Below are 57,671 nucleotides of genomic sequence, written 5' to 3' on the forward strand. Positions count from 1 at the left end.
CACCGGCATAGCAATCTCGGTAGAGGGCATGCCAGCAATCTCACTTGATACTGTATACAAGCCAAGTTCTTCAGTACTACCCCATTTGCTTAGTAAGAAGGTATCGAACTTAGTAGCAAGGGCACTGAACGACTCATACAAAAAAAACCATTTGGAAAAATTGAAAATACTATTAAAAGCGCTCAGACTTAGAACCGGCCGAAAAGGCGACATCAGATAACTTGCAAATAAACTTACCAGTACGCCGGCCAGAGTTCCCAGCGGAAACGCCCAATAGCTGCGATAGATTACAGCGATGGCAAGCGTAACAGTAAAAGACGTCAGTCGGGATAATATAATCAGTTTAAAATCTTTATCAAACTGCATATTTTTATGAAAATCAACTACACCCACATTGGTCAGACCACTGATAAAGATAGTGACTCCATAAACGAGGATCAGCGGATAGATACGGGAGTCACTAAAAAAGTCAGCCACATAACCTGCACCGCCCCAAACCGCTAATGCCAGTATTAAGCCACGTAAAATATTTAACGTCCACACCGTATTGTATTGTTCAGAAGTCGCATGTTTATTGCGGATCAGCGCAGTATTAAAACCAAACTGAGTCATTAACTCCAGCAAACTTGAAAAAAGCACAGCCTTTGCAACAAGGCCATAATCTTCCGGCAACAATATACGTGCCAGAATAATTACCGATATGATACCAAGCAAACGGGACGACCAACGCATTAATACCGTCCATAAACTACCGGTGACTATTTTCCCTGCCAGTTCAGATAATGCCATGTTCAGTGATCTGCTCTAATGAATGAAGATACAAAGCTGTCCTGACCAGAAATTCAGAACCGTGATGAAAGTTAGCACTAATTATTCTTTTAGGTACACGGCTTAATAGCGGGCTTATTTTTAAGCCGGCAGGTTTGTGGCAGCTTAAATAAGCCACTTGTTGCAAATTTTCTTTTATTCGTGTCGTCAGATAACTATGATTATCTGTCACCGTCTTATCCTCATAGCGGATCCCGACGCTACCAGGGTAACAGCTGGCAATTAGCTTATCATGCACCTGTTTTTTACCCTGCTGTAGAAAAAATTCTGCCGGAACATTACTGAGTAAGTGGTACAAACGCTGATCTAAAAATGGAGTAACAGGGGTACAAACGCGTCCTAACAAACCAAACGCCGAGCTGCCGATAGTGCGCCTGGCGCGGTTCCAGAAGAAAAACTGAGCGATAGGATTAGCGCTGTCTGTAAAACGTGCCAGCTCCAGCGACATATCGGCCACTGCCTGCTGACGAGAAAGTTTAATGCTGAGTGATGGTGCTAACATATCAGCAAGATAGCCTTCCGGCCCAAGCAACTCCTCAGCCAATTCATCCCACCTCCCAGCGCGAGCCAATAACAGCCGCTCGGCAGTTAACCGTGTAGAGCCGGTAGACAAAATATCGCCACCTATACCATCGAACACAAACGCCGTTTGGGTGAGTTTAATGTGGTTATACAACGGCAGAAACCAGGAATGCTCTAAGGCGCAATAACTTGTCAGACGATTTTTTATAAGCTCTGCAGCCTGATAAGACAATGACTGTTGCAATGCTACATGTGGAAGCGTTAAGTGTTTGGCCAGCAATGCGGCGACATTAAAATCTTCATTTGATTTGGGTGGTTGATGTTTTACGGTGGCACAGCTCAGCTGTTGATGTTGTGCGTGCAGCTCCAGCACAATATGCCGGGAGTCGCGGCCGCCTGACAGCGGCACCAGACAGCTACGCTGGCCAATCAACTGACGCGACTGGGCAATGCTGGCTGAAAAGATTTCTTTATAATCGCGGTGCAACTGCTCCAATGATACAGCCATGCCAGTGCTGGAATTTTTTTGCTTTACCTGTAAATTAATACCATTAATATCAAAAGTGAGTCGTGCGTCAGGGGGCAGCACTTTAATCGCCAGAAAAGGTGTATGCTCCCCGAGAAAATCACCGCTGCGTAAAAATACCGCCAATGCCCTGAAATTAAGTGGCTCTGCCGGGTCAACAAGCTGATTTATATCTTCGCTGATACGCAGACAGTCAGCTGTTGCTTTATAGTAAAGAGGCCGAAAACCGAAGAAATCGTTAGAAACTTCCACCCTATCTGGAAATAGCTGCCACTGATTAAAAACCCCGCCACCATCAGCATACTGGTATCCAGCTAACGAGTTTGCTACGCCATCACATTTTAACACAGCATTATCAAAAAAAAAGCGGGCGTAAAAGCCATTACCCGAGGGGGTCAATTACTTTGTTCCACTGTTACCATCCGCCCTGTTTCCGCCAGTTTATTTTTTAAACCAGGCAACGGAAAACCTTTCGCATACGCTTTGTTTGCAAATGCAAGAGCCTCATCATAACGTTTAAGCTCTAACAACAACAAACCGAAGTTATAATGCAACTCACTATAATCAGGCGCAATTAATAACGCTCTATTATATTCCTGAACGGCCTCTTCAAGCCGGCCAGTCAAATGCAAGTGCATTGCAAAAAGCATTCTTGCTATTGCATCAGCAGGCTGAAAATAAATAGCACGGAGGAAATAACAATCTGCTGTATAGAAATTATCGCGCTGGGCTAACTTTATATTTTCACTACGCTGATATTTGCCTATAGCAGCCAGCGCTCGGTGATAATTAGGAATCGCTTTAAGCGTATAATTGATATCGCCCATTATTGAGCCTGTTGCTCCACTAACTAACCGTTCTACATCAGGAGTAAAATGCACTCGCAAAACTACTGGTAATTTGTCAGCATGCGCCGGGTTGGTTGCATCAAACGGGCCATAAGCATTGGTTAACGGCTGGCCTGGGACAATATCGCAGGTGTTATTGTCATAACGGTTTGCCAAGGCAGGCAAAGCAGCGCCAAGCAACAACAAGCTTCCTGCAAAACGAAAAAATAATAAGCGGGTCATAAGTGTAATCCTTCACAAAATCCTGCACTTTCCAAAGCGATACAGGCCTAAAGTTGTCTAGTCTAGAGATTTTACACTTTAAGTCAACGCCATTCAGCCACATACAACAGTTGCAAGCTGCTGCACAAAACGTTCTAATATAGCCTGATAAGAGGCGAACATGGAAAGTTTGTGAGAAAACGAATTTTATACGTAGCATTTCACTTCCCACCTATTCAGACAAGTAGCGGCGTTCATCGAACTCTGGCTTTTACTCGTTATTTTTCTGAGCAAGGTGATGAGGTTACTGTATTAACGGTACCAACTAAAGCTTATCAACATTTCAGTGAGCAAAACTTATCGTTAATACCTGCCAAAATAAATGTTTTACGATGCTATGCAAGAGACACCGCCACACAGTTTGCGTTTAAAAATAAATATTTTAGCTGGATGGCGCTGCCTGATCGCTGGCAAAGCTGGATTATAGGCGGTTTTATTGGTGGCCTAAAACATATCAGAAAAAACCGGTCAGACGTTATTGTCAGCACTTATCCTATAGCCTCGGCGCATTTTATTGGATTTTTGTTGCATAAGGTTACTGGCATCCCCTGGATAGCGGATTTTCGGGACCCAATGCTACAAGATGACTATCCGGCAAACCCCAAGGTACGTAAACTTTTTGGCTGGATAGAAAAAAAAGCAGCGAAGCATTGTCGCCATATAATATTTACCAGCCCGGGAGCCCTGAAACTTTATCAGGAACGCTATCCTGAGGTAGCGCCAGACGTATGGCAGGTATTACCAAATGGTTATGACGAAGCTTTATTTGGTATGGCTACTGCAATTGAGCAACCCAAAACAGACAACAAAGTGACGTTATTGCATAGCGGCACTATTTACCCGTCAGAGCGCGATCCGTTACCTTTTTTTAATGCCATTGCTTATTTGAAAAAAAATAAGCCCCAGTTATACCAAAAGCTTAATGTTGTATTAAGAAGCACAGGGCATGACACACTATTTCTGCCAATACTTAAACAACTCGAGATTGATGACGCGGTGACTCTGGCACCAGCGTTGAACTATGTAGAGGCACTTGAAGAAATGCTGACCACAGATGCCTTGCTGCTGATGCAAGCAAGCAACTGTAACTATCAAACGCCTGCTAAAGCATACGAATACATTCGGGCTAAAAAGCCTGTTTTAGCATTGACTGACGCTGACGGCGACACTGCGCAGCTAATCATGCAATCTCAGGTGGCTGAATTAGCGCCATTAGATGATTCGGCAAAGATATGTAGCGCAATTGAAAACTTAATTTCCAATCTCGAACATGAAAAATATCGATTTTTACCGCAAAGTCAAATCGCTACTTTCTCTCGTGAGCATCAGGCTGAACGATTCAGGCAATTGCTATTAAAACTGTAAGCAGAAATAGTTAAAGGGATTTTTATGGTGTGGCAATATACGGTTCAGGGTACTGAAATAAAGCCAGAAATCTGTCTTAGGCAACAACAATCCACTGCGATAAACCAAGTTGTGCTCAAGCTTAATAATCCGGCTATTGCCGATAACGACGAAGTAATTGTAATTATTTCAGGCCGTTTGCGGCCCTATAACCAGGATTACCTGCCTGCTAATTCGGCCCATTGGTTTCTGGAGTTATACCAACGCAACCCCACTAACTTTTGCCATCATATTGCCGGTTTTTTCTTACTTATTATTTTTAATAAAATCGATGGTACGGTGCGGGTCATTAACGATCATGTGGGCAGTATTCCCTGCTATATCGACCAGCGCGACAGCAAAGTACTGCGGATTAGCGACAATATGCCGGCACTGCAGCCAGCCATGGCCGGCGCTCCGCTTAATCCACAGGCAGTTTTTAATTATGTGTTTTTTCATTGCATTCCCTCGCCTGTAAGTATTTATCAGGGGATCAGCAAGCTGGAACCCGGTGTTATTGCCAGTATTGATAACAGCGGTAATTTGCAGCAGCAATGCTATTATCAGCCAGCATTCACCTCATCTGCAGACACTACTGATCAGTTAATGCAGCGCTGTCGCGAACTGATATCGGAAGCGGTGCGGCGCAATACGACAAGCGATTGTGCGGCGTTCTTAAGTGGTGGCCTGGATAGCTCAACCGTGGCCGGCATGCTGGCTAAACATAGCCAGAACAGTGGCCAAAAGGCCAAAACCTATTCTATTGGCTTTGAAGCCAAAGGCTATGATGAAACTGAATATGCCCTGCTAACCGCCAGGCACTTTGACACCGAGCACAACGTGCATTACCTGCAGCCGGACGAAATAGCCCGCCACTTTACTGAAGTTGCCGGTTATTTTAACGAGCCGTTTGGTAACTCTTCGGCGATGGCTGCCTTTATTTGTGCCAAAACCGCCAAAGCAGACGGCATCAAGGTGCTGCTGGCCGGTGACGGTGGCGATGAAATTTTTGCCGGTAACGAGCGTTATGTGAAACAACAAGTGTTCGAGCGCTATGGCGCCCTGCCCGCCCCACTGCAGACACTATTAAACCTGGGCCTGAATAACAGCCTGGTTGATAAGCTGCCGCTGCTGAAAAAAGGCGCCAGTTATTTGCGCCAGGCTAAAGTGCCGCTACCAGACCGGCTGGATAGCTATAACTTTGTAAACCGCTTTGACTTAAACCAGATGTTCAGCCCTCAGCTGTTGCAACAGGTAGATGCCGGCCAGCCGGCACAGCAAAAGCGTGAGCGCTACCACGCCTGCAGATCAGACGATTCTATAGATAAAATGATGTATCTGGACTGGAAGTTCACCCTGGCCGACAACGACTTTGTTAAGGTAAACCAGATGTGCCAGCTGGCTGGGGTTGAAGTGCGCTTTCCGTTAATTGAAAAAGAGCTGGTCGACTTTAGCTGCACCGTACCGGCCAGCGTGAAAGCGCCTGGGCAAAAGCTACGCGATTTTTACAAAAACAGCTTCCGTGGCTTTTTGCCCGACGCCACTCTTACCAAAAGTAAACATGGCTTTGGCCTGCCTTTTGGCGTTTGGATGAAACAGCGGCCAGACTTACAGCATATTGCCATGAACGCCCTGCAAAGCTTTAAACAGCGCCATATTTTACAATCGGCTTTTATTGAGCAGGTAATTGATACCTATGAAAAAGGCCATTCTGGTTATTACGGTGAACTGGTGTGGATTATCGTGGTAATGGAATTATGGCTGCAGCAGCACGGAGCCAATCCCGGAGTAACTGATGCTACATAAAGTACTGCAACTTGCCGGCAAACTGCTGGGCCGCAATAAACTCAGCATTCTGATTTATCATCAGGTTTTTGCTGAGCCAGACCCAATGCGACCAAGCGAACCCACTGCAGCAGTATTCGACTGGCAAATGCGCTTGCTGCGCGACTATTTTACGCCCTTATCGCTGGATCAGGCGTTGGTTCATCTTAACAACAATACGTTGCCGGCTAATGCGGTTTGCGTGACGTTTGACGATGGTTATCTGAATAATCTGACAGTGGCCCAGCCAATTCTGGCTAAATATGGTATTCCGGCAACGGTGTATATTGCTACCGGTTTTAGCAGCGGCAGTAATATGTGGAATGACCGGCTGATGTATTTATTTGCTGAGCCTGAGCGCCAGCGACTACAGCTGGATAATGAGGTTGTGCAATTGGCTGACTTTGCAGGCCGGCGTAGCAAAGCACAGCACTGGCTGAAGCAGCTTAAATATTTGCCTGTTGCCGAGCGGCTGGTAAAAATTGAGCAGTTTTATCAGCAAAACAATGCGGCAGAGCAAGCGCCACTGATGATGAACCCTCAGCAAATTAAACAACTGGCTGAGTATGGTGTGACCATTGGCGCCCATACGGTTTATCACCCGATTTTAAAAGTGCTGTCGCCGGAGCAGCAACAGCAGGAAATTAGCCACTCTAAGCAACATCTTGAAAGCTGGCTGGGCAAGCCGGTGGTTCATTTTGCCTATCCTAACGGTGGTTTTGGCCGTGATTTTGATGAAACGGCAGTGGCGATTGTTCAACAAGCAGGCTTTAGCTCTGCAGTAGCTACCGACTGGGGCGTGTCAACCAGCCAGAGCTCGCCATTTAAACTAAGGCGGTTTACCCCCTGGGATACCACAGCGCTAAAGTTTCATGCCCGGCTGGCTAATAATATGCGCCAGTCGCAGCCGCTTTAGCTAATCAGGTAGATAATTGATGCTGGCGAAATTAAAGAAAACATACAGGGAGCTTAGGGCGGCGGATACCCTGCTGTATATGCTGGACAAAGCTCTGGTTAAACTAACCTTTAACAGCGTACTAATTCATAAATACTACATTACCCGCCAACCTGTTACGTCCAGCCTCAGCGTGCCCGCTACTAAGGCGCTGGACATTGAAATAAAACAATTAGCCAGTGATGACCCGGTACTTAAAGAGATGGACCGGCCCTCCACCACTTTACAGCAACGGTACGCGCTTGGTGGACACTGCTTTGCGGCGTTTAAAAAAGACCAGTTTGCCGGCAATTTGTGGCTGAATTTCGATCAGTATCAGGAAGATGAAGTTCGCTGTCGCTATATCCTGCAACCCACTGGCCACGCAGCCTGGGATTATGATGTTTTTGTGATGCCCAAATACCGTTTTTCATACGTTTTTGCCAAGTTGTGGGACCATGCCAATCAGGTAATGCACAGCCGCGGCATCCGCTATGTGTACAGCAGAATTAATTATTACAATATTAGCTCACTGCAATCGCACAAACGGCTGGGAAGTATAGTTTATGGCACGGTTTATTTTATTAATATTGGCAGCATGCAGCTGATGTTTAGTCGCCATTTCCGGCCTTTTTTTAAATTGAGTTGGCGCCAGGCTGATTTTCCGGCGCTATATATTGGTAACACTAATCAGCATGAGTAATTCAGCCTTCACTACCACTTTTCGGCAAATGACTAAAGGCCATAATTTTCTGTTAAGCAGCCAGGCCGAACCAGGCAATGCGTTAATTATTTTGCCGCCTTTTGCTGATGAAATGAATAAATCCCGTCATATTATCAGCCAGTTTATGCGCCAGGCGACACAACAGGGTGTTAGCTGCTATTTAATGGACCATTTTGGTACCGGCGACAGCGAGGGTGACCTTGATCAGGCCGATATCAGCCTGTGGCGGGCTGATTTAAACCTGCTACTTGCCCAGCTGGCGGGTGCAGGGCATCAGCAGGTGAGCTTTCTGGCGATACGCTTTGGTGCCTTGCAGTTGTTTGACCTGTTGAATAATGGCCCACTGCCGTTAGCGTTAAACAAGGTGTTACTGTGGCAACCTTATTTTGAGGTAAAAAAATTCTGGCAACAATTTGTCAGGGTTAAAATTGCCGAACAAATGGCTCTGGGTGAAAAACTCAGTCAGCAACAGCTGGAACAGCAACTGACTGAGGGTAACATTATTGAAATTGCCGGCTACCCGATAGCGCCCGTTTTTTATCACAGTGTATTACAGGGCTTGTACGATTTACCTGCGGTATTAACCAACAACAAGACACCGCTGCACTGGCTGGAAATTTCGCAGCTGCCCGCCCCTGGCGTTGCAGTGCAAAAGCAACTTAACCAGTTACAACAACAGTGCCCGGTTAAGTTTCAGCTGGTAAATACAGCACCGTTCTGGAATACCTCAGAGTTAGTTCAGGCAGACGAGCTGCTGCAGCTAAGTCTGGCCCAAGCGGAGCGCAGCCATGTTTAATGAACTGCCGCTACAATTCAGTTGCCAGGACGAACTATTGCAAGGCATATACAGCCCCGGACAAAGCGACGTTGCAGTACTGATAATGGTTGGCGGCCCGCAATACCGGGTAGGTAGTCATCGCCAGTTTGTTAAGTTAAGCCGGGCGCTGGCCCGCGACGGCTTCAGTAGTTTGCGGTTTGACTTTGCCGGCATGGGCGACAGCGAGGGCCAGCTGCAACCATTTTATGCCAATAATCAGGCAATCAAACTGGCGATAGATGCCTTATTTAACCTTAATTCAAACATCAAAAAAGTAGTGCTTTGGGGGCTGTGCGATGCCGCCAGTGCCGCATTAATTTACTGTGATCAGCAAGCTGACAGCAGAGTGGCAGGGTTAGTGCTGGTAAACCCCTGGGTACGGCAACAACAGAGCCATGCCAAGGTGATGCTAAAACATTATTACTGGCAGCGCTTAAGCTCGAAATCGTTCTGGCAAAAATTATTAGGCGGTGGCCTGAACCCACTACAAAGTCTGCGGGAGCTGATTGCTACCTGGCAGCAAAGCAAAAACAATAGACAGCCTGCAGCGCCAGCTAACACTGACAAGGCAGCGCCAAAAATTATTAAGCCTGCAACCACAGCAGATAATTATGTGCAGCATATGCTGGCAGGGTGGCAGAACTTTAGTGGTAAAAGCCTGCTTATTACCAGTGGCAATGACCTGACTGCTCAGGAATTTTTAACGCTTTGTCAAAACGATAAAGCCTGGGCCGCCTGCCTGCGAAATGCGACCCATCAGCATATCGAGGATGCTAACCATACTTTTTCTACTGCTGATTGGCGCAGCCAGGTAGAGCAACAGTGCAGCATTTTTTTGACTGACGAAATAGCAGCAATTTATTAACCATCACTTAAAAATGGATTTTATGGATAATTCACTTCAAAACAGGATCTGGCTGACCCGATATTTGATGGTTATTGGCATAGTGGTTTTACATACACCGCCATATCAACCGCTTTCCGAGCTGGGACTTAATACTTTTGATTTTATTAAAGCATTTTTCTCCCATGCACTTTTTCGCATGACAGTACCTATGCTTACGGTAATTTCGGCCTATCTGTTATTTAGCAGTTCTCTTGTATTGCATCCTACAAGATTGATCAGCAAAAAAGTTACATCCATTTTAATACCTTTAATTTTATGGAATATACCGCTGGTCATTGCCATTTATTTACTGCAACGATACGAGCTCGTTTCCCATATTTTTTCTGTCCAGCTATATCCGGCAAGTGCAATAAATTGGTTAAACGCCAGCACAGGTATGTTTGGCACTCCAGCCAACTACCCGCTTAACTTTCTGCGGGATTTGTTTGTGCTGTCAATCTTAGCACCGCTGTTCCTGATATTTCTTAGAGTTATTCCATATTGGGGATTAATCATAGTACTGGTTGTGTATTACTTTAATCTTGAAGGTGATTTAATACTTAGAAACTCAATGCTGGTATGTTTCTATATTGGTGCTTTAGCCGCCTGGAAAAAGTGGGATATATGCGCAATGGATAAATTTGCATGGCCATTGTTGATTTTGTTGGTTGCAACGTGCTGTGCTGTTGTAATTTGGGATGTCGAAAACAGAGAATGGTTGCGGATGATCACTCCGTTTATTATCTGGCCATGTATGGCTTTAATAAGTAATTCCTTTATTGGTCGCATGATACTGCCATATACCCAAAATAGTTTTTTGACGTTTCTGGCTCATGCACCACTGCTTATTTTGCTCTGGTTCATCTACAAACCATTCAGCAACACTATACCCTACCCTGTTTTTTGGCTGTCTGCGCCACTAGTGATAGTGGTAATTTGTGCATTCATCCAGCCCCTAATGTACAAGCTGATGCCTAATCTAACAAAAATACTGCTGGGGGGGCGTTAATGCCCTCTCCAGATTGTGTCATTTTTATTACCAATAGTCAGTTGCCCGCATCAACCGTTAAACCGTTACGGCCAGAGCCGCGTTTTAAATTTTTAGTATTCGCAAGGTAACTACGGTTCGCACATCTGCATGGAGCAAGACTGCTATCTATTTATAAAGTCAGCGTTATAAACTACACTGCTGCACTACGCAGTGGCGCACAAATAAACCGGGATGTTTATGCATAATACAGCACCGCATCTTGCGGCACAGACCGGGGCAATAACAGCGCAGGCGACGCTGCAGAATTGGCTGCTACTGAGCCTGATAGTGTACCTGGCGTTTGTGATCTATGGCAGCCTGGTGCCTCTGCATTATGTTGGGATCAGCCTCGATGAGGCGATACAGCGTTACAGCCAAATCCGCTATCTTGATTTAGGCATTCAGTCGCGCGCCGATTGGGTGGCCAATATACTGTTATTTATTCCGCTGGCATTTCTGTTGGCGGCAGTCAGCTTTAAAGTGGCTTCGCCACTGCGCAATCTGGTGCTGGCACTGGTTATCCAGCTACTATGCACAAGCCTGGCCTTCAGTATCGAATTTATTCAGTTATTTTTTCCGCAGCGTACCGTATCAATTAACGACATTATTGCTGAGTCGTTGGGTGCCTTTAGCGGTATCAGCTTGTATTTGCTATTCGGCGAGCGCTTTAAGCAATTTATGCTGGCTGCAGCTTTGATGCGGGGCAAGGCATCGGTATTTTTTTACCTGCTGCTGGGGTATACGTCGCTGTTTTTTCTGTATCAGATCCTGCCACTTGATCTGACATTAAGCCCGATAGAGCTTTATAAAAAGTGGCAGGATGGCCGCATCGTATTGTTACCCTTTTCGGCCTATAAAGGCAGCATGGCCGAAATAACCTATGCCGTTGTCAGCGATATTGTGCTGTGGTTGCCCATTGCCTTGCTGTGGCAGTTGCACAAGCCACAACAAAGTAAGTTGGTGTTTTACAGCCGTATAGCGCTGCTGGCAATAGTGCTGGAGTTCTGCCAGCTGTTTGTTTACAGCCGGGTAACCGATATTAGTGATGTGCTGTGTGCACTGCTGGCAGCGCTGTTAAGCCGTTATATGCTGAGCTTCTGGCGGCAGTATAAAGGCCAGGCTGTTCAGGGCTGTGTATCAGCGCCGGACAACACGCCATTCAGCCGCTCCTTGCTATGGCTTGGCGCAGTGCTGTTTTACAGTTTTTTTATCCTGCTGCTGTTTTGGTACCCGTTTGATTTTAACTTTGACTGGGCCTTTATTAACCAACGCTGGCAGCTAGTAAAGGGCAAAGTGCTGCTGGAATCGTTGTACTTTGGTACCGAATACCGCGCCATTACCGCCCTGGCACAAAAAATACTGCTATTTTTGCCGTTAGGCGTGCTGTTTGCCCTTGCCTGGCAGGCCCAGCGCGAAAGCTGGCAACGTAAGGCATCTGCCATTATTGGCTTGCTATATATTACCGGCCTGGCCGCCTTTAGCGAGGCAATGCAACTGGCGTTACCTGGTAAAACGGTGGACAGTACTGATGTATTACTACAAATAATGGGGGCTGGCATTGGCTTTACCGGTTATCTGTTTCTGCAACGACGTGCGACCCGGCCGGCAGCCGAAAACAGCACTGCAACGGCAGCGGCAATTGCAACAGTGCAAACTAACCGCAGCATTGCAGAACATAAGGGCCCGCCGTGGCTAACGCGTGCACAACGCAAACCACTACTGCTAATTGCAATACATCTGGCGGTTACAGTGCTGGCGCTGTTGTTGATTGGCGAGTTACCGCTGCTACCTTATAATGTGCGCGAGCTGCTAACCGATAGCAGCATGGCAGCTGTCGGTTTAAGCCTGATGTTTTATCTGATGAGCCTGCCATTATTGCTGCGTGTTAAGCAGTTTGCGGTATTCGCGCTATGGTTGCCGTTACTGGTGTTGCTACAAAGCACGCTGATTTTCTGGCTGCTGTATTTAACAGTACCCACCGAGTCGCTGTACGATATTCTCGGCGCGCCGGTAACAAGCCTGCCGCAAAGCCTGGAGCTGATGCTTCGATTTATTGGTCTGTTCAGCCTGATCCAATTAAACTACCTGTTTGCCGGGCGCCTGGTGCAGGAGCAAAATAAACTCCCGGCACTGATTATCTGGGCCATATTTAGCCTGCTGTTTGCCGTTATCTGGTATCTGGCCGTGATTAAGCTTGCTGCTACCGACAATATTACCGAGCTGCTGGCAAACGGCGGCAGCTATGGCAGTGCATTGGGCCTGAGCCTTTATCTGGCGTTGCTGTTTGGCGCTGCCGCCTACCTGGGCCGTTATTTTGCGATGCCGCAGCGCCGGCGTTTTTGGTGGCTGTGCATAGTTATTTTGCTGGCTTTTGGATTGTCATGGCTGTTACTCAACACCATTACCGAAAGTCTGATAGTTAAATACCAGCAGGTATTTTCTGCGATGCAGTTTTTACTCAGCAGTAACCGGGCCAATTATGCCGCGCCAGATGAATTAATGCTGCGCTATGCTATTGGCCACAGCGCCATTTTAATATTACTGGCATGGTTTTACGCCTTGGCTCAGCGGTTGAATCCGCAACCAGGCCAGGCACTATCCTGCGCCCCCGGGCTGAACAGAATGCGCAGTTAAAAAGATAATTAAACGGGAAGTTAAACACGAAGTTATGTTAAGAAAATGGTTGAAAATCTGGCTGTTGCTAATGCTAAGTGGCAGCCTGTTACTGCTGTTGCTGTTTTGGCTAATCAGCAGCAACGATGTGGTGCCGAAAAGCCGTATCAACAGCGCGGACGTTACCACCTCTCAACGTATTCTGAGCCAAACACTGGCGCAGCTGCGCAGCAATAATGGCCGGATTGAACTGATATTTGAACAACCGCAGTTAGATGCGCTGCTGAATGTCGCCAGCTATGCGCTGCCTGCAGCGCACTTTAATGGCGTAATCAGCCCTTACGGTGTGGCTATTAACGCGCAGGCGCCGCTGTTGTCGACCGGACGCTCGGTAACGGTTGCCTGTTTGCTACTAAATGAAAGCCAGCAATTTGCTATTATTAACTGCCGGTTGGGCAAATTACCTCTGCCCGGCGCACTGGCAAACTGGATACTAAAGCAGGCAGTTAAAAGAACCGTGACAGCGCCAGCAGATCAGCAGTTGCTTCGCTTATTTGCCAGCGGCCAGCTAACAGCTAACCGGCTGGTGTTTATTGATGAAAACGCCAGCCCGATAGAGTTGAACCTGCGAAACCTATCCTATACCCCGGCCGCACTGCGGCAGGAACCGCTGGTGCTGGCACCGGATATCATGTTTTATCTCGAAAAGTTAAAGCAGTTACAACAGCAATACCCCGCTGAACGCCGGTTGGCATTTTTTGCATTGAACTTGCTCAATATCGCGCAACAACGCCAGCCCAACAATATAGCAAACAGCCAGTATCATGATGCCACCTGGGCCCTGATTGTCGCCTTTGGCAGCCGGCGGTTTATTCATTATGCCAATTCCGAAGTGCCTGCTAACCAGGTACCCTCGTTCAGACCAGTGCTGCTAAGTGGTCGCCATGATTTAACGCTGCATTTTTTATATTCGGCAGCGATAAAACTTATAAGCTCGGCCCAGTTGTCACAACAGATAGGTAACTTAAAAGAAATTATGGATGCAGCTGAGGGCGGCTCTGGCTTTAGTTTTGTTGATTTAGCGGCAGATTACGCCGGTATTTATTTTGCGGAAAATATTAGCGACATTAACCTGGAAACAATGAAAACATTAAGCGTGGCAGAATTTGAAGCAGCTTTTATGCCCGACATTGCCGGTTTGCCGGAAGGTTTGTCGGAACAGCAGATGCAGCAACAGTTTAGCGGCTACCAGGGGCAACAATTTAAACAAACCGAGCAAATTATCCTTAACCGGCTGCAACAGCTTGCCCTATACAGATAGCAGCCTGCCAGGGGTTAAATTGAGGTTGAGGTTTGGCTGAGAATAAACGGCGCAATTACCGGCTTACTTTGCATATGGTTGGCGATTACAGTATATTTTAACGGCAATGCACAGCGCGCCAATTCGCAGGTTCTCCGAAGGAAAAGGAAAAAGGAAAAGGAAAAGGAAAAGGAATGCGATTTTTCAGCATTATAGTTAAAGCCTATATTTTAATAAGCGCATTGATGTTACATGCCGTTGCCGCCTATTTTTATCTGTTTCACCCGATATTGGTACACAAAACCATTGAGCAAACGCCGTTGTATAAGGGTATTTCCCCGCCGCCCTCCGCCAGTGGCCTGATAGATGCAGATGTTGATAAGCTGGTACAGCAAGAGCTGTTAACTATAATGCCTGCCTGGCAGCCCCTGCCAACAAATGACCGCATTAGCGGGATATGGCTGGATGGCAAGCAATACAGTTCACTCAGTGACGCTGCAAAACAGCTGCAAGATGGCAGTTATCTCAGGTTAGGCAGTGGCATTTACAATACGGCCCTGAATATTAAACACCATGACGTTACTATTGAAGGCCATGGCCATGTCATTTTTGAGCGTGCGGTATCTGATGGCAAAGGCGCCATTGTCGCCCGCGGCGATAACCTGAAAGTAAAAAATATTGAATGTCGTTTTATCTCGGTAAACAGTAAAAACGGCGCCTGTGTCAGACTTGAAGGCAGCGGCCTTACGTTAGAGCATGTTTACTTTCATAGCAGCCAGACCGGGCTACTGGAAACCGCTAAACAACACGGCCGGATTATTATTACTGACAGCCGCTTTGAAAACCTGGCGGCAGGTGCGCGGGCTCATTCAATTTACCTGAATAGCGCCAGCCTGCTGCTAAGCTCGTCGGTTATTCTGGCAAATCGTAATCAGCATAGCCTGAAATCACGCGGGCCGTTGACGGTCATTGATAAAAGTATTATTGCCTCACTTTCTGGTGGCAGTAGCAGATTGTTGGATATCTCTAACGGTGGTGAGCTGCATATTACTAACTCATTGCTGCAGCATGGCCCCGGTGCGGTGAATAACCAGGCAATTGGTTTTGGCCTGGAGGGAGTTAAGCACGAAACCAACAATGTGCGGATTAGCAACAGCTTGTTATTACTGGAACGCGCGAACAGTAATTTCGTATTACATGCCGGTAAAAATCAGCCAGAGGTTAATATCAGCGGCAATCTGATTATTGGTGCTGATGATGAATTTGCCGATAACCATGCATTTTCTAACAGGAAAAGTGCCAGGTTGCCTGTTTACCCCAAACTTCCGGAAGTATTATGTGAGCTGCATTTGTGCGACAACTAATATTCAACTTACAAGCTATTTGTATAGAATATGCACCAGCGCTAAACCCCGCCATAGATATTGACTTTAAAGAGTGCCACGGATGCTAAATGTATACCTGACAATTGATGTAGAGCTATGGAGTCCGGGCTGGCAGCTAGGGCCGGATGCCCTGAGCAACGCTTTTGATACCTATATTCTGGGCAAAACCGCAAACGGCAATTACGGCTTGCAATACCAGTTAGATATTATTAACGACGCAGGTTTAACTGCAGTCTGCTTTGTTGAGCCTTTATTTACTAAAGCTGCCGGAACGGGCTATTTACGCCAGATTGTTGATATATGCCGCAAGCGTGGTAATGAAATACAACTACATGCTCACCCTGAATGGTTAAAGCACGCCACACCCGACTTTAAAGGAATTGATTTTAGTGAACGCTACCTGCTTAGCCAATTTAGCCAGCAGGAACAATACCAGATTATAACCGCAGCCAGAGATATTCTGGCATCGGTTACTGACTGCAAGATTAGCGCATTCAGAGCGGGCAGTTTTGCGGCAAACACCGCTACACTGGCGGCGCTCAGCCAGGCCGGTATAGCGCTGGATTCAAGCTATAACCCATCCATGCCAAGCCCTGATAATGGCTTTACTGAAGAATGTCATGCTGCCAATGCTCGCTTCAGACAAGCAGACGTTACTGAAATACCAATGACGGTATACAAAACCCATAATAATACACTCAGGCATAGCCAGTTAGCTGCCTGTACCTTTAAAGAGTTACGTTCGTTGCTGCTTAAATCATACCAGGCCGGACATAGCGATTTTGTGATTTTGTCGCACAGTGCAGAACTGTTAGATGGCTCACGCCGCAGAAAAGACCCCGGCAATATTGCGACGCTGGTTAAATTAGTGGCATTTATTGCCGCCAATCAGGATAAGTTTCGCTGCAAGCTTTTTAATGAAATTATTAACACAGATGCTGATTTACCCACAGCTAAACCGCTGGTAAAGCTTGGCGTTAACTATAGCCTGCACAGAGCAGTTGCAAAAATAACCCGGCTAATTCAGGCACGGTTTTAACCCTACACGGAACAGTATAAATGACAGCTGAAATCAAAAATTATAAGTTTAAAATCCGGGTGGGATTACGGGAATTGCTCTGTTTTAACTTCAGGCTCAACGTATTGCATGACTTTATTTCCTCTGTTGAAACCGGCAACAGCCCTGTGACAGAGCCAGCTAAACCAGCACCTGATTCTGACGGTTTTTTATTTAAAGATAAGAAAATCAGTCAGCCAACGCAGAAGCTGAAAATTGGCAAGTTAATTCGCTATATCCCCCATTTTTACAATCACTGTTATATCAATCTGAACACCAGCTTTGACGAATACAAGAAAAAGTTTTCCTCTAAAAGCCTGTCGACGATCAAGCGTAAGATCAACAAGTGTAAAAAAGACGGAGAAGTCGATTTTCGGGAATACCGTGCAGCAGCTGATATCAAACCATTTTTTGATATTGCCCTGCCGCTCTCGCAGCTAACTTATCAGGAAAAACTACTGGATGCCGGGTTACCCTCAGACGAGGATTTCCTGACAAAAAGCATTGAGCTTGCAAGCAATGATAATCTCAGGGCTTATATTCTGTTTATCGACGGCAAGGCAGCTGCCTACTTGTATTGCCCTGTAAAAAACGGCGTATTGTTATACTCTTACCTGGGTTACCATCCCGACTACACCCAAATGTCAGCTGGCACAGTGCTGCAGTGGCTGGCTCTGGAGCGGATATTTGCGGAAGATAAGTTTACGCTGTTTGACTTTACCGAAGGTGAATCACCCCATAAAAAATATTTTGCAACCGACACCAAGCTTTGCGCCGATGTTTTCTTTTTCCGTAAAAGCCTAAAAAGTATTGTCGCTGTGTTTTGTCATTATGCAGTGGAGGCGATAATTAAACTGGCTAAAAAGATCCTAAAAAAAGACAACTAGCCCGGGACCAATTGGCAGTGAGTTAAAATGGTAACGAAAAAGTCAGACCACGCCCCAACGGGAATATTCTTATCCTTAAATGCAGGCGCTGCCACTGATTTTTTCTGAAAATAGCATTGGAAGGATGATTGTTGTGCCATACCCTGGCAAACAACTGCTGAAACCCTTTTTGCTGCATCGCTAAGGCTGACTGGCTTAGCAGCATTGCAGCATAGCCTTTGCCTTGCTGCTCAGTCGCGGTAATAATTTGTACCAGTTTCGCCGCTGCCTGCGGCAACCTGATAAAATTCCGCTGTTTATAACGTTCACCAAACCAATAAAAACAAACACTGACTAACTCGTCATTAGCATACAAACCGTAACCAACTGCCTGCTCGCCCAGGTAGTTGTTTTGCCTGCTGAAAAAAGCATCCACACTAAGCAGATCCTCTTCGGACAACTGCTTGCAGCTTATGGCCGGTGGCAGCTGTGGTTCATTAGTCGCACAGGCAATGTCTTTGCGATACACCCAGTAAATTTCATAGTCGCCGAGCAAGCCTGTCAGGGCTTTTTTCAGTATATTTTTCAAGCTACCTCCCTGCCGGTATTCAGTTTGTCAGGAGATCAGTGCTAATGGCGCGAGTTAGCACTGACCGGCTGCTTTCAGAGTAATATCTCAGCCACATTGGGATGCCCCAGGAAATCCTGTGGGCTGGCGGTGGGGCCGTAGGCACCGGACTGATACACCACCACCCAGTCACCAACCTCAGCCTTTGGCAGCACCATGCGGTCGGCTAAAATATCCAGTGGGGTGCACAATGGCCCGACTACGGTTACCAGCTCAGTCTCACTCTGGCTAAAGCGGTTAGCTATTGCTACCGGATAGTTTTTCCGGATAACCTGGCCAAAATTGCCTGAGTTTGCCAGATGGTGATGTAAACCACCGTTACACACCAGATAAGTAGTGCCTCGGGACTGCTTTTTATCGACTACCTGACAAGCATACAAGCCCGCCTCGGCCACCAGATAGCGACCCAGTTCAATAACCAGTTCGATATCAGCCAGCTGTTGATCGTACTGTTGCAATAAACTTTGCAGCGACTCACCTACCGGCGCTAAATTCAACCGGCGCTCACCGGCAAAATAAGGAATACCAAAACCACCGCCCAGGTTAATCATCTCTGGCCGGTATGGACAAGCTGCCACCAACTTAGCTGCCAGGGCAAAGGTATGCTGGTGCGCTTCAATTAAGGCTTCTGCTTTCAGGTTTTGCGAACCACAGAAAATATGAAAACCACGCAGCTTAACCGGCATATCTGCAATTTTAGCCAGGGTTTCCAGCACCAGCTCTTCATCGATACCAAAGGGTTTGGCACCACCGGCCATTTTCATACCCGAGGCTTTTAACTCAAACGCCGGATTAACCCGCAGCGCCACCTGAGGCGTGTTTGCGGTTTGCGCACCAAGCTGACAAATACGTTGTAATTCACCAAGTGATTCCACATTCAGGGTAACCCCGGCAATGATTGCTGCCAATAATTCAGCGTCGCCCTTACCGGGCCCGGCAAAACTAATGTCGGCTACCGGCATACCACTTTGTAACGCCAGCAACATTTCTTTTTGCGATGCCACATCGAAGCCATCGACCAACGGCTTTAAATGTTGTACCACTGGCCAGTACGGATTAGCCTTGACCGCATAATGCAGCTTTATCCGATTGGGAATATGCTGGCGAAAGCTGGCAACCTGCTGCTCGATAATAGTGCGATCGTAGACATAAAACGCCGGGCGGGCCAATAACTGGCTTATTTCAGCCATGGTGTAACCTGCAGCGACTAACTCGCCCTGCTCTACCCTGAACTGGCTCATTAACTCATGTTGCGGTGCACTATTATTGTTAGAGATGGTATTGCTCGTGCTGGTGTTGCTCGCACTGGCGTTGCTCGGGTTAGTATCGCTTGTGCGAGTAGTGGTCATGCTGACGCTCCTGTCATGCTGTTATTACTGGCAAGAAAGTAATCCTGATATTGGCTGGCCAGCGATTTGCGGTCAATTTTGCCGTTGGCATTTTTCGGCAAGCTATCAAGCACTAAAATTGTTTTTGGCTGCATAAAATTCGGTAAGCTACGCTTTAACTGAGTTTGCCAGCTGTTAACATCTGGATCTGACCCCGACGTTGCTACCACTACTAAAATAGCCTGATCGACGCCATCGTATATTCCCATTGCTGCTACATCGACCAGTGCCGGATCTAAGCGATAGATGGCTTCTTCTACTTCAGTAGGGCTGACCCGGTAACCAGAGGTTTTAATCATTTCATCGCGCCGGCCAATAAAATATAAGTAGCCTTCTTCATCAGCTTTAACCGTATCGCCTGACCACACCGCCGGGCTGGTTAACTGAATGCCGGCTGGGGTCATCGGGTCGAACTTAAAACGCTCGGCCGTTTTCTCAGGTGAGTTCCAGTAACCCAGGCTTACCAGAGGGCCGCGGTGCACTAATTCACCCGGCTCATTTGGCCCGCATAAGCTGCCATCTTCGCGCACGACCAGGATTTCAGCATTAGGAATAGCCTTGCCCATAGAGCCGGGTTTACGGGCTAAATCTGCCGGCGGCAAATAGGTTGAACGAAAGGCTTCGGTTAAACCGTACATCAGATAAGGTTCAGCATTGCTAAAGATACTCTGCAGCTGGCTCAGCAGCGCCTGCGGCATAGCGCCACCGGAGTTGGTTAAATAGCGCACGCTGTCGCTGCTACCATCAGGCCATTTAGCTTTGGCAAGTTGCGCCCATAACGGCGGCACCGCAGCAATACCGGTTACCTTGTGCCGGGCTACCGCTCTTACCACATCCTGTACCAGGAAGAAATCCAGAAGTACCACACTGGCGCCGGTTAAAAAAGCAGTGGTTAACTGGCTTAAACCGTAATCAAAACTTAACGGCAGCAACGCCAGGATGACATCATCTGAGTGGTTTTGCAGATAACTAGCTACGCTGCTGGCCCCTACCAGCATATTACGTTGCGACAACACCACGCCTTTCGGCTTACCGGTGCTGCCCGACGTATAAAGAATTGCTGCCATATCACTGTCAGTAACTGCGCCGCTATGCGGTTTGTGCTGCTGGGTATAATGCTCATCCGGCGCCCCATTGTCATCAGGTTTATTGTTGGCCGGCATTAACGGTTTAACCGCTAAATGCGCCGCTACCTGGCCGGCATCAGCTTCATCTGTTAATAAAATAGTGTGTAAATCAGGGCAATCGGCCAGCACTTCAGCAAGAGATGCTAATCTGTCTTTACTGGTAACCAGCACCCTGACATTACAATCCTGCAGAATATGCTGCACCTGGACCGGCTTCAGCGCCGGATTAACCGGCACAAACACCGCACCGCAAGCATTGGCGCCCCAGATGGTATAAATAGTTTCAAATTGCTTGGGTAAATAAACCGCTACCCGATCGTAACGCTTTACCCCCTGCTGCTGCAGATTATTGGCAACGGCATTAACCTGCTTATACAGTTCAGGGTAGCTTAAGCTTTTGTCCTTAAAGTACAGCGCAGTGTGCTGAGGAAATGCTTGTTGAGCGTGTTGCAGCAGTTGATATAGATTTTTGGCCATTATGTCCTCTAGACCTTTCACTTTTAATCCCTTTGTGTGCAATAATAAATCAGTTTTATCAAGAAACCGATAGAAAAATGAGGTTGATATTAATTTCAGTGTGCAAGCAGCAGGCTGACCGGTTAACCTCACCCAGGATATAGGTATTAAAAGGACGCTGTTTATGCCCAATCAACAACTACTCGCCGATATTTTACGCACTGTACTACAAATAGATAAAGATTTCAGCGCTGACACCCCGCTGCTGGGTGCCATTGCCGAATTTGATTCTATGGCAATTATCGCCGTTATTACTGAACTGGAAGATCAACTTGGCATTGAGTTTGACGATGATGAAATTTCTGCAGAAATTTTTGAGACGTTTGGCCGGTTAAGTGCTTTCGTTGCTGAAAAACAAGCTGCCTGAACCCTGAGTTCATTTTTAACAGGATTAACTATGTTGCCATTTAACCGGGTATCTGTGATTGGCTTAGGTTATATCGGATTGCCTACTGCAGCCGTTATTGCCTCCCGTGGTGTTGAAGTATTAGGTGTTGATGTGTCTGAGCACGCTGTTAACACTATTAATCAGGGTAAGGTGCATATTGTCGAACCCGATTTAGATATGCTGGTACAGGCAGCTGTTACCACCGGTAAACTTAAGGCATCACTCAGCCCTGAGCCAGCTGATGCTTTTATGATAGCGGTGCCGACGCCGTTTAAAGAAAACAAAAGCCCTGACCTCAGTTATATTAAAGCCGCCCTGGAAACTATTGCGCCGGTGCTGGTAAAGGGTAATTTAATTGTATTGGAGTCGACGTCGCCGGTAGGCACTACTGAACAAATTTCCCAGTGGCTGGCTGAACTGCGCCCCGATTTAAAATTACCCCACACTGAAGGTGAGCAAGCCGATTTGTTTGTAGCGCATTGTCCGGAGCGGGTACTACCAGGCCGGGTACTGCAAGAGTTAGTAAGTAACGACCGGATTATCGGTGGTATTACGCCGCGCTGTGCTGAGCGTGCCATTGAACTGTATCAGTTGTTTGTGCGGGGCGAATGCCTGCGTACCACAGCACGTACCGCTGAAATGGCCAAATTAACTGAAAACGCCTTTCGTGATGTCAATATTGCTTTTGCTAACGAGTTGTCGGTTATTTGTGACACCTTAAAGATTAATGTCTGGGAATTGATAAAGCTGGCGAACCGCCACCCACGGGTTAATATTTTAAGCCCGGGCCCGGGTGTAGGCGGTCATTGTATCGCAGTTGATCCCTGGTTTATTGTCGACTCGGCGCCTGAGCAGGCGCAAATTATTCGCAAAGCCCGGGAAATTAATGACAATAAGCCTTTATATGTGATTGAAAAAATAAGACAAGCTGCAGATCAGTTTAAAAAACCGGTGATTGCCTGTCTGGGGTTAGCGTTTAAAGCAGACATTGATGACTTACGCGAAAGCCCGGCGCTGGATATCGCGAAAAAGCTGTTAAGTGAAAATATTGGGGAAATTTTATTAGTAGAACCAAATATTAAGCAACTACCTGCTAAACTGGCTGGTTACAAGGCTGAACTCACCACCCTGAATCAGGCACTGGAGAAAGCAAATATTTTAGTGGTGCTGGTAGACCATAAACAGTTTAAGACCTTACAACCAGCTGATGTAACTACTAAAGTGGTAATTGATACCAGGGGTATTTTTGGTTAAGCATCAAAAAATTTGGCTGTGGGTTTACCCAACCAGGCTTGTCACCGCCTGAGCTTTCGATACTGAGCGTTCAATAATGAATTTTCGACACTGATTTTCGACACAAGGGAGTGTAGTACCATGAAAAAAATCTCATTAACAGCCGTACTTCTGTTAGCCGCGCTTAGCGGCTGCAGCGGCAAAGACGCCGCTGAGCATTATCAGGATGCGTTAAAATTCAGCCAAAGCAACCAATACAACGCGGCTGTGATTGAACTTAAATCTGCTATTGCTCAGGCGCCGGAAAATATTGATTACCGCTTGCTGCTGGCCAGAGTTTATTTGCAAACCGGTGATGTGGTTTCTGCCGAAAAAGAATACGAACGCGCCCTGCGGAACGGCGCAGATCCAGAGACAATTGCCGTAGAAGTTATTCAAACCAGTTTTCTGGCTGAAAACTACCAAAATGTATTAAGTTTGTTTAGCGAAACTGGCAACCTGAGCGCCAAAACCGAACACTATCTGAAGTTTTACCGGGCACTGGCAGAGGTAGAACTGGGTGCAGCTGAAAACGCGGTAGTTATTTTTGATCAGCTGGTGAATAGTGAGTACCCGGATTTAGCCGCCTATGCTGAAGCCGCGTTACTGTTAAATGCCCGGACTATTGGCGCTGCCCTTAGCAGTGTGCAGCAGGTGGCAACAGACAGCCTGATAGCCAAAGAAGCATTATTGCTAACCGCTCAGCTGCAATTGTTTGATAAACAAACAGACAGTGCCATTGCTAATTTGACCAGGTATATTGAGCAGGTGCCATCTGCATTAAAAGTGCGGCTGGTGCTGGCACAAACTTATGTGCAGCAGCAACAATTTGCCGAAGCCGATAAACAACTCAGCTTTATTCTGCAACGGGCCCCAGACCATGGCCTTAGCAATTACTTAAAAGCAACTATCGAATATCAGAAACAGGATTATGCTAAAGCAAAAGAGCATATCGACAAGGCCATTAGTGCCCGCTTTACCAATACACCAAGCCGGGTGCTGGCAGGTATCGTCAGTTACCAGCTTGGCCTGGAACAGCAGGCCCTTACTCACCTCAGTGCGGTTAAAAACAGTTTACACACCTACCCGCCTGCGCAACGCTTATACTCGCTGTTACAGCTGCGTGCCGGTGCCACCGCCGATGCAGCCAGCAGTTTAAGTGATGCGAAATTTACTGAGCAAGATTTATCGTTAGTTGCCGGTACTGCTTTTCAGTTAATTAGCCAGGGTGATGAAAGCCTGGCAGCTGAAATTATCAGTCGATATGAAAATATGGTTGTACCGCAGGATGGCCAGTCATTAAGTACTTTAGGTAGCCTGAAACTGGGCTTGCCTGATCGCAATGCTGAAGGCATTAAAAACCTTGAACAAGCGTTAATGATGGATCCCGGCTTACATGATACCCGCCTGGTACTGGCGGGCAGTTATATCCGACAGAAGCAATTTGACAAGGCTGCAGAGCTGGCAGATGAATGGCTGAAAACTGCAGAAACCCGTAACGCAGGTTACAACCTGAAAGCCCTGACCTATTTATTGCAGCAGGATTTAGAAAACGGCAAGTTAATGCTGGCCGAAGCACAAAAAGCCGACAGTGACAGTGTTTTCACCCTGTACATGCTGGCTGCCGTGGCCCGGGACGAAAAAGATATTGCCAAAAGCGATGAGTTATTAACCCGGGCGCTTGAACTTCGGTCTGATTATATACCGGCACTAATTGCTTATTTCAGCTCGATGCAACAACAAGGTACCCCTCAGGTAGCACTTGATGTTGTTGAACGCTCGCATAAAGCTCACCCCGATAATAATCAGATCCGGATGTTACTGGCCAACCTGTATCAGAGCCGGAATAACTTTGCTGAAGTAGTCAGTATCCTGAAACCTATCAGTGATACTCAGCAGCAGTTTACTCCGGCATTTTATAATCTGATGGTAAATGCATATGTAAGAACGAATCAGACTGATCTGGCACTTGCCCTGGCAGAGCGTTGGTATAACAGCGATGAGAAAAACATTCGGGCCGGTTTAGCGTATTCAAACTTACTGGCTAACGCCCGGCGTTATAAAGATGCGATAGTGGTATTAGATAAGCAGCTTAAGGTTCATCCGAAAGAGCCGGTGTTACTGCGGACTAAAATTGCTGCACAATCTGAAAACGGCGATCAGCAAGGCGCGCTGGCAACCTATGAACTGCTGCCCGCAGAAATAGCAAACAGTGCCGAAATGTTGTATCACAAGGGCCGTATTCAAATTTTAAATAAACAAATTAGTCCTGGCCTGGAAACGCTGAATACGTCTTACAATATAACGCCGCATGCTGCAACAGCTATTGCAATAGCCGGCGCTTACGCTAAAGATATTTCTTATCGCAGAGCCGTTTCGTTTATTGAAGAGCATTTTGCCAAACACGGCAAAAACAGTACTGATTTACATGCCTTCTATGCCAATTTACTGATAGAAGATGATGTTAATAAAGCCGTTACCGTTTACGCTGAAATTGTCCAACAAGCACCGGACAATCTTATTGCCTTAAATAATTATGCCTGGGTGCTTTTAGAAGTTGGCAAAGTAGCAGATGCCAAAACCTATGCTGAGCAAGCGTTAAAAATTAACGGCAATCATCCGGATGTACTGGACACTTACGGCAGAGTGCTGCTTGAGCAAGGTAAGCATGTTGCAGCAAAGGCTCAGTTTGAGCAATCGCTGGCAATACGGCCGGGGCATGCCGAAGTGCAGCTAAATCTGGCACAGGCGCTGATTAACAATGGCGAGCAGCAACAGGCCGGTAAAGTTCTGGCCGCAATAAAAACCGACAATGTTAAGTTTCTGGAGCGGGCCAAAGTATTGCAACAGAAACTAGAACAATAACCATTAGGGCAAAAACGACTGGTTCGGCTTGCTAGCCTGACCATGCAACAATAGCAGTGTCAGGATAACTGACACTGCTTTTACAAGACAGCCGGGGCAAGCCGGCTTTTTTGTCAGTTATTTTTACATGAATAAACTGATGCCCCACCCGGCTTTAAAATTATCCTTACTTTTCATGATGTTAAAATAAACACAAATTAGGCACAGTAAATGCATAAATAGATGCAAGTTGCGAATTATCGTAGTAACTACAAGGAATGAAGTATGAAAACGTTAACCACTTTCTTAGGCGCATCAGTATTTGCTTTGTCTACTTTTGCCGCTTCAGCAGCACCCGTTAATATTAACGGCGTAACCTGGGACCCTACTGATCCTTTGAGCTTTGCTGCGGATACCAACTTTTTTACCCAGAGCATTATCAGTAACCCTGGTGACACCTTATCAGGCTGGGGCCGTATTGGTTCTATCAATGGTAATAACGAGTCAGAGTTTTGCGTAGGATGCGAGTTAACCTTTGAGTTTGGTGGTTTTACTGCAACAAGTATTGTTGCCGGAACCCCTACCAATGCCGGTTTTTTTGCACCTGAATCATCTACCGGCTGGGTAATTGATGTCGCTTTTGAATTTAGTGGCGGTTTCGCTAATTTGTGGGTAGACAACACCCCAGACTTTGACACCGCTAATCCTGCTACTGCGACTGACGGCAACCTGTGGCTGTCATTGGTTCCGAATTTGGGCTTTGGTCCAAGTCTGATTGCTAATGCCACTATCGCCTTTAACCCTGTAACTAATTCGATAATTTTTGACGAAATAATTCTGGGTATGGGTAGCACATTTCTGGACGCAACAGGCGGTGCAGCTTTTGGTAATTTTGATTTAAATTCACAGCGTTACGGTGCTGATGCGCGGGTTACTTCACAGTTTGGTTCTTTTATTACGCCAGACAACGTAATTTTGAACGCCGTAACTGTGCCTGAACCAGCTTCACTGGCTATTCTGGGCTTAGGTTTGCTGGGCATGGGTGCATTGTCACGCCGTCGTCGTAAAGCATAAGCAGCTATAGCTGTTAAAAAACCTCCTTTAAGGAGGTTTTTTTATGGCTGTGGATCAGGCTTAGTGGCCTGGTATCCCGGCTGATACCTGCCGGGGCTGATAATATTATCCGGATCTAATGCCTGTTTAATTTTGCCACTTATTTGCCAGAATGGCTGATCTGCCTTTAGTAAACTGGCTTGTTGCGCCAGATTAAGTCGGTATGGCACCCAGCCCTGCTTTAAACCCTCGCTTACTAACTCATCCAGACAAGCGTGCGCCTGAGCAACAGCGGCAGGATCTGCCCGGTTAAACACAATTGGAATAGTGCTGTCGACAGTATCGTGCTTTAAACTGGTAAAGGTAATCATCGGTTCAATGCCGTGTTTTGGACAAACCGTTCTGACATGAGCTATAAAACGCCGCATAACTTCACTTTTCATTGGCACCAGCGGCGCATACCACAGTAAACCACAGCCATCGGCTGCCGGATTAAGCGCCCGCTCTTTTGCCGGCTGAATGGCTGGGTTGCGCCAATATGCCAGCGGCAATGCTACCTGGTTAGGATAACCCCGCATTATTTCAATGCCACCATCCAGCGAACTTAACATTTTGCGCTGCGTTTTAAGTATGGCTGCAGGAAGCAGTTGCATTACAACCCGGCCAATATTGATCAGCCAGCTATCTGAGAATAACATTTTGCTGCACTGGCCTGCGGTAAAACGTTTAACCTCAGCTCTGGCCGCTTTAACAACAGATTTCTGGCCATACAAGGTACCAGCGATTGTCCAGGCCGGAATATCATAATCTTTGGCAAGCTTGGCAACCTGCTGCTCTGTCATCACCTTATGCACTGCAGGCCCGTTCGGGTTAGCCGCCAACATCGCGGTTACCCGACGCTGATCCATAATATTAACCGAGCCTACTACCCCCTCCAGCTTCTGCAAAATGGTAAATACCAGTTGTTGCGCCTGTTCAAACTGATGCTCACTGGCAAACTGTAAATAGAAGGCACTAAATGCCTCCGGTTCAGCTTTTAACCGCAAGCTGATTTCGGTTACCACTGCCAGGTTACTTTGAGTCCATAAGCCATCCAGATAAGGCCCCAGACCATATTTATAGGTTTTATCTACAAATTTATCTTCGGTTTCATCTAATTCAGCTACGGCTGAACGAAATCTGGTACCGTCTGCTAATACCCCTTTCATGCTATTTACAGCTGCAAAGTGGTCGGTGTAGGGGGTAATACCATAGCCCCGTTCCAGGGCATTACCCAGAATACTGCAACCAGGTCCCGCACCGGTTACCGGCACCATAAACTTCAGTTGATGTCGATTAAGATAATCACGTAAATCTTGTTGAGTGACCCCTGGTTGCACCGTAAAAATACCCAGAGTCTCATCGTCACACTTAATCTGGTTTAACCTGGAAAGATCAAGAATAACGGCGTTGCGGTCATTGGCGCAGGCAGAAGAGTAGCCCCAATTACGACCGGTGCTTAAAGGATGAACCGAAAAAGCGACTTTAGTTGTTTTATGGTCAGAGGCCAGCTTAAGTACTGTATAAATATCTTGTTGATTACCTATACTCACCACTATTCTGGTCTGACCAATGTTGCCTTCACAATTAAGCTGGTATGCTGCCAATTCTGCGGCTGTTGCTAACACCTGGCTGGCGGTACTGAGGTTCTGCGTTAGTATAGTGACGACAGCGGCAAAATTATCTTCACCAGACGAGGTATTCAATAGCTTAATCCCAGTTTTCCGGCAAAATTAATCCCAAAACGGTTATCGCCATCGCCTTTATCCTGTTCAAACAGATCCTGCTCAATCGAATGCAGCAACCGGGTGAAACCTGCAGAAATACTGGTTCTGAACATATCGGAATTAATATAGTAAGCGGCTCTTTTGCCATGGTATTCAACAGGTTTACCAAGCTGTTTAAAATTAATGCCAATAAAACTCAAGCTTCTGGCCAACCTTGGTTCCATCATCACATAACCGTGAAAACGGTTAGAATGAAATCCCATAGCCGCGGCTGACATATATAAACATACCGCTATATAGGGAAAACAGCGTAATTCACTTTCAGAATACGCTTTTTCGTTGAAAGCACCTGTTGCTGCACCTTTAAACTGATCGACTGCCCGCTTCCGGAAATTTTCAGGCACTGCCAGCCGGGAAATTTCGCAGATACTTTCCCGGGGGAAATTCCAGGGTGCGAAATCGTTGTCTTCGATGGCATGCGAACAAAATTTTTCAATGGGAAGTAGTTCATCATCTTTGGCTGAGGTAATTAACCGTACCGTACCAGCCAACGCGTTTGAATTAAGATGTCTGATAAAACAGTGAATAGAGCGGTTATCAAATTCGTCGGACTCTTCATATCCTTCTTTGATATCTTCGAAATGTAACTCTTCACAGTATACCTGATGGCGTAGACGATAAACCTCATGCCGAAGCCCGTCGGTATTAGCAATTTGAGGCCGCAAATATTTGGAAAAATGAGCAGAAATGGTCTTAGCATCATTACTGGCAAGGCCAGCCATAGCTTTTTTTACCATACCACCAATAATGGGTTTATCTGCCAGAGATTTAAGCCGTCTCATAGACCCCTCTTAACCTGTTTTTTATAGCTATGTTACTGCAGATTACCAGAGATAACCTACTGACATCAGACATTAAAGATTGGTACTGTCTGGTAGCGAACCGAATGTCAGATAAGTGTAGATGATCCTGTGGCAATATACGGCTAAAACGCCAGCAATGTTATATAGTCAGATTAGCACCTTTGGCAGGAAAGAGTTATTTAATAATTGCTTAAACAAATAATTCTGCCAATTTAACCGGCACAATTTCTGCAGCCGTTTGATATCCTACATCATATAACCATTGCTTTTGGTCCAGTGTCATATCAAAGTTAACTGAAGATATCAGTCCGGTGTTAACAACAATGGTATTATGCCAATATTCAGCATGAACATACTCCCGCGATATCGCATTCATAAATGTTTGAATTAACATGTAAACATATGACAATACAGGGAAATATCTACTGGTAACCACTGGTTTACTGTCTGCCTCGCTTTTCAGGCGAAAACAAACCAGCGGTAGACCCTGGCCAGACCAATCACGGTGTAAGGCGTCTTCAGATAAAATTACACCGTCGGTCATAACATGATTTTTAAAGCGCTTAAAAGCAAAGAACAATGGAATTGACATCGAGAACCGGATAGCTTGTGACACTTTAAGTTCAGGGGTTAGCTGCCGGTTAAAAATAACCGGGCCACCACCCTGAATATCTGTAGCCAGTACATGTAAATCCAGCTCTAAATCTGCAAAACGTTTGCCCTTAAGTAAATGGTCAAGCCATGATTCAAAGGCATTACCGTCGCTCAGGCCACCTAAGCGAATTAATTTAGTCAGTGACAACCCCCTGAACTGGCGAAAGTCTGTAGTCATTGCCAGCTCATGCATCTGGCTTAAACTCCAGCCTGCGGCATACAAGGCAGCCACGATACTGCCACCAGATACCCCGACTAAATGCCTGAAGGTTAGTTGCTGTTCCTGCAACGCTTTTAAAATACCAATGTAACAAGCTAAACGAGTGCCACCGCCAGATAATATCGGCACAATTTCTTTAGGCATCTGCAACCTTATCAGCTTAATGTTAAGTTCTGCTTCAGTATGGGCTAATATCAGTAAGATTCCAGCATCGGCTAGAGCAATTTGTAAACAAATACGCTAGTATGACAAGGTTCACTAAGGAAAGGGAAAGTACTATTGCTATGGTTAAGCACATTTATGTTTTGAGCATTTTATTACTATTTAGTTATCCAGCCCATACAACTGAACTTGTTGAAACTCTGCAAAAAATTAAACCTTCAGTGGTCGCTATTGGTATTGCTAATCCAACCGGCTCACCACGGATCAGACTGATTGGCAGCGGTTTTGTGGTTAGCCCCGGCAACCGCGTTGTCACAAACTATCATGTTGTTGCTAATCCGCTGGATGACAGCAAGCTGGAACAATATGTTGTATTGTCAGGTCGCGGTACGGTATTTAAAGTACACCCAATTCAACAACAAAAGCATGCACCAGCCCATGACTTAGCGTTGTTAAGCATAGCCGAGACATTACCCGCATTAACTGTTAGCAAAGCACCGTTAATCGCAGAGGGCTCGTCTATTGCGTTTACCGGCTTTCCTATTACTCAGGTGCTGGGGTTATACCCTGCTACCCACACCGGCATTGTTGCAGCACAAACACCTATCGCAATTCCGGTAGATAACGCCCGCAACTTACAGACTGCAATGTTAAGGCAGCTAGACAAGCCCTATCTGGTATATCAACTTGATGCCGTTGCCTATCCGGGCAATAGTGGCAGCGCTGTATATAACCCTGCTAATGGCGAGGTAATCGGCATTATTAACCAGGTTTATATTAAAACCAGCAGGGAAGCAGTACTAAGCGACCCAAGTGGTATCAGTTATGCTATTCCAGCCAGGCACCTGCTAGATTTAATGCAGCAGCCAGACTAAGCAGGCTTTCGCTAATGGATAACGTTTTAAGCTTTGGTCTGGACAAAATTGGCTTTATGCTTGCTGCCGTGGCCTATCTGTTTTTCTTCGGTTTGCTACTTACCACTAAAGTAACCAATCTGCCAAAATACCTGTTACTGGGGCTGTCAGTTGCCAGCTTTTGCTGGGCAGCCTATTACAGCTGGACTGGCGCATTACCTTTTACCACCCTCAGCTCCCACCTGCTTGAAAACGGTAAAAACGCCATGTTACTACTGTTTTTGTTAGCAGCACTTAGTAAGGCAAATAATAGCGTCAGCCAATTCATCCGGCAGCCACATGTTTATGGCTTACTCATTGTAATCGGTAGTTGGATTTTCATTTCCGCCAGCACTGTGCTCAGCGCCAGTAATATGTTTACCGGCAATCTGGCAATTTGCATTTTGCAACTGGCGTTGCTTGAAGCGCTGTATCGACGCTCAGGCGATGCAAAATGGCAGTATAAGCCTCTGGTGTTGGCTCTGACCATTACCACCATGTACGATTTCGCCCTGCTGGCTGAATCGGCATTATTTGGCAGAATAGACGATCAAATCTGGTTTGCCCGGGGCTTCGTCTACTGTGCCATGCTTCCCTTGATGATTATTGCCGTGCGTCGGATTAAAGCCTGGGGCATAAACGTCTATATTTCGCGGGATATAGTGTTGCAAAGTTCATTAGTACTGGGGGCAGGTGTTTATCTATGTTTATTGGCAATTACCGGTTTTTATATTCGCTACTTTGGTGGTAACTGGTCAAATCTAATTCAGGCAACCTTTGTAATACTGGGTATCGCTGCCCTGATCTACTTGATGTTATCCGGTACCCTCAGAAGAAAACTTAAAGTTTTTATCGAAAAGAACTTTTTTGCCAATAAATTTGATTACCGTGAAAAATGGTTATTGCTTACCCGGGCTTTACAGAAAATAGATATTACCCAGCCCGAGGATCATTATAAAAGTTTGTTACAGGCCTGGTTAAGTAGTATTGGCTACAGTCGCGGAGCGATTATCAGCTTTAAAGCCAACAATATAAGTACATTGGTTTTGCATGACCGCCCTGAATTAAATCCCGATGAGCGCCGGTTGATTTCGGCCTATCAACAGCACTTCAGTAACCGCAGTTGGCTGGTTGACCTGTCAGATCGCACTGATCCCTTTGTGCAGGAGCATGTGACATCACAGCTTTTGGATATTCAGCTTATTATTCCAATTCATGCCAAAGGAAAACTTTGGGGGCTATGTTTAATGAATGCCCCAAAAGTGAATAAACTCAGTTTAAACTGGGAGTTAAGAGACTTTCTGACCATAGTTTCTGAGCAAATATCCAGTCAGCTGCTGTTAATGCAGGCCAGCCAGACGTTAAGTGAAAATGCCCAGTTTATTGCGTTTAGCAGAATGTCAGCTTTTGTAGTGCATGATTTGAAAAACGTAAAGGCGCAAATCGACCTGATTTTAAAAAATGCAGCTAAACACCGCAATAACCCGGAGTTCGTTGACGACAGCTTCAGTACCCTGGCTGCGATGCAGCAGCGCTTACAAAACATGCTCAGTCAGTTGACCAACAAAAGGCCCGAACAACAAACCGACAGTCTTATTTCAGTCGGTCGGCTAGTGCAGGATGTTATTGACAACCGCTGTGCTGTTCGAACACCAATGCCGATACTGGATATTAAACAGGACTGCACAATTTTTATCGACAAAGATCGTTTTAGCAGTGTGTTATTTCACCTTATTGATAATGCTCAGCATGCCACCGAAATGCATGGTACCGTAACGGTCACTGTGGATGAGAAGCAAGATAAACTACAATTGGTTATCGCTGATACCGGATGCGGTATGAGTGAAGAGTTTATTCAAAATCGACTGTTTAAGGCGTTCGACTCTACTAAAGGTAATGCTGGTATGGGTATTGGCGCCCACGATGCACTGCATTTCGTCGAACAACAAGGTGGCCAGCTTATTGTCAGTAGCACACCCGGTCAGGGGTCTACTTTTACGCTGCTACTTCCGTTAAAATCGCCGCTCAGCTTAGCTGAGCGCAAAGAAACAGTCATACAAGGAACGTAATATGAAAACTGTACTGGTCGTTGAAGACGACATTGGTATCCAAAAACAATTAAAATGGAGCCTAAGTGACTACGAGTTGGTGTTTGCTGATGACAAAGCCAGTGCCATGACCCAGCTCAGGCGTTTTGAGCCGGCGGTCGTTACCCTGGATTTAGGCTTACCACCAGACCCTGCTAATGCCTCAGAGGGCCTGGCATGTCTGGCTGAAATTCTGGCTGCGCTGCCAGAATGTAAGGTTATAGTGCTTACCGGTAATACTGATAACGAACATGCCCTTAAAGCGGTTGCCTTAGGCGCTTACGATTACTACCAAAAACCAATAGATGCCGACGTGCTGAATATTATTATTCAGCGTGCTTTTAAGCTTACCGAGCTGGAGCAGGAAAACCAGGCCTTAAAGGCTAGTAGTAGCGCTCAGCTGGACATCATTGGCAACAGCGACGCTATGATTAGAGCCTGTCGTACCGTCGAAAAAATTGCACCAACCGAAATTACTACCCTGTTGTTGGGTGAAAGCGGCACTGGTAAAGAAGTGTTCGCCCGGGCTATCCATAAGCAAAGCCCGCGGGCAACTAAACCCTTTGTCGCCATTAACTGTGCTTCGATACCAGAAAACCTGTTAGAAAGTGAGTTATTCGGCTATGAAAAAGGCGCCTTTACCGGAGCCAATAAAACAACCCTGGGTAAAATTGAGTGTGCTAATGGCGGTACCTTATTATTGGATGAAATTGGTGATATGCCAGTTAGTCTGCAAGCAAAAATGCTAAGGTTTCTGCAGGAACGGGTTATTGAAAGGATTGGTGGCCGGCAGGAAATTGAAGCAGATGTCAGAGTAATATGCGCCACTCACCGTAATCTGGCAGAAATGGTCGCAAGCCAGACATTCCGGGAAGATCTCTATTATAGGATCAGTGAAATTACCCTTACTATCCCGCCATTACGGGAGCGTGGTCACGATATTATTATCATTGCTAAGGCATTACTGCATAAGTTTAATAAGGAGTACCATTCGCAAATTCATGGCTTTACCGACAATGCCATTCAGGCCATGTTGCTGCATAGCTGGCCCGGAAACATTCGCGAGCTGCAAAATAAACTAAAATCAGCGGTAATCCTGGCTGATAACAAACTTATTGATGCAGCTGATCTTGGCTTAAATGGTAACAACCACAATAAACTCGATACGCTTCGTAAAGTACGCGAGCTGGCAGAAACTCAGGCCATTCGTCATGCTTACGCGGTAGCCAATACCAATTTATCTAAAACCGCAGATTTACTGGGGATCACCCGGCCAACCTTATATGCACTTATCGATAAATACCGCTTACATGACTTACGAAACACTGAACCTGATCATTAAGCACGTATAACGCTCTGATCTAAAAACAAAAAAGCCCGCATATAGCGGGCTTTTTTCAAGTACCGGAATTAAAGGCTGATACCTTTAGTTTTAGCACGATCTTTTATGTACGAGTCCCAACTACGAACTTGTCTGGACGATGAAGGATCTTTCTTAGCTTCCTGCAACGCAGCATAGGCTTCTTTCAGTTTACCCTGATAGAAGTATGCTTCCAGAATGTTCAGATGAATACTACCCGGCCGGTCGGCATCTCTGCTTAAGGCTGCATTAAAGGCAGTAATCGCATCTGAATAACGCTGGACAGACATTAACGCCATGCCCTGGCGGCGGTAAGCATCAGCCTCGTTGGTCATCTTAGCAAGCTCGCCATAGTACTCAGCAGCCTTACTAAACTCACGAGCCGCCTGGAAATTCGAAGCAATTGCCGTCAGCATAGTCCGATCTTTTTTGATCTGACCACTTTTAACGTACTTCTCATAAATGGTAGCGGCTTTGTATGGAATATTATTATTCGCATACATTTGGCCAAGCGCTTTAAACTCAGACTCTTTTTCCAAAAAACCTTGAGAGTAGGCAATTTGAAAGGCACTTAACGACTTGCTGTAGTCTTCAACCAGAGTGTAAAAGTTCCCCAGATAAATCCAGTAAGTTTTTTCCTCAGGGAATAGCTGCACCATGACTTCTACTGTGGCAACCGTTTCCGGATAACGTTTAAGCTCGTAAAACGAACCCATCTTTGTCAAATAATGAGTTTTGTTAGGTTTATCAGAGAAACGAATAGCGTTATCTGCTGCCGTAATAGCTTTATCAAACTCGCCTATCTGGTAGTGAGCTTGGGCAATACGGAAATAGGCATCAGGATCGTTTTCACCGGTAAAACGCATCCAGCGGCGGTAGCTTTCAATCGCAGCTTTAAATTTGCTTTCCTGGATTTGCAAATCAGCAAGCAACTTTAACGCCGCAGATTGATCGCTAAAACCGAGTACATCGGGCTTTACTGCCAGTTCCAGATACTTTATCGCCTGAGGCATATCTTTAAAGGCATAAATATTACCGAGAAACCGGTATAGAAATGCCTTGTCGAAATCGCCACTCGGATTTGCATCGATAAGCACTGCAATAGCTTCGTCGAGCTTCTCTTCGTTGTATAACTCAAGCGCTTTAGTGATTACCCGACCTACCCGCTCTCCGGGCAACGTCGTTTTCGCATTTTTACGCGCTTCAATCCGCTCACGGTCAGCTGCAGTTAAATCCTGCGCAGTTGCCGGCAGTGAGAAAATACTGAAGCTCGCTGCTAACACTAAACTGGAAGTTAATAACGTTAATTTGTTCATAGTTAACCTCCGGCCATGTCTAAGGTAAAGTCTAGCTGTACCTGCTGACCTGGCTGTTGCATTGGCTTACCATCAACCACTTTCGGGCTGTATTTCCAACGGCGCAGCGCACGAATAGCTTCACGATCGAAAACCCGACGCGGTTCAGCTTCGATAACTTCGACGTTATCTACACTGCCATCTTCCATAATGGTAAAGCTTAACCGAACCCAGCCTTGCAAGCCGTCACGGGCTGCTTGAACCGGATAACGCGGTTCAATCCGCACTATCGGGGTCGCATCACCATCACGTAACAATGAACCAGGGTTGTTTAAACCAACATTTGCACCTAAATCCATGCCTGGCATGTTAAAACCAACCGCACCTGCGGTATTAGTCATCTCAGGCTCTGGCTGTGGCGTTTTTGGCGGCTCAGCCGGTGGTGGCGGTGGTGGTGGCGGTGGAGGCCGCCGCACCTGTGTATCTGAATCAGGCGGCGTAGTGTTGATTTCAACAACAATACGCTCTTGCTCAGGCGGCCTGCGGTCGCCGCTACCTTTAATAAGCAAAGCCATAATCAGAAACAACAGAAACGTTACCACTGCACCGATAATTAACGATGTTAGGAAACGCATCATAACTATTTTTTCTCCCCGGCAATGGTAATAACAAGTGACTGGTCAGCAGATTTAATCTGATCCATTACTTCCATTACTACACCGTGCTTAGCGCCAACATCTGCCTGCAGAATGATAGTATCTGTAGGTGATTCAGCTCTTAAACGCTCAATGTTGGCAGAAACCCGCTCAATATCAACCATCCGCTTATCCATCCATACTTCACCATTCTCACGAATAGCGATAAAGATAGTTGCTGACGGCTTCTGTTGAGCCTGGGTTGCTTCCGGCTTGTTTACATCGATCCCCGCTTCTTTCACGAAAGAAGTAGTAACGATGAAGAATATCAACATAATGAAAACGATATCCATCATCGGCGTGATGTCGATTGCCGCTTCCTCGTCTTCACGAATACGTTTACGTGCCATAAAATTCTCTCTTAATGATGCGGTAAGCTGTCAACGAGATCTGCTTTTTCCCGTTTCACTTTTGTTTCAAGCCGCGAACTGAAAAACAATCCTGATAAAGCTGCAACCATACCCGCCATTGTCGGAATTGTTGCCATCGAGATACCGGCAGCCATGGTACGGGGGTTACCGGTACCTTGGGTTGCCATGATATCGAATACCGCTATCATGCCAGTTACTGTGCCAAGCAAACCAACCAATGGACACATTGCAACCAGAGTTTTAATCAGTAACATCCGCTGATCAAGGTCATTTGTCGCCTCAGAAATCCAGGTATCACGGATTTTATGGGCATACCAGGACGTGGTATCTGCTCTGGCATCCCACCTGACAATAATATCCTTTTTAATCTTAGGAAATACTGCCGATACGTACCAGTAGCGCTCTAACATCAAAAACCACATGATGAAGAGAACCACGGCAACAACGTATAACACGTTGCCACCGGTATGAATAAAATCCTGTACCGATTCCCACAGCCCTACTAGCTGGGTCATCATTAGGCGTTCTCCTTCTCCGCATGAGCAGCGACAATACCAGCGCTTTGCTCATCTAACACATGTAAGATAGATTTAGATTTAGCTTGCACGATGCTGTGAACAAACAGTAATGGTAAAGCTGCAATCAGACCCAGAGCGGTTGTTACCAACGCTAAAGAGATTGAACCTGCCATCAGTTTCGGGTCACCGGTTCCGTACAGAGTAATTTGCTGGAACGTCAGGATCATACCGATAACGGTACCTAACAGACCCATCAGTGGAGCAACAGCTGCAAACAGCTTAATTAAACCAATACCACGGTCAATACTTGGTGTTTCACGCAAAATGGCTTCATCAAGTTTCAATTCAAGGTTTTCAACATCAGCAGAACGGTTCTGGTGATACACGTTCAGAATACGACCCAGCGGGTTGCTGTCTGACGGGTTGGCCAGGTTTTTCAGCTGAGCACGCATCTTGCCGCCAACAATGGTTAATACCAGGAAGCGTTCAAGGGCAATCAGTAAACCGATAAACAGTAATACCGTGATCAGGTAACCAACAGTACCACCCTGGTGATAGTATTCCATCAGTGTGCTACGTTGCTGGTTTAAGCGCAGTAAGCTGTTGCCTTTAGTAGGGTCAACATATAAACCGGCTAACTCACCTGTTGAGGCACTGTGGTAATCAGCAACAGAACTGTGGATCTTAGCCTGCGGCTGACGACCCAACGGCTGGATTTGGTCAGTATCCACGTTACGGATTAAATATTGATCGGCAGTAGTCAGGTGGAAAGAACCAAAACGGGTAACCCGCTCAGTTGAACTGCCGCCATCTAACTTAACCACTTCAGCATCAAACTTAGAAATTTTAGCTGATTCAGTCATTTCAGTCAGCATGGCAACCCACAGGTCTTCCATCTGGCTTAAGGTTGGCAGCTCAGTTGCTGCAGCAATAGCACGCAGTGGCTCTTCACGGCCAGGGTACTGAGCGCTGATCAATGAACTGGTGATAACACCGATAGCCTGGTTGGCAGATTGGCGAACCACACCAAATACTTCACCCATAGTACCCTGGGCGCTTTCCAGCTCCTGGATTTTCTGAGCAATTAAGATGTCGTTATCTGAATACTGCTTAGCTAAGCGCTTGCCACGTGCTTCTTCATCAGCAAATTGCTTTTTAGCCGTGTTTAACAATGATTGCTTGTCAGCACGCTCTGCCAGGAAAGCACGCTCACGCTCCTGGTTCATCCGGCCTTCAACAGCCCGCTCTTTTTTGATTTGCTCTAGTAGCTGGTCAAGCTGAGCAGTATTTGCCGCAGCGTTAAACGCCACTGCTGCCGATAAGGTTACGGCGGCAGCAACAACTAAAGTTTTAATAGCCTTTCTCATTTATTCTTACTCCGCTGCGAAAAGTGGTACACGGTCCATATCAGGAGTCGCTTCACGACGCGACATCTTGATAAGGTTGGTGATTGAATTCATGTACGAATCAGGTAGCTTTTCCCAGCTTTTTGTTTCTTTGTTGTAAGCCCAGGCTGCTTTGCCGTCTAAAGACTGCGCAGTCAGTGCCAGGCGGCCAACACTTAAATAGTCAACAGTGATGTCCTGACCTTCAAAATTCAGGGTGCCCTGGAACGCAGCCATTTCAGAGCCGTAACCCATTTCAATGCTGTATGCTTCCAGGATCTGACGGTATTGCTCTGAACGCTGTACGTCAGAACGTTCCATCAGTTCACGTAATTTTTCAACGCGCTCTAACCGGCGCTCAGTACGCAGAGGAATATCGGCGTTTACGAACTGCTCTAACGCGTCAATCATCCGGAACATCAGGGGTACAGTACCTTTGTTGGTATTTTCCAGGTCATCCATCTGACGTTGTAAAGAGTTGATCTGGCGCTGTTGGTCGTTAACCAGCGTTTGCAAAAAGTCGTTGTAAACTTTTAAGTTTTCAGTTTGCACTACTACAACACGGTACTCGCCCAGCAATTCCTGAGTTTGTTCATATATAGTGTTGATTTTTTCCTGAGACTGCAAAGCTGCACGTTGGATCTGGCTATTAGCCTGATGAAGATCTTTTAAGTCTGTTGCAGCGGCAGAGCCGGCAAAAGCTAAGCTGCCAGCCAGTGCTGAGGCAACAAGACTCTTTTGAATTTTTTTGTTAAACATAGTTCCCAACCAATTATTGCTGATTAACGTAACCTGATTAGTGTAAGGGCTTATGCTGAATAATAAGATGCAAAATTCAGATACAGTAAGCCCTCGGTTAGAGGGTAAACCGTCCGCATCATTGCAGTTAAAACTCAGGTTGTCAACAGCATGCAGCTGCCTGAACCTAAGGTTTACCGCGATGATCCGGCCGGTTTATCACCAGTTTTAAGCGTCATTAAAACTATAGTTGTTAATATTTAATGGCACATTAAATATTTTGGTTATTTTATATTCGGCGTCAGCTTGCCCGCCGTATATAAATCAACCATGGCATCGAGCGACAACGGCTTAATTTTACTGCCATTGCCGGCACAACCAAAAGCTTCATAGCGGGCAATACAAATATCTGCCATTGCGGTTACTGAAGCCTGTAAATACTTACGAGGATCAAATTCAGCCGGATGCTGCGCCAGGTATCGGCGAATGGCTCCGGTTGAGGCTAACCTTAAATCGGTATCAATATTTATTTTACGCACGCCGAACTTAATGCCCTGCTGTATTTGCGCAACCGGAACACCATACGTTTCGGGGATCTTGCCGCCATATTCGTTTATCACTTCCAGCCAGTCTTGTGGCACTGATGACGAGCCATGCATCACCAGGTGAGTATCCGGGATCCGCTGATGTATCGCTTTAATCCGGTCTATGGCCAGGATATCATCTGTAGGTGGCCGGCTGAATTTATAAGCGCCATGCGAGGTACCACAGGCAATAGCCAGAGCATCAACCTGAGTGTCACGCACAAACTGCGCCGCTTCTTCCGGATCAGTCAGCATTTGATCATGGGTTAACACCCCACTTGCGCCAATGCCATCTTCCTCACCGGCTTCACCGGTTTCCAGTGAGCCCAGACAACCTAACTCACCCTCTACTGAGACACCACAAGCGTGCGCTATTTCAACAACCTTACGCGTTACATTTACGTTGTAGTCATAATCCATCGGCGTTTTGCCATCTTCACCCAGTGAGCCGTCCATCATTACTGATGAGAAACCAAGCTGAATTGAGCGCTGGCATACTGCCAGTGACGTGCCGTGGTCCTGATGCATTACCACCGGAATATGTGGAAACTCCTCCACCGCTGCTAATATCAGGTGGCGTAAAAACGGTGCCCCGGCATATTTGCGTGCGCCTGCTGAAGCTTGCACTATCACCGGACTGTCCGTTTTATCAGCGGCCAGCATAATGGCGCGCATTTGTTCCAGGTTATTTACGTTAAATGCAGGGATGCCGTAACCCACTTCGGCGGCGTGATCGAGCATTTGCCGTAATGATATCAGTGCCATGAAAGCCTCTCTTTTATACTAAGGTACAGTTTGTAGGTAAAACATTGTGCTTATTTTATTATGAATTTTTTATGACACAGCCTAAATCGCCATGCTTTTACTTTGTATCTTTATTTTGCATCCAGGGCCCGCTGCTCAAGTATAGCGACAGCCGGTAAGGTTTTGCCTTCTAAAAACTCTAAAAATGCACCACCACCGGTTGAAATATAGGACACATCGGCAGCAATGCCGAACTTATCGATAGCGGCCAGGGTATCACCACCACCGGCTATCGAAAATGCATCGCTACTGGCAATTGCCTCGGCCAATGCTTTGGTGCCGGCTGCAAACTGCTCAAATTCAAATACCCCTACCGGGCCATTCCAGACAATGGTACCGGCTTTCTTCAGAATATCGGTTAACTGTGCTATCGAAGCCGGACCAATATCAAAAATCATTTCAGTGCTGGTAACATCCGCTACCACTTTCAAATTAGCTGGGGTTTGCTCACTGAATTCCTGGCCCACTACAACATCCGTCGGCACCGGTATCATGGCACCGCGCGCTCTGGCCTGTTCAATAAGCCGCTTGGCTTCCGGGATGAGATCCGGCTCGTACAGCGATTTACCCACATTATTGCCTTCAGCAGCAATAAAGGTATTGGCAATGCCACCACCGACTATCAGTTGATCAACAATACCTGATAATGATTCCAATACCGTTAGCTTAGTCGACACTTTTGAGCCACCGACAATGGCAACCAATGGCCGTTTCGGGTTCTTTAATGCAGCGCCCAGTGCGTCCAGCTCGGCAACCAGTAATGGCCCGGCACAAGCCACAGGGGCAAATTTGGCAACACCATGGGTAGAAGCCTGCGCCCGGTGTGCCGTGCCGAAGGCATCCATCACAAATACATCACACAAGGCGGCAAGTTGCCTGGCCAGCTGATCATCATTTTTCGATTCACCGCTATTAAAACGGACGTTTTCAAACACCACTAGTTCGCCAGTGCTGAGCTCGACACCTTGCAGGTAGTTGCTGGCCAGCCTTACCGGCACTGAAAGGACCTCTGCCAGATAATCTACCACCGGCTGCAGTGACGCTTCCTTTGCAAACACGCCCTCTTCTGGCCGGCCAAGATGTGACATCACCATTACTTTCGCACCTTTATCCAGCGCCAGTTGTATGGTGGGTATCGCTGCTTTTAACCGCGCATCCGAGGTAACCTTACCGTCTTTAACCGGCACATTTAAGTCTTCCCGAATCAATACCCGCTTCCCTGCTAACTCCAGGTCACTCATCCGAATAACGCTCATTATTTGCTCCTTGTCATTAATGTTGTTGCAGCATGGCCCGTGCTGTATCGAGCATCCTGTTAGCAAAACCCCATTCGTTATCGCACCACACCAGGCACTTAACTAAGCGTTTATGGCTTACCCGGGTCTGGGAGCCATCGACAATGCAAGAGTGCGGGTTATGATTAAAATCAACTGACACCAGTGGCTCTTCAGTATAATCGAGAATACCAGCCAGACTGCTTATTCCCGCTTGTTGCAGCGCTTTATTTACGTTGTCGATACTGACATCCTGATGCAAGGTAACACTTAAATCCATAGCCGTAACGTTAACAGTGGGTACCCTTACTGCTATTGCCTCAAACCGGCCGGCAAACTTAGGCAAAATGCGTTCTATGCCTTTTGCCAGTTTAGTATCAACCGGAATAATTGACTGGCTGGCCGCCCGGGTCCGGCGTAAATCAGGATGGTAGGCATCTATTACCTGTTGATCATGCATCGACGCATGAATAGTAGTAATAGTGCCACTTTCCACCCCAAAATGCTGATCCAGTACCTGAATAACCGGCACTATGCAGTTGGTGGTGCAAGAGCCAGCCGAGACGACTGTCATGTCGTTGCTAAGTAAGTGCTGGTTAATACCATAAATAATAGTGGCATCAATATCGGCATCTGCCGGATGCGAGAACAGCACCTTTTTTGCGCCGGCAGTTAAGTGCCAGTTCGCATGCTCTCGACTGTGAAATACCCCGGTGCACTCCAGCGCAATATCAATATCCAGTTCACTCCAGGGCAATTCCAGTGGATCAGCTTCGCTATACAATGCAATCTCGTCACCCGCGACCCGGATCCCCCCATCAAAAGACTCCACCTTAGAGGCAAAGCGGCCATGCGAGGTATCATACTTTAATAAGTGAGCCACCCCTTTGGCATCGGCCAGCTCGTTAATAGCAACAACCTGCAGCTGCTGTTGCCAACCATTTTCATAAATCGCCCGCAAAATATTGCGGCCAATCCGGCCAAAGCCATTAATTGCCAGTTTAATTACCATATCACCACATAAAAGCAGGACCGCTTAGCGGCCCCGAATTGGATTATTACTAACGATTAACCGTTAAATTGTTTGGTTGCAGCAGCCACAATGGCATCAACGGTAATCCCAAAATGCTGAAACAACTGCTCGGCTGGCGCCGACTCGCCAAAACTGGTCATGCCAATAACATCGCCAGCCAAACCAACATACTTGTACCAGCTGTCAACAATGCCAGCTTCTACTGCAATCCGTTTGGTTACCGCTGCTGGTAATACCGCTTCACGATACGCGGCATCCTGGGCATCAAATACATCAGTCGATGGCATCGATACCACCCGCACCTGTTTGCCCTGCTCAGTCATGGTTTTTGCCGCTTGCACTGCAAGTTCAACCTCTGAACCGGTAGCAATAATAATCAGTTCAGGTGTTTGAGTGCTGTCCAACAGCACATAACCACCACGTTTAATATTGCTGACAGTGGCAGCATCGCGCTGCTGCTGCACCAGGTTTTGCCGGCTGAAAATTAACGTTGTCGGGCCTACAGTGCGTTCAATTGCCGCCTGCCACGCCACGGCTGATTCTACCTGATCGCACGGACGCCAGTTCATTAAATTAGGGGTGGCACGTAAGCTAACCAACTGCTCTACCGGCTGGTGCGTCGGGCCATCTTCGCCCAAACCAATTGAGTCGTGAGTATAAACGAAGATCACCCGCTGCTTCATTAATGCCGCCATGCGCACAGCATTGCGGGCATATTCCATAAACATTAAAAAGGTTGCACCATAAGGCACAAAACCACCGTGCAGCGCGATACCATTCATCATTGCCGACATACCAAACTCGCGTACACCATAATAAATATAGTTGCCGCTGGCATCTTTGGCGGTAAGCGGTTTTGAATCAGCCCAGATAGTCAGGTTAGAGCCAGCTAAATCAGCAGAGCCCCCCATCAATTCCGGCAGCAGCGGGCCAAAGGCATTCAGCGCATTTTGCGATGCTTTACGGCTGGCAATAGTGGCAGGGTTAGCCTGCAGCTTCGCAATATAAGCCTGCGATTGCTCCGCCCAGTTTGCCGGTAGTTCACCGGCGGTGCGGCGGCTGAACTCAGCTGCCAGTTGTGGGTGCGCCTCTTTATAAGCAGCAAATAAGCTGTTCCACTGCGCCTCAAAGGCGGCGCCCTTTTTATTAGCGTCCCACTCAGCGTAGATATCCGCCGGTATTTCGAACGGCGCATGCGGCCATTGTAAATAATCACGCGTGGCTGCTATTTCAGCATCGCCCAACGGTGCACCATGACAATCATGACTACCACCTTTATTTGGTGAGCCATAACCAATCACGGTTTTACAGCAAATAAGAGTCGGTTTGTCAGTCTGGGCTTGCGCCTCGGCTATCGCTGTTTTAACAGCTTCGCTGTTATGGCCGTCAACATTAGCAATAACGTGCCAGCCATAAGCGGCAAAACGGGCCGGGGTATCATCGGTAAACCAGCCTTCAACATGGCCATCAATTGAAATACCATTGTCATCCCAGAACGCAATCAGCTTATTCAACCCTAAGGTACCGGCAATAGAACAGGCTTCGTGCGAAATACCTTCCATTAAACAGCCGTCACCTAAAAACACATAAGTGTGGTGATCAACCACGGCAAAATCGGGCTGGTTAAACTGGGCTGCCAGCGCCTTTTCTGCCAGCGCCATACCTACTGCGTTAGTAATTCCCTGCCCCAGCGGGCCGGTGGTAGTTTCTACGCCCGGCGCATAGCCATATTCAGGATGGCCGGGAGTTTTGGAATGCAATTGACGGAACTGCTTTAAATCGTCAATGGTTAAGTCATAACCGCTAAGGTGCAACAGTGAATACAACAACATAGAACCATGGCCGTTTGATAACACAAAGCGGTCACGGTCTGTCCAGGCCGGGTTAGCAGGATTATGCTTCAAGTAATCGCGCCAGAGCACTTCAGCAATATCTGCCATGCCCATCGGGGCACCAGGGTGACCTGACTTTGCTTTTTGAACGGCATCCATACTTAGCGCACGAATTGCATTGGCGAGTTGTTTACGAGATGGCATTGTAGCTCCTGCTAGTGTCTTTAATGGGGACGGCATAAAACTGGGCCTTATTTTCACTTACTGCCGCCCAGATGGCAAATGATAATCTTTGGCTGCGAATATTTTACTGTCTGCAGTGATCGACCTGTTAACTTCACCGTAAACTTTGGCATTAAAGACGTCTGGGCGTCAAATATTACTAGCCAAGGCCGGTCTGTTTCACTAAAATAAGCGGCTATTTTTCTGGCGGCGATGTACAGGCTGATTTGCAGCTACAGGTGCAATGGTAGTTTTAGCCCCCAGCGTGATGAATTAACCAACTTTGGTGGAATACAACAGATGGCACAACATATTTTTACTTCTGAGTCGGTATCTGAAGGACATCCGGACAAAATCGCCGATCAAATCTCCGATGCAGTGTTAGATGCAATTCTGGAACAAGACCCGAAAGCCCGTGTTGCCTGCGAAACATTTGTTAAAACCGGTATGGTACTGGTAGGCGGCGAGATCACAACTTCGGCCTGGGTAGATATTGAAGAGCTGACCCGTAAAACCGTGCGTGAAATTGGTTACACCCATTCTGACATGGGCTTCGATGCCGATTCCTGTGCGGTATTAAATGCGATTGGTAAACAATCACCTGATATTAACCAGGGTGTTGATAAAATTGATCCACGCGAGCAAGGTGCAGGTGATCAGGGTTTGATGTTTGGCTATGCCAGTAATGAAACTGACGTTTTAATGCCGGCCCCTATTACTTATTCGCACCGTCTGGTACAGCGTCAGGCTCAGGTGCGTAAAGACGGTACTCTGCCCTGGTTGCGGCCCGATGCTAAATCGCAGTTAAGCTTTATTTATGAAGACGGCAAGCCCGTGGGGATTGATGCCGTGGTGTTATCTACCCAGCACTGCGACACCATCAGCACAGAGAATCTGCGTGAAGCAGTAATGGAAACCATTATTAAGCCGGTGTTACCTGCTGAGTGGTTAACCAGCAAAACCAAATACTTCATTAACCCAACCGGCCGCTTTGTCATTGGTGGCCCAATGGGCGATTGTGGTTTAACCGGCCGCAAAATTATCGTAGATACCTACGGCGGTATGGCCCGCCATGGTGGTGGTGCTTTCTCGGGTAAAGACCCATCGAAAGTTGACCGTTCAGCCGCTTATGCTGCCCGCTATGTTGCGAAAAACATCGTTGCTGCCGGCCTGGCCGACCGCTGCGAGTTGCAGGTATCCTATGCAATCGGTATCGCTGAACCGACTTCTATCAGCCTGGAAACCTTTGGTACCAGTAAGCTGTCTGAAGACCAGTTAATTAAGTTGGTGCGTGAACACTTTGATCTGCGGCCATATGGCCTGATTGAAATGCTGGACCTGGAACGGCCGATTTATGGTGCTACCGCTGCCTATGGTCACTTTGGCCGCAATGAGTTTCCATGGGAACAAACTGACAAGGCGGAGTTACTGCGCCAATACGCTAAGTAATTACTTATCGAAACCATACCCCATGAATAAGGAGAGCTTCGGCTCTCCTTTTCTATTTTTATTGGCATATAAGCTTATTTTCCGCTTACCTGCACCAGTGTTTTGTGTATGATAAAGGCGTTTTACCTTCCAGGGGTAAGCTGCAAGCAATAGCAGCTAACAAAATAAAAATATAAGAGAGACGAAAGCACAAAGGAAAAACTATGTCTGAACAAATTACCGCCGTTGAAAAAAACGGCTGGATAAATCGTGCGCTCAACACCATAGAAGTGGTGGGTAATAAATTACCCGATCCTGCAGTATTATTTGCCTTATTGATGGTGATTGTCTGGGTATTATCTTGGCTTTTATCGGGTGTCAGCTTTGACGAACTTAACCCAAGAACTGGCGAAGCTATTCAGATAGTAAACTTACTGTCAGGTGATGCTTTAACGACCTTTTCGTCTAACATCGTCAATACCTTTGTTACGTTCCCGCCTTTGGGTGTGGTACTGGTTGCAATGTTAGGTTTAGGGGTGGCTGAATATACAGGTTTTATTAACGCCGGCTTACGCTCAATATTATCTGTTACGCCTAGAATGTTGTTGACGCCGGTGTTGATCGCCGTTGGTATATTAAGCCATGTCGCCGTTGATGCAGGCTATGTACTGGTTGTGCCGCTTGGCGCCGTCATTTTTTATGCAGCTGGCCGTCATCCGCTGGCTGGTATTGCTGCCGCTTTTGCCGGCGTATCCGGTGGTTTTTCGGCGACGTTCTTTGTGCCATCCAGTTTAGACCCGTTACTGGCAGGTTTAACTCAGGCCTCTGCGCAAATTCTGGACCCGACAGTCACTGTCAACCCACTTAACAACTACTTCTTTACCACGGCATCAACCTTCTTAATTGTGGCGATTGGCTGGTTTCTTACCGATAAAGTAATAGAGCCCCGTTTAAAAGGCACTAAAGTAGATGGCGATACCTCACAAATGGTGACGATGGAAGCATTGAAACCTAATGAGTTACGCGGTTTAAAAGCGGCAGCAATTTCAATGCTGGCAGTAATAGGTTTGTTAGCATTAAGCATTGTCTTACCGGAAAACACTCCCTGGGCTGCTAAACCGGAAGATGTCTTACCCGGGGTAAACCCGCTGCTGACCGCCGCCGCCCCACTGATGAAGTCGATTGTTACCATTATTTTTGTGTTTTTCCTGGTGCCGGGCATTGTCTACGGTTATGTATCAGGCTCTGTCAAAAGCCACCGCGATATCGTTGCCGGTATGAGCCATGCCATGAGCGGCATGGGCTACTACATTGTTATGGCGTTTTTCTGTGCTTTATTTTTATATGCTTTCAGCCAGTCTAATCTGGGTGTGCTGATGGCGTTAAAAGGCGCCAATGCTCTGAAAGAAATGGGCTTACCCTTAGGTATGACATTAGTAGGCATAGTGCTTTTATCAGGCTTTGTGAATTTGGTTGTTGGTTCAGCATCAGCCAAGTGGGCCTTAATTGGTGCCATTATGGTACCCATGCTGATGGAGCTGGGTATCTCGCCGGATCTGACCCAGGCCGCTTACCGGGTGGGCGATTCGTCTACTAACATCATTACCCCATTACTGCCCTATTTCCCATTGATCGTGGTGTTCTGTCAAAAGTATGTTAAAAATAGCGGCATTGGTACCCTGGTCGCATTGATGCTGCCGTTCTCGGTGATGATGCTGGTATTGTGGACCGCTTTCCTGCTTGGTTTCTGGGCGTTAAATATCCCACTTGGTATTGACTCAAGTTATCAGTACCTGCCAGTCCGCTAACACGCCCTGGCTATTTTTCAAAGCCGCTGCCATTGCAGCGGTTTTTTATTTTGGAAAAAGGCTTTCCCTGCTAACATTAACGTCTTTTAGAGCGGAGCAGTTGCTATGCGGATCCCACGAATTTATACGCCCCAGGCCTTAGCCGCAAATCATAGCTTACAATTGGATAATGACGCTGCCAACCATGTTGGCCGGGTGCTGCGAATGCAAGCCGGCCAGGCGCTGCAGCTGTTTAATGGCGATGGTAATAACTACCCTGCCACTATTACTGAGGTCAGTAAAAAGCAGCTAACGGTTAACATCAGTGACGCCCAGGCCAACCCGGTTGAGTCTCCGCTTAGTATTCATCTGGGCCAGGCCATCTCGCGTGGTGACCGGATGGATTTTGCTATTCAAAAAGCCGTTGAACTGGGGGTAACTGAAATTACTCCATTATTTACCGAGCGCTGCGGAGTAAAACTGGATGGCGAGCGTCTGAGCAAACGTAATGAACAATGGCAGAAAATTGCCATCAGTGCTTGTGAGCAGAGTGGCCGCAGCGTTATCCCAGTGGTGCACCCGGCAATTAATTTAGACCAGTGGCTGGCCCAGAGCACAAATTCCTTGCAGCTGACCTTGGATCCACGAGCCAGCGCCACCATTAAAACCTTAACAGCCAGCCAGCATATCCGTTTGGTTATCGGCCCCGAAGGTGGTTTTACTGACATTGAGGTTGCCGCTACCAGTCTGGCTGGTTTTACCGGCATTCAGTTAGGGCCAAGGGTACTTCGTACAGAAACAGCAGCGCTGAGCGCAATCAGTGCCTTACAATTGCAATTTGGCGATCTCGCCTGAGGTAATTATGACCGCAATTAAACTGGGGGTAGTTATGGACCCCATCAGCCAGATTAATATTAAAAAAGATTCCAGCTTTGCCATGCTGCTTGAAGCCCAGCATCGTGGTTACGAAATCCACTATATGGAAATGGCTGACTTGTACCTGCTGGCAGGTGAAGCCCGGGCTACCACTAAAACCCTGACCCTGCGCGAGGATAAAAGCAGCTGGTATCAGTTTAATAGAGAACAGGACATTGCCCTGGCGGAGTTAAACGTTATTTTAATGCGCAAAGACCCGCCATTCGATACCGAATATATATACGCGACTTATATGTTGGAGCGGGCTGAGCAAGCGGGCTGTCTTATTGTAAATAAGCCACAAAGCCTGCGAGATGCCAACGAAAAGCTGTATACCGCCTGGTTTAGCCAGTTTACCCCGAAAACCCTGGTAAGCCGTGATGCAGCGCGCTTAAAAGCGTTTTATCGGGCCGAGCAGGACGTGATTTTAAAACCGCTGGACGGCATGGGCGGCGCTTCTATTTTCCGGTTAAAACCCGGTGATGCTAATGTCAGTGTGATTATTGAAACCTTAACAGAACACGGCAGCCGCTATGCTATGGCGCAACAGTATATTGCTAAAATAAGTGAAGGTGACAAACGCATTTTAGTAGTTGATGGCGAGCCGGTGCCTTACTGTCTGGCCCGGATCCCGGCCAGCGGCGAAACCCGCGGCAATCTGGCTGCTGGCGGTCGTGGTGAAGCAAGGCCGCTATCCGAGTCAGACTGGGCTATCGCCCGGGCGCTGGGGCCGGTGTTAAAAGAAAAAGGGCTGATTTTTGTTGGTTTAGATGTAATTGGTGATAAGCTTACTGAGATAAATGTAACCAGTCCCACCTGTATTCGTGAAATCGAGGCGGCCTTTCCGGTAAGCATTACCGGTATGTTATTCGATGCTATCGAGCAACGCCTGGCCGCTACCACAATGCTCTAACTGCAATAGTGAGGTAGGTATGCAAGATTTCCAGGATCACTTTTTAATTGCCATGCCAGCGCTGGACGACCCGATGTTTAAGCGCAGTGTCACCTATATTTGCGAACATACTGCCGAAGGCGCTATGGGAATTGTGATTAACCATCCGCTGAACGTTACCTTAGCCGATTTATTAAAACAGTTACGAATTGAGTTTGATGGTAAAAGCCCGGTCGCCAACAGCGCGGTGTGTGCCGGTGGCCCGGTGCAAAGCGATCGTGGCTTCGTGCTGCATAGCACTAAGGGTGGCTACAGTAGTAGCTTAGAGCTGAATAATGGCCTGATGGTCACCACCTCCAAAGATATCTTAATTGACTTAACCACCGCCGCTGCACCAGAGAAATTTCTGCTGGCGCTGGGTTATGCCGGCTGGACAGCAGGCCAGCTCGAGCAGGAAATTGCTGATAACAGCTGGTTAGTTATTCCTGCTGACAACAACATCATTTTTGATATCGGCCATGCGGAAAAATGGCAGTCTGCCACCGCTAAAATGGGTATTAAACCCTGGCAGCTAACCGCAGAGGCTGGCCACGCGTAATGAGCAGTAACAAAACCGTACTCTGCTTTGACTACGGCACTAAAAGTATTGGCGTGGCGGTAGGAAATGATCTTACCGGCAGCGCCACTTTATTAGCCGCGCTAAAAGCGCAGGACGGCACCCCCAACTGGGATCAGATAGCTAAACTTATTGCTGACTGGCAGCCACAATTGCTGCTGGTTGGCTTACCGTTAAACATGGACGGCACCGAGCAGGATTTTACCACCCGCACCCGTAAATTTGCCAACCGGCTGCATGGCCGTTACGGTTTACCTGTTGAGCTGCATGATGAACGTTTATCCACTGCCGATGCCCGCAGCCGCCTGTTTGCCGAAGGGGGCTACCGTAAGCTGACTAAAGATAAAATAGACAGTTTGTCGGCGCAGATTATATTTGAAGGTTGGTATGAGCAACAGCCATGAACCTGACATCGCCACAGGTTTTTATCAGCATTACAAGGGAGCCTATTATCAGGTTCTTCATCTGGCCCGCCATAGTGAAACCGACGAATGGCTGGTTATTTACCGGGCACTTTACGGCGATTTTGGCTTATGGGCCCGCCCGGCCAGCATGTTTACTGAAACAGTGGAAATTGCCGGTGAAGAACTGGCGCGTTTCCAATTTATTGGGTATCAGTCGCCCGTTTAACGCTTATTTACACCCTTAATGAACCAATTCTGCCGAAAATCACCGTAAACAACCGCTTATCATTTACTTCACTCCCATTCAGGCAAATCGTTTTACACTGCTTGCAGTTGATTATGACAAAACTCGTTACATTTAACTTTTTTGTTAACACCTGGGAGCATGATATGTTTGAATCGTCAGAGTGGTTACATTTATACCAACAAAGCAGCGTGGGATTTTTTCTTTGGTTTATCCCATTGTTTGTTGTTATTTATTTTATCCCAAGCCTGATTGCACTATTTTTTAACCGCAAACACCTTGGCAAAATTGTCCTGGCAAATATACCGGCTGGTTTTTCTGTGATTGCCTGGTGTGCCCTGATAGGTGTGGCGTTTAGTGGCAAGCTGCTGGACAAGAACTTATTTAATAAAAACAAAACCAGCCAACCAGTGGAGAACACTCATGAGTAACAATGTCAGCCAGGCGCTGCTGGATATTTATGTCGCGCCCAAACAACTGTTTAATGTGCTTCCGGAAAAAAAAGGCTGGAGCTGGTTTCCCCTGCTGCTGATCCTTGCGGTTAATATGTTTGGCGTCTGGTACTTTTACTCGGGTATGAGCCCTGAGTGGGTAGTTGAGCAACAAATTGCCCAGGTAGCTCACAGTATGTCCCCGGCAGAAATTGCAGAAAGCCGGGCAGTAATGGGCCAGATGGCGGACAAAACCGGCATTATTTCGGTAGCAGCCATTCTGGTGATAACACCGATAATGATGGCTATTATGGCGTTATATTTGATGCTGGTGGGCAACCCGGGCCAAAAAAGGCCTTATGGTGACTGGTTTGCGCTGGCGGTATGGAGCAATATGCCAGGTGTACTAAACATGCTGGGCCTGATTATTCTGGTGTTGATCAGCAGCGACCCTAACCTACCACTAACCACAGTCAACTACTTATCGCTAAACCAATTACTGTTTGGCCTGGAGCCTGGTGCTGCCTGGTATACCTGGGCTGAAAACTTTAACTTAATCTATCTGTGGATAGCGGGCTTATTTGCTGTCGGCCTGCATAGCTGGAGTGGTTATAGCGCAGCGAAAAGCGCCCTGCTGGGTTCTTTACCACTGCTGCTGATTTATGGGCTATGGGCCGTATTTATCTGAGCCGGCTAAACGGATTTAACCAATGAAAAAACTGCTGATATTACTGGTTATTGTTGCCGTGCTGGTTGGGCTAATCAGCCTGAGCCAATACCGTAAACAACAACAAACTACCAGCGTTACCACGGCGCTGGTTAGTGAAGGCGCGCTGGCCGACAGTATTCTGGCCTCTGGCAATCTGGAGTTTAATACCCAAATCCAGATCCGCTCTGAAGTAACAGGCCGGGTGTTGGAAGTGCTGGTTGAAGAAGGCGAAGTGGTGACAAAAGGCCAGATTTTAATGCGGCTTGATGACACCGCTTTTGCCGCTGACGTCAATCGCACCCGGGCCATGGTGCAAAGCCAGCAAATTGATATTGCCCGGGCCAAAGCACAACTGGCTGATTTACAACGTCAGTTCAGCCGGCAACAACAGTTATATAGCAGCGGGCTTGTTCAGCAGGAAACTATAGACAGCTTGCAAAGTCAGCTTGATATTGCCGGCATTAATGTCCGGTCAAGTGAAGCAGCGTTGCAGCAGGGCCTGGCCACCCTGGCAATGGCAGAAGATAATTTAAGTAAAACCGTATACCGGGCGCCCATTGCCGGCTTGCTTGCCACCGTTGATATTAAACCCGGCGAAACTGTCATAGCCGGCAGCACCAATATTATTGGAAGCCCGCTAATGACCCTGGCCGATCCCAGTGCCATTCTGGCCGAACTGCGGGTAGATGAAGCCGATATCGCTAATGTACATATTGGTCAGCAGGCTGAAATTTACGCTGCGGCCTATCCGCATCAGGCTATCAAAGGTGAGGTTATTCAGATTGCCACTTCTGCCCGATATCTGAACCAAAGTCAGAGCTTGTCATTCCGGGTTAAAGTGTTGTTGCAACCGGAAGACATAGCACTATTTCCCGGCATGAGTTGCCGGGCAGAAATTATCATGTCGCAAAAACAGCAGAGCATACAGGTACCTATTGCCGCCATCCAGCAAAGTGAAAAGCAATACTACGTCTGGAAAGTTGTGGACGAGCAGGCAGTGAAACAACCGGTGACCCTGGGCATGGCCACTGATATTGCGCAGGAAGTTGTCACCGGCCTGCAAGCAGGCGATGAAGTAATTGTCGGCCCGGCCCGCACCATGCTCGGTCTGGCTGAGGGTCGTCGTCTTAACACCGAACGCCAGGACAACTGAGATGAGCAACGCAGTAATTCAGTTGCAGCAAGTCAGTAAAAGTTATCAGATGGCCGATGATACATTCTATGCGCTAAAGCAGGTGGATCTGGCCATTGCTGAAAACGACTACGTTGCCATTATCGGCCCTTCTGGTTCCGGCAAATCAACCTTAATGAATATTCTCGGTTGCCTTGATACTCCCAGCGCCGGCCACTACCAACTGGCAAACCGCGATGTTTCAACCATGAATGAAACCGAACTGGCCGAACTTCGCAACGAAGCTGTTGGCTTTATTTTTCAAAGCTTTAACCTGCTACCACGCGCTACCGTGCTGGCTAACGTAATGCAACCGCTGATCTACCGGTTAATGGCCAACAGTCAGCGCAAAGCGCTGGCACTGGACGCATTGCGGCGGGTTGGCTTAGCTGATAAAACCACTCATTTACCCAACCAGTTATCTGGCGGTCAGCGTCAGCGCGTTGCCATCGCCCGGGCATTGGTAACCAAACCGCGGATCCTGCTCGGCGATGAGCCAACCGGAAACCTGGATAGCAAAACCACGAAAGATATCATGACGTTGTTCGATCAGTTGCATCAGGAAGGCCATACCATCATTCTGGTAACCCATGAGCAGGATATTGCCGATCACTGTCAGCGGGTGATCCGGCTGGTCGACGGTGAAATTGAACAGGATTTTCGCAATCCAGCGGGAGTTGCCGGCGATGCGTAAATTGTTACATGCGGGTTTTGAGGGCAGCAAAGCTGCTTTTGCTTCAATCCGGGCCCACGGCTTGCGCAGCGCGTTAACAACCCTTGGCATTATTATCGGTGTTGCCGCTGTCATTACTGTTGTCGCCATTATGCAGGGGCTGAGCCACAGTATTACCAGCCAGCTGGATGATTTAGGCAGTGATATGATCACGCTCAGAGCCTACACCCCTGCGAACCAGCAAATGCTCGGCATTCATAACCGGCTGCATTATGATGACTTTCTGTTACTGCAAAGCCGGGTAAGCAACGTCGAAGATATGACAGCCAGCATGCAGGCTTTCAGTATGGGCTCGCAGGTGCAATATGGTCGTAACACTGCCCAATCGCAGATTATCGGTACCGACAGCAGCTATCAGAATGTAGTGCGGGTATATCCGGAATCAGGTCGCTTTTTATCAGGCAGTGACGATGACCGTCGCCGCCGGGTGGCGTTTATCGGCTCGTCTTTAATTAAGCAGCTTGATTTACCAGCCAACCCGGTTGGTGAGTTCATTAATTTGTCAGGTGACTGGTTTCGGATCATCGGCGTAGCCGAAACCCGTGGCAGTATGTTTGGCTTTGATCAGGACAACTATATTATTGCGCCTTTCAGCACCATCCGCTCGCTTAGTGGTGAACTGGCGGCCCGCAATATTGAGGTAATGTTCCGGCCGGCCGCCGGCGCTGACGCAGAACAAATACAGCAACAAATGCGCGCTATTTTGCGCCAGCATTACAAACTTGCCGCAGATGAAGCCGATCCGTTTGAATTTGTCAGTGCAAAGCGAATGATTGAGCAATTTAATACCATTACCCGCAGCATTACCCTGGTTGCTGGTGGTATCGTCAGTATCAGTTTATTAGTAGGTGGTATTGGTGTAATGAACATTATGCTGGTCTCGGTTACCGAACGGACCAGGGAAATTGGGATCGTCAAAGCACTGGGTGCCACACCGCAGTTTATTCTTATTCAGTTTCTGGTAGAGGCTCTGGTACTGTCGCTGTTTGGCGGCATTATTGGCCTGGCACTTGGCGCTGGTGTTGCCAGTTTTATTGGCTTAATGATGCCAGCCATGCCTGAGGCGCTAGTGCCACTATGGGCCGTGCTGCTGGCAATTGGTTTTACCACGCTTATCGGCGTAGTATTTGGCCTGGCACCTGCCATTAAAGCCGCCCGTCTTAACCCAATAGATGCACTTCGTTATGAATAAACCCCTATCTTACTGGCGCCAGCACTGGCAGCTGTGCTGGCAAACTAACCGGGCTTACCGTATCGGCCAGGCGCTGACCTTTGTCCTGTTTGTCAGTTTTTATCTGCTATACAGCCTGCCTTTTATGATGGATGAGCAACAAGGTCTGCTAGTTGTTTTCTTTATTCGCTATCTGCTGGAAGCTACTTGTTTTGTGCTGGTAAGTCATTTTTTGCTGCGCCCGCCACTTAGAATTTTTTATTATCGCGGTTTCAACCTGGGCACATCTGTCAAATTCGCCGGTTTACTGATGCTGGCATCATTGATACTGGCGTTGGTAAGCGTTTTTATCTCGTTTTTACCAGCACTTAGCAATACTGATATGCAGCAAATTGCCATTGTCGATAAAGACAGTGCCGAAGGCCTGCAGATGCACTTCTCGCTCACTACCCTGGTGATAATGATGTGGTCGATGCATTTTGGCCTGTATATTCTATGGAGTCTGTTTTACCTTGGCTGGCAGATGCGCCAAAGCCGTATAGCCTTACAGGAAGAAATGCAGCAAGCCAGATTGCAGCAGTTAACCAATCAACTAAACCCGCATTTTCTATTTAATGCCTTAAACAGTATCCGGGCACTGATTTTTGAGGATCAGCACAAAGCGGCCGATACCCTTACCCAGCTGGCCGAGTTATTCCGGGTCCATTTACAGGCGCACTTGCGGCCAACCGCCAGCCTGCAGGAAGAATGGCTGCTGTGCCAGCACTACCTGAAGATAGAGCAGGTTAGATTGGAGCATCGCCTACAGCTTGAGGTCAATATTACTGACGATGTATTACAGCAATTACTGCCGACCCTGTGCTTACTTACCTTGTTGGAAAATGCGGTAAAACATGGCATCAGCCCTAATGCTGCAGCTGGCAGCATTGCCATCAGCGCCAGCAGGTTAGGTAATAATCGGTGGCAGTTACTGGTGACTAACACCTTTGGCGCAGTATCAGACAGCCAGTGCACCGGCACCGGGCTCAGCAATTGTCGTAAACGACTGCAACTGATGTTCGGCGAGCAGGCCAGTATCAGCACTGAGCATAATAAAACACATTATATAGTGCGCCTGGAGCTGCCCTATGCCTAAGCACTTTCGAACCTTAATTGTTGATGATGAACGGCTGGCCCGTAACGAATTAAAACGTTTACTGCTAGCTCATCCCGAATGCGCAGTTGTGGCCGAGGCAGCCAGCGCAGCTGAGGCGCTGGCGATATTGGCACAGCAACAGATTGATTTGGTATTTCTGGATATCCAGATGCCGGAAGTAACCGGTATCGAGCTGGCAAATAACATTCAGGCCACTACCCGCTTTGTGTTTGTTACTGCCTTTAACAGTTATGCGCTG

52 protein-coding genes (2 of these 52 running past the window's edge) are annotated in these 57,671 nt (G+C 47.1%); 33 read left to right on the plus strand and 19 right to left on the minus strand.

The window, feature by feature from the left end:
• The 3 genes in view from H141_RS0102335 to H141_RS19725 are tightly spaced (each overlapping or abutting the next) and all read right to left on the minus strand, a layout consistent with a single transcriptional unit that may run on beyond the window.
• Positions 1-789, minus strand: the 5' portion of a protein-coding gene (locus tag H141_RS0102335) for a lipopolysaccharide biosynthesis protein (protein WP_019674632.1). The gene continues 690 nt to the left of window position 1, outside the view; only the first 789 of its 1,479 coding nucleotides appear in the window; it begins with the start codon at positions 787-789; its stop codon lies off the left edge, out of view.
• Entirely contained in the window at positions 776-2,275 is a 1,500-nt protein-coding gene (locus tag H141_RS0102340; RefSeq protein WP_019674633.1) for an asparagine synthase-related protein, read from the minus strand. Before H141_RS0102340 ends, H141_RS0102335 begins: the two co-directional genes overlap by 14 nt.
• Entirely contained in the window at positions 2,272-2,946 is a 675-nt protein-coding gene (locus tag H141_RS19725; RefSeq protein WP_019674634.1) for a tetratricopeptide repeat protein, read from the minus strand. Before H141_RS19725 ends, H141_RS0102340 begins: the two co-directional genes overlap by 4 nt.
• Before the next feature lie 171 nt (positions 2,947-3,117).
• On the opposite strand from H141_RS19725, the gene H141_RS0102350 reads away from it, so the two are divergent.
• The 12 genes from H141_RS0102350 to H141_RS19745 all read left to right on the plus strand — a co-directional run bounded on the left by H141_RS0102350 (position 3,118) and on the right by H141_RS19745 (position 17,825).
• Positions 3,118-4,350, plus strand: a complete 1,233-nt coding sequence (locus H141_RS0102350) for a glycosyltransferase (RefSeq protein ID WP_019674635.1) — start codon at positions 3,118-3,120, stop codon at positions 4,348-4,350.
• A gap of 24 nt (positions 4,351-4,374) precedes the next feature.
• Positions 4,375-6,174, plus strand: coding sequence for an asparagine synthetase B family protein (locus H141_RS0102355; RefSeq protein ID WP_019674636.1), 1,800 nt, complete (start codon positions 4,375-4,377; stop codon positions 6,172-6,174).
• Entirely contained in the window at positions 6,164-7,108 is a 945-nt protein-coding gene (locus H141_RS0102360; protein WP_019674637.1) for a polysaccharide deacetylase family protein, read from the plus strand. Before H141_RS0102355 ends, H141_RS0102360 begins: the two co-directional genes overlap by 11 nt.
• 19 nt (positions 7,109-7,127) lie before the next feature.
• The gene (locus tag H141_RS19730) at positions 7,128-7,829 is read left to right on the plus strand and encodes a hypothetical protein (RefSeq protein ID WP_019674638.1); all 702 of its coding nucleotides are present in this window, start codon (positions 7,128-7,130) and stop codon (positions 7,827-7,829) included.
• Positions 7,822-8,646, plus strand: coding sequence for an alpha/beta hydrolase family protein (locus H141_RS0102370; protein ID WP_019674639.1), 825 nt, complete (start codon positions 7,822-7,824; stop codon positions 8,644-8,646). The genes H141_RS19730 and H141_RS0102370 overlap by 8 nt, the downstream gene beginning before the upstream one ends.
• Positions 8,639-9,532, plus strand: coding sequence for a hydrolase 1, exosortase A system-associated (locus tag H141_RS0102375; RefSeq protein ID WP_019674640.1), 894 nt, complete (start codon positions 8,639-8,641; stop codon positions 9,530-9,532). The genes H141_RS0102370 and H141_RS0102375 overlap by 8 nt, the downstream gene beginning before the upstream one ends.
• Positions 9,533-9,554: 22 nt before the next feature.
• Positions 9,555-10,562 (plus strand): acyltransferase family protein, encoded by a 1,008-nt coding sequence (locus tag H141_RS0102380; protein WP_169337160.1) that lies wholly within the window; start codon positions 9,555-9,557, stop codon positions 10,560-10,562.
• Positions 10,563-10,781: 219 nt separating this feature from the next.
• Positions 10,782-13,217: a VanZ family protein gene (locus H141_RS0102385; RefSeq protein WP_169337161.1), complete on the plus strand. Its 2,436-nt coding sequence runs from the start codon at positions 10,782-10,784 to the stop codon at positions 13,215-13,217.
• A 34-nt stretch (positions 13,218-13,251) separates the two neighbouring features.
• Positions 13,252-14,517: a YfiM family lipoprotein gene (locus tag H141_RS20855; protein WP_019674643.1), complete on the plus strand. Its 1,266-nt coding sequence runs from the start codon at positions 13,252-13,254 to the stop codon at positions 14,515-14,517.
• 173 nt (positions 14,518-14,690) lie between these two features.
• Positions 14,691-15,860: a hypothetical protein gene (locus H141_RS0102395; protein WP_019674644.1), complete on the plus strand. Its 1,170-nt coding sequence runs from the start codon at positions 14,691-14,693 to the stop codon at positions 15,858-15,860.
• Between the two features lie 82 nt (positions 15,861-15,942).
• Entirely contained in the window at positions 15,943-16,920 is a 978-nt protein-coding gene (locus H141_RS19740; protein ID WP_019674645.1) for a polysaccharide deacetylase family protein, read from the plus strand.
• A gap of 20 nt (positions 16,921-16,940) precedes the next feature.
• Entirely contained in the window at positions 16,941-17,825 is an 885-nt protein-coding gene (locus H141_RS19745; RefSeq protein WP_019674646.1) for a GNAT family N-acetyltransferase, read from the plus strand.
• Between the two features lie 22 nt (positions 17,826-17,847).
• Here the strand turns inward: H141_RS19745 and H141_RS0102410 are convergent, their stop codons facing one another.
• The 3 genes from H141_RS0102410 to H141_RS0102420 form a co-directional block, all read right to left on the minus strand.
• Complete coding sequence (locus H141_RS0102410) at positions 17,848-18,393, minus strand: GNAT family N-acetyltransferase (RefSeq protein WP_019674647.1); 546 nt, start codon at positions 18,391-18,393, stop codon at positions 17,848-17,850.
• Positions 18,394-18,467: 74 nt separating this feature from the next.
• Positions 18,468-19,673 carry a pyridoxal-dependent decarboxylase, exosortase A system-associated gene (locus tag H141_RS0102415; RefSeq protein WP_157610696.1) on the minus strand — a complete coding sequence of 402 codons (1,206 nt, stop codon included), beginning with the start codon at positions 19,671-19,673 and terminating at the stop codon, positions 18,468-18,470.
• Positions 19,674-19,777: 104 nt separating this feature from the next.
• Entirely contained in the window at positions 19,778-21,424 is a 1,647-nt protein-coding gene (locus tag H141_RS0102420) for an acyl-CoA ligase (AMP-forming), exosortase A system-associated (RefSeq protein WP_019674649.1), read from the minus strand.
• A 163-nt stretch (positions 21,425-21,587) separates the two neighbouring features.
• Between H141_RS0102420 and H141_RS0102425 the strand changes: the two genes are divergently transcribed.
• From H141_RS0102425 to H141_RS0102445, 4 genes are all read left to right on the plus strand, one after another.
• Entirely contained in the window at positions 21,588-21,830 is a 243-nt protein-coding gene (locus H141_RS0102425) for an acyl carrier protein (protein WP_019674650.1), read from the plus strand.
• A gap of 30 nt (positions 21,831-21,860) precedes the next feature.
• Positions 21,861-23,105: a UDP-N-acetyl-D-mannosamine dehydrogenase gene (gene wecC / locus H141_RS0102430; RefSeq protein WP_019674651.1), complete on the plus strand. Its 1,245-nt coding sequence runs from the start codon at positions 21,861-21,863 to the stop codon at positions 23,103-23,105.
• A 120-nt stretch (positions 23,106-23,225) separates the two neighbouring features.
• The gene (gene prsT / locus H141_RS19750; RefSeq protein WP_019674652.1) at positions 23,226-25,988 is read left to right on the plus strand and encodes an XrtA/PEP-CTERM system TPR-repeat protein PrsT; all 2,763 of its coding nucleotides are present in this window, start codon (positions 23,226-23,228) and stop codon (positions 25,986-25,988) included.
• Between the two features lie 264 nt (positions 25,989-26,252).
• Positions 26,253-27,041, plus strand: a complete 789-nt coding sequence (locus H141_RS0102445; protein ID WP_019674654.1) for a PEP-CTERM sorting domain-containing protein — start codon at positions 26,253-26,255, stop codon at positions 27,039-27,041.
• A 41-nt stretch (positions 27,042-27,082) separates the two neighbouring features.
• Here H141_RS0102445 and H141_RS0102450 read toward each other — a convergent pair whose 3' ends face one another.
• The 3 genes from H141_RS0102450 to H141_RS0102460 form a co-directional block, all read right to left on the minus strand.
• A complete protein-coding gene (locus H141_RS0102450) occupies positions 27,083-28,765 on the minus strand; it encodes an FAD-binding oxidoreductase (protein WP_019674655.1) in 1,683 nt (560 codons plus the stop codon).
• On the minus strand, positions 28,762-29,628 hold the full coding sequence (locus H141_RS0102455; RefSeq protein ID WP_019674656.1) for a PEP-CTERM/exosortase system-associated acyltransferase: 867 nt from the start codon (positions 29,626-29,628) through the stop codon (positions 28,762-28,764). The genes H141_RS0102450 and H141_RS0102455 overlap by 4 nt, the downstream gene beginning before the upstream one ends.
• Positions 29,629-29,839: 211 nt before the next feature.
• Entirely contained in the window at positions 29,840-30,667 is an 828-nt protein-coding gene (locus H141_RS0102460) for a patatin-like phospholipase family protein (RefSeq protein ID WP_019674657.1), read from the minus strand.
• Positions 30,668-30,828: 161 nt separating this feature from the next.
• On the opposite strand from H141_RS0102460, the gene H141_RS0102465 reads away from it, so the two are divergent.
• Genes H141_RS0102465 through prsR form a run of 3 tightly spaced genes read left to right on the plus strand, consistent with a single transcriptional unit; the run spans position 30,829 to position 35,007 of the window.
• A complete protein-coding gene (locus tag H141_RS0102465) occupies positions 30,829-31,560 on the plus strand; it encodes a S1 family peptidase (protein WP_240473079.1) in 732 nt (243 codons plus the stop codon).
• A 14-nt stretch (positions 31,561-31,574) separates the two neighbouring features.
• Positions 31,575-33,647 (plus strand): XrtA/PEP-CTERM system histidine kinase PrsK, encoded by a 2,073-nt coding sequence (gene prsK, locus H141_RS0102470; protein ID WP_019674659.1) that lies wholly within the window; start codon positions 31,575-31,577, stop codon positions 33,645-33,647.
• A 1-nt stretch (position 33,648) separates the two neighbouring features.
• Positions 33,649-35,007, plus strand: a complete 1,359-nt coding sequence (prsR, locus tag H141_RS0102475; protein ID WP_019674660.1) for a PEP-CTERM-box response regulator transcription factor — start codon at positions 33,649-33,651, stop codon at positions 35,005-35,007.
• A 68-nt stretch (positions 35,008-35,075) separates the two neighbouring features.
• Here the strand turns inward: prsR and H141_RS0102480 are convergent, their stop codons facing one another.
• The 10 genes from H141_RS0102480 to tkt form a co-directional block, all read right to left on the minus strand.
• Complete coding sequence (locus H141_RS0102480) at positions 35,076-36,341, minus strand: tetratricopeptide repeat protein (RefSeq protein ID WP_019674661.1); 1,266 nt, start codon at positions 36,339-36,341, stop codon at positions 35,076-35,078.
• Positions 36,342-36,343: 2 nt separating this feature from the next.
• Positions 36,344-36,958, minus strand: a complete 615-nt coding sequence (locus H141_RS0102485; protein WP_019674662.1) for an energy transducer TonB — start codon at positions 36,956-36,958, stop codon at positions 36,344-36,346.
• A 2-nt stretch (positions 36,959-36,960) separates the two neighbouring features.
• Entirely contained in the window at positions 36,961-37,365 is a 405-nt protein-coding gene (locus H141_RS0102490) for an ExbD/TolR family protein (protein WP_019674663.1), read from the minus strand.
• A gap of 11 nt (positions 37,366-37,376) precedes the next feature.
• A complete protein-coding gene (locus H141_RS0102495) occupies positions 37,377-37,904 on the minus strand; it encodes a MotA/TolQ/ExbB proton channel family protein (protein WP_019674664.1) in 528 nt (175 codons plus the stop codon).
• A complete protein-coding gene (locus H141_RS0102500; protein WP_019674665.1) occupies positions 37,904-39,271 on the minus strand; it encodes a MotA/TolQ/ExbB proton channel family protein in 1,368 nt (455 codons plus the stop codon). Before H141_RS0102500 ends, H141_RS0102495 begins: the two co-directional genes overlap by 1 nt.
• Positions 39,272-39,277: 6 nt before the next feature.
• Entirely contained in the window at positions 39,278-40,048 is a 771-nt protein-coding gene (locus H141_RS0102505) for a DUF3450 domain-containing protein (protein WP_019674666.1), read from the minus strand.
• Positions 40,049-40,311: 263 nt separating this feature from the next.
• The gene (gene fba / locus H141_RS0102515) at positions 40,312-41,376 is read right to left on the minus strand and encodes a class II fructose-bisphosphate aldolase (protein WP_019674668.1); all 1,065 of its coding nucleotides are present in this window, start codon (positions 41,374-41,376) and stop codon (positions 40,312-40,314) included.
• A gap of 110 nt (positions 41,377-41,486) precedes the next feature.
• Positions 41,487-42,671, minus strand: a complete 1,185-nt coding sequence (locus H141_RS0102520; protein ID WP_019674669.1) for a phosphoglycerate kinase — start codon at positions 42,669-42,671, stop codon at positions 41,487-41,489.
• A gap of 16 nt (positions 42,672-42,687) precedes the next feature.
• Positions 42,688-43,701: an erythrose-4-phosphate dehydrogenase gene (gene epd / locus H141_RS0102525; protein WP_019674670.1), complete on the minus strand. Its 1,014-nt coding sequence runs from the start codon at positions 43,699-43,701 to the stop codon at positions 42,688-42,690.
• Between the two features lie 56 nt (positions 43,702-43,757).
• Entirely contained in the window at positions 43,758-45,758 is a 2,001-nt protein-coding gene (gene tkt / locus H141_RS0102530; protein ID WP_019674671.1) for a transketolase, read from the minus strand.
• Between the two features lie 318 nt (positions 45,759-46,076).
• Between tkt and metK the strand changes: the two genes are divergently transcribed.
• From metK to H141_RS0102600, 14 genes are all read left to right on the plus strand, one after another.
• A complete protein-coding gene (metK, locus tag H141_RS0102535; protein ID WP_026349182.1) occupies positions 46,077-47,225 on the plus strand; it encodes a methionine adenosyltransferase in 1,149 nt (382 codons plus the stop codon).
• Positions 47,226-47,428: 203 nt separating this feature from the next.
• Entirely contained in the window at positions 47,429-49,012 is a 1,584-nt protein-coding gene (locus tag H141_RS0102540) for an AbgT family transporter (protein WP_019674673.1), read from the plus strand.
• 105 nt (positions 49,013-49,117) lie between these two features.
• Positions 49,118-49,846 (plus strand): 16S rRNA (uracil(1498)-N(3))-methyltransferase, encoded by a 729-nt coding sequence (rsmE, locus tag H141_RS0102545; protein WP_019674674.1) that lies wholly within the window; start codon positions 49,118-49,120, stop codon positions 49,844-49,846.
• 7 nt (positions 49,847-49,853) lie between these two features.
• Positions 49,854-50,819 (plus strand): glutathione synthase, encoded by a 966-nt coding sequence (gene gshB / locus H141_RS0102550; protein ID WP_026349183.1) that lies wholly within the window; start codon positions 49,854-49,856, stop codon positions 50,817-50,819.
• 19 nt (positions 50,820-50,838) lie between these two features.
• Complete coding sequence (locus H141_RS0102555) at positions 50,839-51,396, plus strand: YqgE/AlgH family protein (protein ID WP_019674676.1); 558 nt, start codon at positions 50,839-50,841, stop codon at positions 51,394-51,396.
• Complete coding sequence (gene ruvX / locus H141_RS0102560; RefSeq protein WP_019674677.1) at positions 51,396-51,818, plus strand: Holliday junction resolvase RuvX; 423 nt, start codon at positions 51,396-51,398, stop codon at positions 51,816-51,818. The genes H141_RS0102555 and ruvX overlap by 1 nt, the downstream gene beginning before the upstream one ends.
• Entirely contained in the window at positions 51,802-52,044 is a 243-nt protein-coding gene (locus tag H141_RS0102565; RefSeq protein ID WP_019674678.1) for a DUF1653 domain-containing protein, read from the plus strand. Before ruvX ends, H141_RS0102565 begins: the two co-directional genes overlap by 17 nt.
• A 113-nt stretch (positions 52,045-52,157) precedes the next feature.
• Positions 52,158-52,493: a superinfection immunity protein gene (locus H141_RS19755; protein WP_019674679.1), complete on the plus strand. Its 336-nt coding sequence runs from the start codon at positions 52,158-52,160 to the stop codon at positions 52,491-52,493.
• Entirely contained in the window at positions 52,486-53,181 is a 696-nt protein-coding gene (locus H141_RS0102575; protein ID WP_019674680.1) for a YIP1 family protein, read from the plus strand. Before H141_RS19755 ends, H141_RS0102575 begins: the two co-directional genes overlap by 8 nt.
• A 22-nt stretch (positions 53,182-53,203) precedes the next feature.
• The gene (locus H141_RS0102580) at positions 53,204-54,355 is read left to right on the plus strand and encodes an efflux RND transporter periplasmic adaptor subunit (protein ID WP_019674681.1); all 1,152 of its coding nucleotides are present in this window, start codon (positions 53,204-53,206) and stop codon (positions 54,353-54,355) included.
• 1 nt (position 54,356) lies between these two features.
• The gene (locus H141_RS0102585) at positions 54,357-55,067 is read left to right on the plus strand and encodes an ABC transporter ATP-binding protein (protein WP_019674682.1); all 711 of its coding nucleotides are present in this window, start codon (positions 54,357-54,359) and stop codon (positions 55,065-55,067) included.
• Positions 55,060-56,298, plus strand: coding sequence for an ABC transporter permease (locus H141_RS0102590; RefSeq protein WP_019674683.1), 1,239 nt, complete (start codon positions 55,060-55,062; stop codon positions 56,296-56,298). The genes H141_RS0102585 and H141_RS0102590 overlap by 8 nt, the downstream gene beginning before the upstream one ends.
• The gene (locus H141_RS20860) at positions 56,291-57,412 is read left to right on the plus strand and encodes a sensor histidine kinase (RefSeq protein ID WP_019674684.1); all 1,122 of its coding nucleotides are present in this window, start codon (positions 56,291-56,293) and stop codon (positions 57,410-57,412) included. Before H141_RS0102590 ends, H141_RS20860 begins: the two co-directional genes overlap by 8 nt.
• Positions 57,405-57,671, plus strand: the beginning of a protein-coding gene (locus H141_RS0102600) for a LytR/AlgR family response regulator transcription factor (RefSeq protein ID WP_019674685.1). The gene runs 501 nt beyond the window's last position; only the first 267 of its 768 coding nucleotides appear in the window; the start codon lies at positions 57,405-57,407; its stop codon lies off the right edge, out of view. The genes H141_RS20860 and H141_RS0102600 overlap by 8 nt, the downstream gene beginning before the upstream one ends.

Origin of the sequence: Arsukibacterium perlucidum DSM 18276, from assembly GCF_000382165.1 — a bacterium.
Taxonomy (GTDB): domain Bacteria; phylum Pseudomonadota; class Gammaproteobacteria; order Enterobacterales; family Alteromonadaceae; genus Alishewanella; species Alishewanella perlucidum.

What these genes read in the sequence shown, in the direction of transcription:
- H141_RS19725 (WP_019674634.1), bottom strand. Translation starts at nt 2,946, where the DNA reads ATGACCCGCTTATTATTTTTTCGTTTTGCAGGAAGCTTGTTGTTGCTT.
- H141_RS0102355 (WP_019674636.1), top strand. Translation starts at nt 4,375, where the DNA reads ATGGTGTGGCAATATACGGTTCAGGGTACTGAAATAAAGCCAGAAATC.
- H141_RS0102360 (WP_019674637.1), top strand. Translation starts at nt 6,164, where the DNA reads ATGCTACATAAAGTACTGCAACTTGCCGGCAAACTGCTGGGCCGCAAT.
- H141_RS19730 (WP_019674638.1), top strand. Translation starts at nt 7,128, where the DNA reads ATGCTGGCGAAATTAAAGAAAACATACAGGGAGCTTAGGGCGGCGGAT.
- H141_RS0102370 (WP_019674639.1), top strand. Translation starts at nt 7,822, where the DNA reads ATGAGTAATTCAGCCTTCACTACCACTTTTCGGCAAATGACTAAAGGC.
- H141_RS0102375 (WP_019674640.1), top strand. Translation starts at nt 8,639, where the DNA reads ATGTTTAATGAACTGCCGCTACAATTCAGTTGCCAGGACGAACTATTG.
- H141_RS0102380 (WP_169337160.1), top strand. Translation starts at nt 9,555, where the DNA reads ATGGATAATTCACTTCAAAACAGGATCTGGCTGACCCGATATTTGATG.
- H141_RS0102385 (WP_169337161.1), top strand. Translation starts at nt 10,782, where the DNA reads ATGCATAATACAGCACCGCATCTTGCGGCACAGACCGGGGCAATAACA.
- H141_RS20855 (WP_019674643.1), top strand. Translation starts at nt 13,252, where the DNA reads ATGTTAAGAAAATGGTTGAAAATCTGGCTGTTGCTAATGCTAAGTGGC.
- H141_RS0102395 (WP_019674644.1), top strand. Translation starts at nt 14,691, where the DNA reads ATGCGATTTTTCAGCATTATAGTTAAAGCCTATATTTTAATAAGCGCA.
- H141_RS19740 (WP_019674645.1), top strand. Translation starts at nt 15,943, where the DNA reads ATGCTAAATGTATACCTGACAATTGATGTAGAGCTATGGAGTCCGGGC.
- H141_RS19745 (WP_019674646.1), top strand. Translation starts at nt 16,941, where the DNA reads ATGACAGCTGAAATCAAAAATTATAAGTTTAAAATCCGGGTGGGATTA.
- H141_RS0102415 (WP_157610696.1), bottom strand. Translation starts at nt 19,673, where the DNA reads ATGAGCCAGTTCAGGGTAGAGCAGGGCGAGTTAGTCGCTGCAGGTTAC.
- H141_RS0102420 (WP_019674649.1), bottom strand. Translation starts at nt 21,424, where the DNA reads ATGGCCAAAAATCTATATCAACTGCTGCAACACGCTCAACAAGCATTT.
- H141_RS0102425 (WP_019674650.1), top strand. Translation starts at nt 21,588, where the DNA reads ATGCCCAATCAACAACTACTCGCCGATATTTTACGCACTGTACTACAA.
- wecC (WP_019674651.1), top strand. Translation starts at nt 21,861, where the DNA reads ATGTTGCCATTTAACCGGGTATCTGTGATTGGCTTAGGTTATATCGGA.
- prsT (WP_019674652.1), top strand. Translation starts at nt 23,226, where the DNA reads ATGAAAAAAATCTCATTAACAGCCGTACTTCTGTTAGCCGCGCTTAGC.
- H141_RS0102445 (WP_019674654.1), top strand. Translation starts at nt 26,253, where the DNA reads ATGAAAACGTTAACCACTTTCTTAGGCGCATCAGTATTTGCTTTGTCT.
- H141_RS0102455 (WP_019674656.1), bottom strand. Translation starts at nt 29,628, where the DNA reads ATGAGACGGCTTAAATCTCTGGCAGATAAACCCATTATTGGTGGTATG.
- H141_RS0102460 (WP_019674657.1), bottom strand. Translation starts at nt 30,667, where the DNA reads ATGCCTAAAGAAATTGTGCCGATATTATCTGGCGGTGGCACTCGTTTA.
- prsK (WP_019674659.1), top strand. Translation starts at nt 31,575, where the DNA reads ATGGATAACGTTTTAAGCTTTGGTCTGGACAAAATTGGCTTTATGCTT.
- prsR (WP_019674660.1), top strand. Translation starts at nt 33,649, where the DNA reads ATGAAAACTGTACTGGTCGTTGAAGACGACATTGGTATCCAAAAACAA.
- H141_RS0102480 (WP_019674661.1), bottom strand. Translation starts at nt 36,341, where the DNA reads ATGAACAAATTAACGTTATTAACTTCCAGTTTAGTGTTAGCAGCGAGC.
- H141_RS0102485 (WP_019674662.1), bottom strand. Translation starts at nt 36,958, where the DNA reads ATGATGCGTTTCCTAACATCGTTAATTATCGGTGCAGTGGTAACGTTT.
- H141_RS0102490 (WP_019674663.1), bottom strand. Translation starts at nt 37,365, where the DNA reads ATGGCACGTAAACGTATTCGTGAAGACGAGGAAGCGGCAATCGACATC.
- H141_RS0102495 (WP_019674664.1), bottom strand. Translation starts at nt 37,904, where the DNA reads ATGATGACCCAGCTAGTAGGGCTGTGGGAATCGGTACAGGATTTTATT.
- H141_RS0102500 (WP_019674665.1), bottom strand. Translation starts at nt 39,271, where the DNA reads ATGAGAAAGGCTATTAAAACTTTAGTTGTTGCTGCCGCCGTAACCTTA.
- H141_RS0102505 (WP_019674666.1), bottom strand. Translation starts at nt 40,048, where the DNA reads ATGTTTAACAAAAAAATTCAAAAGAGTCTTGTTGCCTCAGCACTGGCT.
- fba (WP_019674668.1), bottom strand. Translation starts at nt 41,376, where the DNA reads ATGGCACTGATATCATTACGGCAAATGCTCGATCACGCCGCCGAAGTG.
- H141_RS0102520 (WP_019674669.1), bottom strand. Translation starts at nt 42,671, where the DNA reads ATGAGCGTTATTCGGATGAGTGACCTGGAGTTAGCAGGGAAGCGGGTA.
- epd (WP_019674670.1), bottom strand. Translation starts at nt 43,701, where the DNA reads ATGGTAATTAAACTGGCAATTAATGGCTTTGGCCGGATTGGCCGCAAT.
- tkt (WP_019674671.1), bottom strand. Translation starts at nt 45,758, where the DNA reads ATGCCATCTCGTAAACAACTCGCCAATGCAATTCGTGCGCTAAGTATG.
- metK (WP_026349182.1), top strand. Translation starts at nt 46,077, where the DNA reads ATGGCACAACATATTTTTACTTCTGAGTCGGTATCTGAAGGACATCCG.
- H141_RS0102540 (WP_019674673.1), top strand. Translation starts at nt 47,429, where the DNA reads ATGTCTGAACAAATTACCGCCGTTGAAAAAAACGGCTGGATAAATCGT.
- rsmE (WP_019674674.1), top strand. Translation starts at nt 49,118, where the DNA reads ATGCGGATCCCACGAATTTATACGCCCCAGGCCTTAGCCGCAAATCAT.
- gshB (WP_026349183.1), top strand. Translation starts at nt 49,854, where the DNA reads ATGACCGCAATTAAACTGGGGGTAGTTATGGACCCCATCAGCCAGATT.
- H141_RS0102555 (WP_019674676.1), top strand. Translation starts at nt 50,839, where the DNA reads ATGCAAGATTTCCAGGATCACTTTTTAATTGCCATGCCAGCGCTGGAC.
- ruvX (WP_019674677.1), top strand. Translation starts at nt 51,396, where the DNA reads ATGAGCAGTAACAAAACCGTACTCTGCTTTGACTACGGCACTAAAAGT.
- H141_RS0102565 (WP_019674678.1), top strand. Translation starts at nt 51,802, where the DNA reads ATGAGCAACAGCCATGAACCTGACATCGCCACAGGTTTTTATCAGCAT.
- H141_RS19755 (WP_019674679.1), top strand. Translation starts at nt 52,158, where the DNA reads ATGACAAAACTCGTTACATTTAACTTTTTTGTTAACACCTGGGAGCAT.
- H141_RS0102575 (WP_019674680.1), top strand. Translation starts at nt 52,486, where the DNA reads ATGAGTAACAATGTCAGCCAGGCGCTGCTGGATATTTATGTCGCGCCC.
- H141_RS0102580 (WP_019674681.1), top strand. Translation starts at nt 53,204, where the DNA reads ATGAAAAAACTGCTGATATTACTGGTTATTGTTGCCGTGCTGGTTGGG.
- H141_RS0102585 (WP_019674682.1), top strand. Translation starts at nt 54,357, where the DNA reads ATGAGCAACGCAGTAATTCAGTTGCAGCAAGTCAGTAAAAGTTATCAG.
- H141_RS0102590 (WP_019674683.1), top strand. Translation starts at nt 55,060, where the DNA reads ATGCGTAAATTGTTACATGCGGGTTTTGAGGGCAGCAAAGCTGCTTTT.
- H141_RS20860 (WP_019674684.1), top strand. Translation starts at nt 56,291, where the DNA reads ATGAATAAACCCCTATCTTACTGGCGCCAGCACTGGCAGCTGTGCTGG.